Annotated in this window: 54 protein-coding genes, 1 tRNA gene and 2 pseudogenes (2 of these 57 cut by a window edge); 27 read left to right on the top strand and 30 right to left on the bottom strand. The window is 50.1% G+C overall.

Translation table 11 applies throughout. The annotated features are described in order from the left end of the window. Positions 1-42, bottom strand: partial view of a glycosyltransferase family 4 protein gene (locus ACFS7Z_RS13525; RefSeq protein WP_377485383.1) — the start only. It extends 1,083 nt beyond the left edge of the window; the window shows 42 of its 1,125 coding nt (coding positions 1-42); the start codon lies at positions 40-42; the stop codon falls past the left edge of the window. 139 nt (positions 43-181) lie between these two features. Here ACFS7Z_RS13525 and ACFS7Z_RS13520 point away from each other — a divergent pair, with 139 nt between their 5' ends. Both ACFS7Z_RS13520 and hflX read left to right on the top strand, forming a co-directional pair. Further along, positions 182-907 (top strand): SirB2 family protein, encoded by a 726-nt coding sequence (locus ACFS7Z_RS13520; RefSeq protein ID WP_377485380.1) that lies wholly within the window; start codon positions 182-184, stop codon positions 905-907. After that, a complete protein-coding gene (gene hflX / locus ACFS7Z_RS13515) occupies positions 907-2,103 on the top strand; it encodes a GTPase HflX (protein ID WP_377485377.1) in 1,197 nt (398 codons plus the stop codon). Before ACFS7Z_RS13520 ends, hflX begins: the two co-directional genes overlap by 1 nt. 153 nt (positions 2,104-2,256) lie before the next feature. Here hflX and ACFS7Z_RS13510 read toward each other — a convergent pair whose 3' ends face one another. After that, a complete protein-coding gene (locus ACFS7Z_RS13510) occupies positions 2,257-3,030 on the bottom strand; it encodes a hypothetical protein (RefSeq protein ID WP_377485374.1) in 774 nt (257 codons plus the stop codon). Positions 3,031-3,614: 584 nt separating this feature from the next. Between ACFS7Z_RS13510 and ACFS7Z_RS13505 the strand changes: the two genes are divergently transcribed. Both ACFS7Z_RS13505 and ppk1 read left to right on the top strand, forming a co-directional pair. Then, positions 3,615-4,109: a SixA phosphatase family protein gene (locus tag ACFS7Z_RS13505; RefSeq protein WP_377485371.1), complete on the top strand. Its 495-nt coding sequence runs from the start codon at positions 3,615-3,617 to the stop codon at positions 4,107-4,109. A gap of 67 nt (positions 4,110-4,176) precedes the next feature. Continuing rightward, positions 4,177-6,288 (top strand): polyphosphate kinase 1, encoded by a 2,112-nt coding sequence (gene ppk1 / locus ACFS7Z_RS13500; RefSeq protein ID WP_377485368.1) that lies wholly within the window; start codon positions 4,177-4,179, stop codon positions 6,286-6,288. Between the two features lie 76 nt (positions 6,289-6,364). Here ppk1 and ACFS7Z_RS13495 read toward each other — a convergent pair whose 3' ends face one another. Further along, a complete protein-coding gene (locus ACFS7Z_RS13495; RefSeq protein ID WP_377485365.1) occupies positions 6,365-7,405 on the bottom strand; it encodes a DUF6268 family outer membrane beta-barrel protein in 1,041 nt (346 codons plus the stop codon). Between the two features lie 73 nt (positions 7,406-7,478). After that, complete coding sequence (locus ACFS7Z_RS13490) at positions 7,479-11,300, bottom strand: BamA/TamA family outer membrane protein (RefSeq protein ID WP_377485362.1); 3,822 nt, start codon at positions 11,298-11,300, stop codon at positions 7,479-7,481. A 442-nt stretch (positions 11,301-11,742) separates the two neighbouring features. Between ACFS7Z_RS13490 and ACFS7Z_RS13485 the strand changes: the two genes are divergently transcribed. Continuing rightward, positions 11,743-12,939 carry a Pycsar system effector family protein gene (locus ACFS7Z_RS13485; protein ID WP_377485359.1) on the top strand — a complete coding sequence of 399 codons (1,197 nt, stop codon included), beginning with the start codon at positions 11,743-11,745 and terminating at the stop codon, positions 12,937-12,939. A 59-nt stretch (positions 12,940-12,998) separates the two neighbouring features. Then, positions 12,999-13,070 (top strand) — tRNA-Arg (locus ACFS7Z_RS13480). A 96-nt stretch (positions 13,071-13,166) separates the two neighbouring features. Here ACFS7Z_RS13480 and ACFS7Z_RS13475 read toward each other — a convergent pair. Next, entirely contained in the window at positions 13,167-13,319 is a 153-nt protein-coding gene (locus tag ACFS7Z_RS13475) for a hypothetical protein (protein ID WP_377485356.1), read from the bottom strand. A gap of 378 nt (positions 13,320-13,697) precedes the next feature. Between ACFS7Z_RS13475 and ACFS7Z_RS13470 the strand changes: the two genes are divergently transcribed. Beyond that, the gene (locus ACFS7Z_RS13470) at positions 13,698-14,153 is read left to right on the top strand and encodes a hypothetical protein (protein WP_377485353.1); all 456 of its coding nucleotides are present in this window, start codon (positions 13,698-13,700) and stop codon (positions 14,151-14,153) included. Positions 14,154-14,282: 129 nt separating this feature from the next. Here the strand turns inward: ACFS7Z_RS13470 and ACFS7Z_RS13465 are convergent, their stop codons facing one another. Next, positions 14,283-14,498, bottom strand: a complete 216-nt coding sequence (locus ACFS7Z_RS13465) for a hypothetical protein (RefSeq protein WP_377485349.1) — start codon at positions 14,496-14,498, stop codon at positions 14,283-14,285. 558 nt (positions 14,499-15,056) lie between these two features. Beyond that, positions 15,057-15,467, bottom strand: coding sequence for a response regulator (locus ACFS7Z_RS13460; protein WP_377485346.1), 411 nt, complete (start codon positions 15,465-15,467; stop codon positions 15,057-15,059). Between the two features lie 189 nt (positions 15,468-15,656). On the opposite strand from ACFS7Z_RS13460, the gene ACFS7Z_RS13455 reads away from it, so the two are divergent. Then, complete coding sequence (locus ACFS7Z_RS13455; protein WP_377485343.1) at positions 15,657-15,857, top strand: hypothetical protein; 201 nt, start codon at positions 15,657-15,659, stop codon at positions 15,855-15,857. A gap of 71 nt (positions 15,858-15,928) precedes the next feature. On the opposite strand, the gene ACFS7Z_RS13450 is transcribed toward ACFS7Z_RS13455, so the two are convergent. The 3 genes from ACFS7Z_RS13450 to ACFS7Z_RS13440 all read right to left on the bottom strand — a co-directional run bounded on the left by ACFS7Z_RS13450 (position 15,929) and on the right by ACFS7Z_RS13440 (position 17,628). Continuing rightward, entirely contained in the window at positions 15,929-16,840 is a 912-nt protein-coding gene (locus ACFS7Z_RS13450; protein WP_377485341.1) for an ATP-binding protein, read from the bottom strand. Further along, complete coding sequence (locus ACFS7Z_RS13445) at positions 16,825-17,013, bottom strand: hypothetical protein (RefSeq protein WP_377485339.1); 189 nt, start codon at positions 17,011-17,013, stop codon at positions 16,825-16,827. The genes ACFS7Z_RS13450 and ACFS7Z_RS13445 overlap by 16 nt, the downstream gene beginning before the upstream one ends. 399 nt (positions 17,014-17,412) lie before the next feature. Then, positions 17,413-17,628, bottom strand: coding sequence for a hypothetical protein (locus ACFS7Z_RS13440; RefSeq protein ID WP_377485337.1), 216 nt, complete (start codon positions 17,626-17,628; stop codon positions 17,413-17,415). A gap of 6 nt (positions 17,629-17,634) precedes the next feature. Here ACFS7Z_RS13440 and ACFS7Z_RS13435 point away from each other — a divergent pair, with 6 nt between their 5' ends. Beyond that, the gene (locus ACFS7Z_RS13435) at positions 17,635-18,084 is read left to right on the top strand and encodes a hypothetical protein (protein ID WP_377485335.1); all 450 of its coding nucleotides are present in this window, start codon (positions 17,635-17,637) and stop codon (positions 18,082-18,084) included. A 56-nt stretch (positions 18,085-18,140) separates the two neighbouring features. Here ACFS7Z_RS13435 and ACFS7Z_RS13430 read toward each other — a convergent pair whose 3' ends face one another. Both ACFS7Z_RS13430 and ACFS7Z_RS13425 read right to left on the bottom strand, forming a co-directional pair. Beyond that, complete coding sequence (locus ACFS7Z_RS13430) at positions 18,141-19,100, bottom strand: bestrophin family protein (protein ID WP_377485333.1); 960 nt, start codon at positions 19,098-19,100, stop codon at positions 18,141-18,143. Further along, positions 19,097-19,249: a hypothetical protein gene (locus tag ACFS7Z_RS13425; protein WP_377485331.1), complete on the bottom strand. Its 153-nt coding sequence runs from the start codon at positions 19,247-19,249 to the stop codon at positions 19,097-19,099. The genes ACFS7Z_RS13430 and ACFS7Z_RS13425 overlap by 4 nt, the downstream gene beginning before the upstream one ends. Before the next feature lie 136 nt (positions 19,250-19,385). Here ACFS7Z_RS13425 and ACFS7Z_RS13420 point away from each other — a divergent pair. The 3 genes and pseudogenes from ACFS7Z_RS13420 to ACFS7Z_RS13410 form a co-directional block, all read left to right on the top strand. After that, positions 19,386-19,877, top strand: a pseudogene (locus ACFS7Z_RS13420) (transposase); the annotation flags it as partial. Positions 19,878-20,106: 229 nt separating this feature from the next. Further along, a complete protein-coding gene (locus ACFS7Z_RS13415) occupies positions 20,107-20,508 on the top strand; it encodes a hypothetical protein (RefSeq protein ID WP_377485327.1) in 402 nt (133 codons plus the stop codon). Between the two features lie 413 nt (positions 20,509-20,921). After that, positions 20,922-21,317, top strand: a complete 396-nt coding sequence (locus ACFS7Z_RS13410) for a hypothetical protein (protein ID WP_377485325.1) — start codon at positions 20,922-20,924, stop codon at positions 21,315-21,317. Between the two features lie 304 nt (positions 21,318-21,621). On the opposite strand, the gene ACFS7Z_RS13405 is transcribed toward ACFS7Z_RS13410, so the two are convergent. From ACFS7Z_RS13405 to ACFS7Z_RS13385, 5 genes are all read right to left on the bottom strand, one after another. Beyond that, entirely contained in the window at positions 21,622-22,974 is a 1,353-nt protein-coding gene (locus ACFS7Z_RS13405) for an alkaline phosphatase family protein (protein ID WP_377485323.1), read from the bottom strand. 80 nt (positions 22,975-23,054) lie between these two features. Beyond that, a complete protein-coding gene (locus ACFS7Z_RS13400; protein ID WP_377485321.1) occupies positions 23,055-26,228 on the bottom strand; it encodes a TonB-dependent receptor in 3,174 nt (1,057 codons plus the stop codon). A gap of 216 nt (positions 26,229-26,444) precedes the next feature. Further along, on the bottom strand, positions 26,445-27,449 hold the full coding sequence (locus ACFS7Z_RS13395) for an alkaline phosphatase D family protein (protein WP_377485319.1): 1,005 nt from the start codon (positions 27,447-27,449) through the stop codon (positions 26,445-26,447). 933 nt (positions 27,450-28,382) lie between these two features. Next, a complete protein-coding gene (locus ACFS7Z_RS13390; protein WP_377485317.1) occupies positions 28,383-28,586 on the bottom strand; it encodes a hypothetical protein in 204 nt (67 codons plus the stop codon). A 621-nt stretch (positions 28,587-29,207) separates the two neighbouring features. Continuing rightward, positions 29,208-30,248 carry a porin family protein gene (locus ACFS7Z_RS13385; protein WP_377485315.1) on the bottom strand — a complete coding sequence of 347 codons (1,041 nt, stop codon included), beginning with the start codon at positions 30,246-30,248 and terminating at the stop codon, positions 29,208-29,210. 334 nt (positions 30,249-30,582) lie between these two features. Between ACFS7Z_RS13385 and ACFS7Z_RS13380 the strand changes: the two genes are divergently transcribed. Continuing rightward, a complete protein-coding gene (locus ACFS7Z_RS13380; RefSeq protein WP_377485313.1) occupies positions 30,583-32,400 on the top strand; it encodes a glycoside hydrolase family 15 protein in 1,818 nt (605 codons plus the stop codon). Between the two features lie 457 nt (positions 32,401-32,857). After that, positions 32,858-33,205, top strand: a complete 348-nt coding sequence (locus tag ACFS7Z_RS13375; RefSeq protein WP_377485311.1) for an SH3 domain-containing protein — start codon at positions 32,858-32,860, stop codon at positions 33,203-33,205. 90 nt (positions 33,206-33,295) lie between these two features. Here ACFS7Z_RS13375 and ACFS7Z_RS13370 read toward each other — a convergent pair whose 3' ends face one another. Further along, on the bottom strand, positions 33,296-33,676 hold the full coding sequence (locus ACFS7Z_RS13370; RefSeq protein WP_377485309.1) for a T9SS type A sorting domain-containing protein: 381 nt from the start codon (positions 33,674-33,676) through the stop codon (positions 33,296-33,298). A 167-nt stretch (positions 33,677-33,843) separates the two neighbouring features. Between ACFS7Z_RS13370 and ACFS7Z_RS13365 the strand changes: the two genes are divergently transcribed. From ACFS7Z_RS13365 to ACFS7Z_RS13350, 4 genes are all read left to right on the top strand, one after another. Continuing rightward, positions 33,844-34,959, top strand: a complete 1,116-nt coding sequence (locus tag ACFS7Z_RS13365; protein ID WP_377485307.1) for an NAD(P)/FAD-dependent oxidoreductase — start codon at positions 33,844-33,846, stop codon at positions 34,957-34,959. A gap of 159 nt (positions 34,960-35,118) precedes the next feature. Then, complete coding sequence (locus tag ACFS7Z_RS13360) at positions 35,119-36,273, top strand: type III polyketide synthase (protein ID WP_377485591.1); 1,155 nt, start codon at positions 35,119-35,121, stop codon at positions 36,271-36,273. After that, positions 36,254-36,955 (top strand): methyltransferase domain-containing protein, encoded by a 702-nt coding sequence (locus ACFS7Z_RS13355; protein ID WP_377485305.1) that lies wholly within the window; start codon positions 36,254-36,256, stop codon positions 36,953-36,955. Before ACFS7Z_RS13360 ends, ACFS7Z_RS13355 begins: the two co-directional genes overlap by 20 nt. A 42-nt stretch (positions 36,956-36,997) precedes the next feature. Further along, a complete protein-coding gene (locus tag ACFS7Z_RS13350) occupies positions 36,998-37,207 on the top strand; it encodes a hypothetical protein (RefSeq protein WP_377485303.1) in 210 nt (69 codons plus the stop codon). Positions 37,208-37,325: 118 nt separating this feature from the next. Here the strand turns inward: ACFS7Z_RS13350 and ACFS7Z_RS13345 are convergent, their stop codons facing one another. Continuing rightward, positions 37,326-38,228: a histone deacetylase family protein gene (locus ACFS7Z_RS13345; RefSeq protein WP_377485301.1), complete on the bottom strand. Its 903-nt coding sequence runs from the start codon at positions 38,226-38,228 to the stop codon at positions 37,326-37,328. A 623-nt stretch (positions 38,229-38,851) separates the two neighbouring features. Between ACFS7Z_RS13345 and ACFS7Z_RS13340 the strand changes: the two genes are divergently transcribed. From ACFS7Z_RS13340 to ACFS7Z_RS13330, 3 genes are all read left to right on the top strand, one after another. Next, positions 38,852-39,481, top strand: a complete 630-nt coding sequence (locus ACFS7Z_RS13340; protein WP_377485299.1) for a porin family protein — start codon at positions 38,852-38,854, stop codon at positions 39,479-39,481. 155 nt (positions 39,482-39,636) lie between these two features. Beyond that, a complete protein-coding gene (locus ACFS7Z_RS13335) occupies positions 39,637-40,365 on the top strand; it encodes a YceI family protein (protein WP_377485296.1) in 729 nt (242 codons plus the stop codon). Between the two features lie 119 nt (positions 40,366-40,484). Continuing rightward, the gene (locus tag ACFS7Z_RS13330; RefSeq protein WP_377485294.1) at positions 40,485-41,036 is read left to right on the top strand and encodes a DUF6992 family protein; all 552 of its coding nucleotides are present in this window, start codon (positions 40,485-40,487) and stop codon (positions 41,034-41,036) included. Between the two features lie 81 nt (positions 41,037-41,117). Here the strand turns inward: ACFS7Z_RS13330 and ACFS7Z_RS13325 are convergent. Further along, a pseudogene (locus ACFS7Z_RS13325) lies at positions 41,118-41,675 on the bottom strand (type 1 glutamine amidotransferase domain-containing protein). A 114-nt stretch (positions 41,676-41,789) separates the two neighbouring features. On the opposite strand from ACFS7Z_RS13325, the gene ACFS7Z_RS13320 reads away from it, so the two are divergent. Then, the gene (locus tag ACFS7Z_RS13320; RefSeq protein WP_377485292.1) at positions 41,790-42,296 is read left to right on the top strand and encodes a TlpA disulfide reductase family protein; all 507 of its coding nucleotides are present in this window, start codon (positions 41,790-41,792) and stop codon (positions 42,294-42,296) included. 4 nt (positions 42,297-42,300) lie between these two features. Beyond that, positions 42,301-42,930 carry a thioredoxin family protein gene (locus ACFS7Z_RS13315; protein WP_377485290.1) on the top strand — a complete coding sequence of 210 codons (630 nt, stop codon included), beginning with the start codon at positions 42,301-42,303 and terminating at the stop codon, positions 42,928-42,930. A gap of 87 nt (positions 42,931-43,017) precedes the next feature. On the opposite strand, the gene ACFS7Z_RS13310 is transcribed toward ACFS7Z_RS13315, so the two are convergent. Beyond that, positions 43,018-43,419: a hypothetical protein gene (locus tag ACFS7Z_RS13310; protein WP_377485288.1), complete on the bottom strand. Its 402-nt coding sequence runs from the start codon at positions 43,417-43,419 to the stop codon at positions 43,018-43,020. Positions 43,420-43,712: 293 nt separating this feature from the next. Between ACFS7Z_RS13310 and ACFS7Z_RS13305 the strand changes: the two genes are divergently transcribed. The 4 genes from ACFS7Z_RS13305 to ACFS7Z_RS13290 all read left to right on the top strand — a co-directional run bounded on the left by ACFS7Z_RS13305 (position 43,713) and on the right by ACFS7Z_RS13290 (position 46,310). Then, positions 43,713-44,336 carry a C40 family peptidase gene (locus tag ACFS7Z_RS13305; RefSeq protein ID WP_377485286.1) on the top strand — a complete coding sequence of 208 codons (624 nt, stop codon included), beginning with the start codon at positions 43,713-43,715 and terminating at the stop codon, positions 44,334-44,336. Positions 44,337-44,547: 211 nt separating this feature from the next. Continuing rightward, on the top strand, positions 44,548-45,096 hold the full coding sequence (locus tag ACFS7Z_RS13300) for a YkvA family protein (protein WP_377485284.1): 549 nt from the start codon (positions 44,548-44,550) through the stop codon (positions 45,094-45,096). A 17-nt stretch (positions 45,097-45,113) separates the two neighbouring features. After that, the gene (locus ACFS7Z_RS13295) at positions 45,114-45,311 is read left to right on the top strand and encodes a hypothetical protein (protein ID WP_377485282.1); all 198 of its coding nucleotides are present in this window, start codon (positions 45,114-45,116) and stop codon (positions 45,309-45,311) included. Positions 45,312-45,569: 258 nt separating this feature from the next. Further along, positions 45,570-46,310: a M48 family metallopeptidase gene (locus tag ACFS7Z_RS13290; RefSeq protein ID WP_377485280.1), complete on the top strand. Its 741-nt coding sequence runs from the start codon at positions 45,570-45,572 to the stop codon at positions 46,308-46,310. A 66-nt stretch (positions 46,311-46,376) separates the two neighbouring features. Here ACFS7Z_RS13290 and ACFS7Z_RS13285 read toward each other — a convergent pair whose 3' ends face one another. The 9 genes from ACFS7Z_RS13285 to ACFS7Z_RS13245 form a co-directional block, all read right to left on the bottom strand. After that, positions 46,377-46,541: a hypothetical protein gene (locus ACFS7Z_RS13285; RefSeq protein WP_377485278.1), complete on the bottom strand. Its 165-nt coding sequence runs from the start codon at positions 46,539-46,541 to the stop codon at positions 46,377-46,379. Between the two features lie 162 nt (positions 46,542-46,703). Further along, on the bottom strand, positions 46,704-46,958 hold the full coding sequence (locus ACFS7Z_RS13280; RefSeq protein WP_377485276.1) for an acyl carrier protein: 255 nt from the start codon (positions 46,956-46,958) through the stop codon (positions 46,704-46,706). Positions 46,959-46,969: 11 nt separating this feature from the next. Beyond that, positions 46,970-50,392 (bottom strand): efflux RND transporter permease subunit, encoded by a 3,423-nt coding sequence (locus ACFS7Z_RS13275; protein WP_377485274.1) that lies wholly within the window; start codon positions 50,390-50,392, stop codon positions 46,970-46,972. A 19-nt stretch (positions 50,393-50,411) separates the two neighbouring features. Next, the gene (locus ACFS7Z_RS13270; RefSeq protein ID WP_377485272.1) at positions 50,412-51,569 is read right to left on the bottom strand and encodes an efflux RND transporter periplasmic adaptor subunit; all 1,158 of its coding nucleotides are present in this window, start codon (positions 51,567-51,569) and stop codon (positions 50,412-50,414) included. A 37-nt stretch (positions 51,570-51,606) separates the two neighbouring features. Continuing rightward, complete coding sequence (locus ACFS7Z_RS13265) at positions 51,607-52,974, bottom strand: TolC family protein (protein WP_377485270.1); 1,368 nt, start codon at positions 52,972-52,974, stop codon at positions 51,607-51,609. 27 nt (positions 52,975-53,001) lie between these two features. Beyond that, positions 53,002-53,634, bottom strand: a complete 633-nt coding sequence (locus ACFS7Z_RS13260; protein WP_377485268.1) for a TetR/AcrR family transcriptional regulator — start codon at positions 53,632-53,634, stop codon at positions 53,002-53,004. A 281-nt stretch (positions 53,635-53,915) separates the two neighbouring features. After that, complete coding sequence (locus ACFS7Z_RS13255; protein WP_377485266.1) at positions 53,916-54,659, bottom strand: LytR/AlgR family response regulator transcription factor; 744 nt, start codon at positions 54,657-54,659, stop codon at positions 53,916-53,918. Further along, entirely contained in the window at positions 54,656-55,681 is a 1,026-nt protein-coding gene (locus ACFS7Z_RS13250; protein ID WP_377485264.1) for a sensor histidine kinase, read from the bottom strand. The genes ACFS7Z_RS13255 and ACFS7Z_RS13250 overlap by 4 nt, the downstream gene beginning before the upstream one ends. Positions 55,682-55,692: 11 nt before the next feature. Then, positions 55,693-56,453, bottom strand: the 3' portion of a protein-coding gene (locus tag ACFS7Z_RS13245; RefSeq protein ID WP_377485262.1) for a LiaF transmembrane domain-containing protein. Its footprint extends 64 nt past the window's final position; 761 of the gene's 825 nt are visible here — the last part of the coding sequence; the start codon falls outside the window, past its right edge; the stop codon is at positions 55,693-55,695.

The raw sequence follows: 56,453 nt of genomic DNA, 5'->3' as shown, positions 1-56,453 counted from the left end.
GTAGATGTTCCAGGAGGTGTTAATAACAAGGGCTATTCGCATAGGGGCAAATCAGCTCAGCAGGACTGGGGTCTTTAGGTCTAAAAAGCCGTAAGTTAGCCATTTTAGCAGTAGCATCAGAAAAATTCAATTAAATTGCGGCAAATACTCTTTCGTGTATCACCTAAACAAATTCACGTTCATGCCACCTGTTGCATTTTTGCACACCCACATACTGGTGGTTGTTTTGTTCCTTGTTTTCTTCGCAATAAAAGCTGTTCTGCTCTTGCTTAACAAGCGGGATACCCTGGACAGGATGAGGAGTAAGACCAAGATAGTTGACATCGTTCTGGGCATTCTGATCCTGATAACAGGAGGCTACCTGTTGTTCCTCTACAGTGGCCGCATCCCTACCTACCTTATTGTAAAAATTGTGTTTGTGCTGCTGGCAATTCCGCTGGGTATTATAGGCATTAAGAAAGAGAGCAAGGGACTGACTGTCCTGTCGCTGCTCATTTTCCTGTACGTTTACGGCGTAGCTGAAACAAACAGTCTGGCCATGAACAAGGAGGAGCCTTCTGTTGCTCCTATCACCAACACGACAACTGAATTACCTGTGAAAAAAGCACCGGAAGAAATTACTCCGGCAGAAGCCGCACAGGAGGAAATCCTCAATGCTATGGGTGAAACACTAATGGCGAATGCCAAAGCTATCTACACGCAGGTATGTGCCACCTGCCACGGCGAAGACGGAGGTAAAGGACTGGGAGGAGCAGCACTTTTAACGCAAAGTCAATTGACCTTAAATGACAGAATTAACGTTATTGAAAAGGGCCGCGGTCTGATGCCAGCTTTTGGAAGCCAGCTCACGCCGCAGGAGGCCGAAGCGCTGGCCGCCTATACTATAACGCTAAACACAACTAATTAATGGGTAAAAAGAACTTCTACGAAACCGCCAAACCACAGGAAACCGCTGTGCTGGTGGCCGTACCAAACTATCGCCAAACCGATGTGCAAACCACCGAGTACCTCGATGAGCTTGCTTTTTTAACGGAGACAGCGGGAGCCGTAACATTAAAGCGCTTTGTTCAGAAGCTGGACAAGCCCGATATCCGCACATTTGTGGGCACCGGAAAGCTGGACGAGATCAAAGCCTATGTAACGGAGAATGATGTGGACATGGTTATCTTCGATGATGACCTGAGTGCCTCGCAGGTGCGCAACATTGAGCGCGAGCTACAGGTGAAGATTGTAGACCGCAGCCTGCTTATACTGGATATTTTTGCGCTGCGGGCTAAAAGCGCCCAGGCGCACGCACAGGTAGAGATGGCCCAGTACCAGTACCTGCTGCCACGCCTCACCAACCTCTGGACACACCTTTCAAAACAAAAAGGTGGTATCGGTATGAAGGGTCCGGGTGAGACGGAAATTGAAACTGACCGCCGTATTGTGCGCGACAAAATTGCTTTGCTGCGTGAGCGACTGAAGAAATTCGAGAAACAGAACTTTGAGCAGCGCAAAGCCCGCTCGGGTATTGTGCGCGTAGCGCTGGTAGGATACACGAACGTAGGCAAGTCCACGCTGATGAACTTGCTCTCCAAGTCGGAGGTGTTTGCGGAAAACAAGCTGTTTGCTACCGTAGACGCTACCGTGCGGAAGGTGGTGTTCGATAACATTCCTTTCCTGCTCTCCGATACGGTAGGTTTCATCCGTAAGCTCCCGACCAAGCTGATAGAATCCTTTAAGTCTACCTTGGACGAGATACGGGAGGCTGACCTGCTGGTGCATGTGGTGGACGTGTCGCACCCGTCTTTTGAAGACCATATCGAGGTGGTGAACCAGACACTCAAGGACATCAACTCGGCAGAGAAACCGGTGCTGCTGGTGTTCAACAAAGTAGACCTGTACCTGCAACAGCGGGAAGAAGATCTGGCTGCAGAGGGAGCAGATGAAACCGAAGTGCGTCCGTCTATTGAAGATTTAAAGGCCAGCTACATGGCAAAGGTGCATGCGCCTGCCCTGTTTATATCTGCCACGAACAAGATAAACATCGAGGCACTGCGAGACGAATTACAACGCAGAGTAGCAGAACTGCATTTCCAGCGCTACCCAAACAACGTATAGGAGCCTGCCGCTGGTGGGTTATGGGTAGAAAGCAGCTGGGTTGTTGGTACGTATACCTGCATAGCTCCTGTTTTAACAGGTGTAACATTAAAAAGAGGAAGCCGCAAAGGCTTCCTCTTTTTAATGTTACCGGATCTATAAGCTTGTGTTTCTTTAACCCGGAACTGCCTTCATGTTTTCAAGCACATCTGTTTGGAGTATGTTGCCGTCGTCGTCTGCTATGATTTCGTATACAGGGGCACCAAAACGTAATTTATATAGCTGATTCTTGCGGCTGTTTGCCTGCCGTGCATTCATCAGGTAGGTTGTGTTACCAGTATAGGACTCGGGCTTTACCTGAAGCGCATACCGCAGCTTGCCATCAACATAGGCTTCATAGTCTATGGCATAGGTATGATAAACTTCATTAGGCACTTCCTGAAACTCAACATGTGGGAACATGGACTGCAGCGTTCTTATGGTGTTTCTTTCCCGTTCAACCGCTCTATTCCACGTTTCGCATACTACCCGGAAGCGTACGCACTGAAAACAATCTTCAACAGATAAATCATACCCGTTATCCCTGACATAGTTGAAGAGGATTTCTCCTTTGCGGTAAAGGCTTTCCTGCGTCCTGCCGAACTGGGTATTGAGGTTCTTCAGGTTCCAGCTCAGGTTATAGACAAAATCCTTGTCTGTTCTGATTAGGGACTCGTTCTGCAGCATGGCTTGCGTAGGTGCATCCCATTTCTGGAGCAGGATTTCTCGCTCCTCCCCGCTTTGGTAGTAAAATGCCTCCCACTCCTCTTTCGTTTTAAATGATTTCAATTCAATAAGCGTGGCAAGGTTTCCTACCGACCAGGGCTCATTTAGCATCAGCTCATGCCAGGCGTTGCTGGTAGACCTGAACTTTGCCGCATCAACTGGTAAAACGAATTTGGCTTCCACTTCTGTTTAAATTGAGATAGATGATATTTTATTTATGATGCTCTCTTTTCCCTTCCTGAAAAAGAGAGTTACTACTGAATTGACTCCTTTGGCCTCACCTCTGCATGACTGGTTCGGGCCTGAACTTCACCTTACCCCCTCATGCTATCTGCTTCTTTGCTCTTATCCACAGGTGACAGAAAAAAGATTCAGCTGTTGGGGCGATTCACATTAACATCGTAGCGCTTCTGATTTTCCAGCTTCGCCCAGATGCTTTCCTTAGATGAAACACTCATGCCTAAGGCTTGTTTTAACAGGCTCTGTCATTCCCCTGCTATATACGGTTTTCTGTTATTAGTAGGCCTATTTATCTTTTTGAAAGTATAATAGCAAATTTATTGTCAAGTTAACAAAGCAGAATATCCAAACTTCGTAAAGGAGTAAGCAGAACCAGATGAATTGACATTCCTGTAACACCAGACACCGGCTATTTTGGCCTGAGCTACAGCTCTTCTGCGTATAACCATTTATGTACAGTTACAGTACTTAGCTATGCCGTTACTGCTGCTTTCTGGCACTGCTACGGCTATGAAAAAAGAAAAATTATGAAGACGTTATATATAGTAAGGCACGCTAAATCGAGCTGGGAGTTCGAAGAACTTAGCGACCACGACCGCCCCCTGAACAAACGGGGCCGGAGTGATGCTTCGCTCATGGGGCAGGAACTGGCAGCCCGTGACGTGCAACCCAATCTAATCATCTCCAGCCCTGCCGTTCGGGCACTTACCACAGCCACACTTGTAGGCAAAGAACTTGGCTACGATGCCGACGATATTGTACTGGACGAGCGGGTGTATGGCGCCGGAAAAGAGGACCTGCTGCAGGTAGTACAAGAAGCACCTGCTGATGTAGACTACCTCATGCTGGTAGGTCACAACGAGGCTATTTCTGACTTTGCTAATATGATAACGCCGGAGCAGGTTTCCAGGCTGCCTACAACAGGCGTCGTGGTACTTGAATTTAACTGTGAAAGCTGGCACGACATCAGCAAAGACAATGCAAACCTGCTCTTCTACGACTTTCCGAAGAACTACAAATAGCTGCAGCCCCTTTCGGACTGACACAACCGCAGTGTTACACAAGCACTAGCGAAGACAACCAACCACCATGAAAAAAGAGACAGAAAAAGAGAAACAGGCCGCTCCGGAGTACCCCATGATTAACAGAGAGCTCAGCTGGCTCGCTTTCAACTATAGAGTACTGCAGGAGGCAAAAGACAAGCAGGTGCCGCTGCTGGAGCGCATCAAGTTTATGGCCATTTTTTCGTCCAACTTAGATGAGTACTTCAAGGTGCGGGTGGCTACGCTCAAGCGCCTCATCAAACTCAAGGAGAAGACACGTAAGAAGCTGAACGAAGATCCCTCTGACGTTTTTGACCAGGTACTAACAGAAGTAAAGCGCCAGCAGGAGGAGTTTGGGGAGGTATTCAGGGAAGGCATTCTCAGAGACCTGCGCGAACACAACATACACCTGCTTACAGAACATGACTTGAACCCGGAACAAAAGGAGTGGGTAAAGGACTATTTCAAAAAATCCCTGCAACCGCTGCTGCAGCCCATCATTCTGGACGAGACTGAAACGCATCTTTTTCTAAAGGATCAGACAGTGTATTTGGGCGTAAAGATGTGGGAGCCGCAGGAGGGACAGGAGTGCAAGCCGGAGCGCTTTGCGATGCTGGAGATTCCGACGAAGAAACACGGCAGCCGCTTTGTAAAACTACCTACAGTAGATGACCAGCGTTATGTAATGTTCATTGACGACGTTATCCGTTACTGCCTGCCGGCCATTTTCCAGCAGTATCAGCAGTTCGACTCCCATGCCGTGAAAGTATCGCGTGATGCAGAACTGGATATTGAAGAAGAGGTGTCGGGAAACTTAATGGCTAAGATTCGAAAGAGCCTGAAAAAGCGTGAGATTGGCTACCCGGCACGCCTGCTCTACGACCCGGAAATGCCCCAGGACCTGCTGGATATGATGATGGCACATACCGGTATTACCGAAGAAGACCTTGTAGAAGGCAGCAAGTACCACAACTTCCGCGACTTCTTTCAGTTCCCGGACTTTAACCTGCCTGCCCTCAAGTATACGCCGCAGCCTACGCTGGTACACCCGCAACTGGAACAGGAGCCAAGTTTACTGGCCGCCATGCAAAAGCAGGATTACCTGGTGCACTATCCATACCAGTCTTTCGACTACGTGCTGCGCCTGTTCAATGAAGCAGCCAATGACCCGAAGGTGACGTCTATGAGCGCCACGCTTTACCGGGTGGCAGACAAATCAGCTATTGCCAAGGCCTTAGTCAAGGCCGCCAAAAATGGCAAACTGGTAACGGTGGTGGTAGAGTTAAAAGCGCGCTTTGATGAGGAGTCGAATATTTTCTGGGCCGGAAAACTACAGAAGGCAGGGGCTAACGTGCTTTTTGGTGCACCCGAGCTAAAGGTACATTCCAAACTGGGCCTGATCACCAGAAACGAAAACGGCAAGTTGGTTAACTACGCCTACCTGAGCACAGGTAACTACAACGAAGACACTTCTACCATATACGCCGACCATGCCTTGTTTACCTCAGATAAGCGCCTCACAAAAGATGTGGAGCAGGTGTTCAACTTCTTTATAGACCGCCACCCGGACAAAGAGTTCAAGCACCTGCTCATGGCACCGCTTAACATGCGGGAGCGCTTCGTGAAGCTGATCGACCGGGAGATAAAGAATGCAAAAAAAGGTTTGCCCGCCCGCATGATTCTAAAGATGAATGCCCTGCAGGACGAGCGCATGATAAAGAAGCTGTATGCCGCCAGTCAGGCCGGCGTTCAGGTGGACTTGCTTGTGCGGGGCATCTGCTGCCTGGTACCGGGGGTGGAAGGCGTGAGCGAGAACATACAGGTGCGCAGCATCGTGGACCGTTACCTGGAGCACGCAAGGGTATACATTTTCCATAACAACGGCGAAGAGGAATATTATGTCGCGTCTGCTGATTGGATGACGCGCAACCTGAACCGCCGTGTGGAAGTAGCCTTCCCGCTCCTGCAGCCCCACCTTGTAAAGGAGGTGCGCGACATTATTGACCTACAACTAGCCGACGACACCAAGGCAAGAACCGTTGATAACAGCTACTTGCGGGAAGGCGAAGAGACGAGCTTACGCTCACAATATGCCACTTACGATTACCTGCGCAACCTGGTGCCGGAGGGGAAGAATCCGGCTAAGAAGCAGAAGTAAGCAGCCTGATAAAACGGAAAGAGGGAGAAGCTCTGCTTGAGCTTCTCCCTCTTTCCGTTTTATCAATTTTAACTGTTTAGTTATTGCGGCTCTTCTCTACCCACTTGCGCGGCGGCACCAGGAAGAGTTCTACTGCCACATAGCCTGCACCAGAGAGGTCGTTTGTGATCAGTTCATCTGTAGAGCCTACGTCATCAAACAGGCGATGGCGGTAGTACCGGCGGTAGCCACCTTCCACTGCAAACCACAAAAAGTCGTAGATCTCGCGTTCCATGCGCAGCAGTCCTTTTATATCTGTACGCCGCAGTTCCACCTCATCGAACTGTGCCAGCACTGTTCTGTCTGCAAAGATATCGTAGCTGGCTCCTTCCAGGCGGTAACCTACATAAAACAGAGTTTTCTCATTCGCATTATGCCGAAACCGAACATTAGCCGGGAATATTGACTCTACTCCCCAGTTCTGGTTGAAGGTGCGGTTGTACAGAACTCCGGGCAAAACCCTCTGCCTGCCAAACGTATACCCCCATTGCGCACCTATACCTATCGAGAAGTCAGGCGATTTCTTCCAGCCATAAGCCACATCCACCGTAGCCTTCAGGTAATCTGTTATGTTGATGTTGTCGCGGGTATAGTCGCCGTTGAGCTCGCCTTTTACACGGATCAGGTAAAAGTTGCGCTCATTTAGCGAGTGCAGGAATGCAAACTGCAGGCCCAGACTTTTCAGGTTCTTATCTTCCAGGTAGCGGTACAGGCCATAAGACGATTCTGTCAGGTCTTCAAAGTTGAATTCCTCTATTTCGTAGTTGACGCCCATGACAAGCTTTGTCTGGGGCTTGTTCATCAGTGGAGCCAGGGCAAGCACAGAAAACTTGTTATGCCGCCTGACACGCCCTTGCCCGTTACCTACACGTGGGTCGTCAGACTCAGATTCTATATCAAACTGCGGCAGTCGCTCATAGCTAATCACCACACCACGTGGCTTACCCATGCCACGCACCCCCGGAGAGGCAAAGTCAACAACAGCCTCCAGTCCCTCCTGCTCAATCTCCTGCGCCTGCGCCTGCTGCCAGAGGCACAGTAAAGCAAACGCAGCTACTAACAATTTTGTCTTTTTCATAGGTTTATTATTGGGTCTTCGTTCTGGGATGTGCAAAACGGGTATTTCTCTATACTACTGTAGCCTCATTCTGTTAGAAAAAGAATCCGAAATTCAGCATCAGCAGTTCCTCTTCCTCGCCTGCGGTATAACTAAGCGAAAGTACGGAGCGGCTTAATACATCCATCCACAGGCCACCGCCATACCCTAAATGCAAGCTGCGGAAGAAAGCTTCTTTGGGCTCGTCATCCATATACACCCTGCCTGCATCCAACAACCCGAGTATTCCGAATTTACCCGGAACGAGGAACAGGTTATAGTCCAGCAGTTGTAGGCGTGCCTCGCCATTGGCGTACACGCTGCTACGACCAGCAAAGCGGGTACGGCGGTAGCCCCGCAGATTCTCCGTGCCTCCCAAGGTATTGGCTTGGTAAAAGCGATAGTCCCCGAAGTTGTGTGCGGCGCCTACTCTGCCCGCCCATGTTAGCTGAAACGGGAAATAAGGGCTGAGGTAAAAACGGAACTCTGAGCTAAAGTTGGTGTAGCTTAGCTGCTCGCCTCCCACCTGTTTGTTATAGCTGATGGTGTTGTACCAGCGCATGCCTATACGCGGGTTAGCCTCTGTACTGCCCCCACCGAGCACTTTCAGTTCGGTAAAAGCTCTCACTCCTACATAGTGCTGCGAGTCAAACTTGCCTGTTTCAGGTTTGTAGGTTCCATCACGCAGGCGGCCTTGCCTTGCCTGGTTAAGCAGAAAAGTTTCCCCCTCTGGCATTGTTACCCTGAACCTGTCGTAAGTTGGTCCAAAACCTATCCTCACAAACGCCACCGGGTGTCTGAAAAAGGCTGCGCTCAGCGACTGGCGCTCATAGCGCACCCTGTAATATTCATCATTAAGGTCAGGAGCCTGCTCGGTGTGGTTTCCGAGACCGTAGAAGTTGCGCTGAAACTGTGGCCCCTGCAGATGGGCATTGAAGGCCAAGTTCCAATTTCCCACCACATCGCGCAGGTCTGCTCTGTAGCGTACATCATATGAGTTTGTCAGGAAGGCATAGTTTCCCTCCAGCAGGTGCTCTGCAGCATGGGGATACTTCCTGAACCCGTGGGTGCGCAGCAGCAGGCCCGCGCCCAACAGTGGTCCATCGTCCACGTTATAAGCAGCCGAGAAGCGGGGGGCTACATAAGCAGGTTTGTAATTGTCACGGTCGTAAAGGTTTACCTCTTCATAAGGCTCTGTTTTGTCATCCGTCTCGCTGCCAAAGTTAAATACGTTGCCCTCAGCCGTATCATAGACAATCGTATACTCTTTCAGGCCGCTTACATACGAGGAGTCTACCACCAAGTCTTCATCTCCACCGGCAATGATGCGTACAAGTATGCTCTTGTCAACACTTCCTGATACAATAAACTGGTCCCTTCCATCCCTGCCGTAGAGGCGAATTTCTTTGGTCTCATCGGTGTAAAAAGTGCGGTCATACAGGGGCTCCAGTATCTCTCCTTCCTTTGAGATCTTATACCCCAACACCTGCATCTCTTCATTATTGATGCGGTTGATCACAAAGCGCTCGTGCTTATCGCTGCCGGTTATATCAACGTACTGCACCAGAAAGTCATAGTACTTCGCTGCGGCCTGCGGTAGCTTGTCTCTTCTGGACTTTAGCTTCGACACAATCTCATCGGCTGACAACTGGCGTATAGGTTCCGGCCACTGCAGCACAGCCTTCTCAATCACCTCGTCTGTCATGCTTTGCTTGATGTCCTCGGCAATCCGGAGCCATTCCTGCCTAGTAATCTTTGAGGTAAAGGTCCTGTCCAGCGTCAGCCCGTTCAGGTTAAGGCCCACAATGTCGCGGTACTCATGCCCGAAGCTCCGGATATTCCGGATGCCCCACTTGCGCGTGGCCAGCCAGGGCAAGATGCCCTCAGCCTTAAAGAATGCCTGGTCGCGGTCTTCGGGCACCGGAATATAAAGTTTTCCTTTACCTTCTTTCTTCTCTTCTACCCAGCGCCATTGCCCCTCATGGCGATCCCAGTCGCCGATGAACATGTCAAACAGCCGCGCCCGCACATACTCCGGCTGGTCTACCTCATTGTCGTTGTCCTGTTCCAGCTCTTCCAGTAGTTTATCGGTGCCCACCAGGTTCTCTGCATTGCCCAAACTGGCAATCTCCTCATGGTTCTCATCCGGGTCTTCCTCCAGAATGGCCAACATATTTCCAAACTCATCCTGGTACTGCCTCAAATAAGGAGTGTTGGGGATGTAAACCAGTTTCGGGTTAGTATGAAACACCCCTGCTGCATCGGCCAGGGGAGGTACAATCAGAGAGCCGTAGGGGTGCTGTGAAGAAGTCTGGTCCTGTAGCAGAGCACTGACTGCTACTTCGCGCAGAAACTCGGGGAGCACCTTTGATGAGCTCTTGTTTATGCTGCGCAGGGTATATTCTTTCGCATCAGGATTGCGCACTTTCAGCGCGGCAGTTTGCTTGCCACCGCCCTTCTGGTACGGGGTCAGCCCCCCCAGTTCATTTTTCAGGTCCAGCAGCGGTACTTCTACAGGAGTTGCCCATTCATCGCGATAGTGCTCTCCCAGCAGCTTTTTGCGCAGCTTAGGGGCCTTGTAAGAGGTATTGGCTGCCAGGGTGATGGTGCTATCGGCGTAGTTTGTGTTATCAGTTATCGGCGGGTTCTCCTTTGGAGGTTCTTTGGCATATAGTCTTGTGCGGAACATTATTTCTCCCGTAGTTCCCGTCTTATCTGTCGGCACCCAGAACTCGGACCACACCTCCCCGTTCTCATGGTAGTTTACCCGCACATAGCCCTTCACAGTCTGCAGGTATGTGGCGGCACCACCTGGCTTTAAGTAATCTACTTTACAGCCGGAGCCGCTTACAATATGTGGTAGTCCGTTATAGTTGAAGTACTCCAGCCCATGCTCGTGCCCAGCCGCGTACGTTATATTACCATACTTGGTAAATATCTCCATTACGCCCTCTATATAGGCCTGGTAGCGGGGGTGCGGAATATCCTGCAGAATTCCACCGTACTTTCGTGCAAAAGGATAAATGGAGCCGATCACAGGCAGTGGCAGGTACATCCATTTGCGCAGCATGGTAAGCGGAAACAGATGGTCTTTGATGGTAAAGAAGCCGCCATGCTCCCCGCGCGTTATAAGCGGGTGGTGGCCCACCACCAGTATATCCCTGCCCCGGTGCTTTTCGATAACATCTTCCAGTTGCACCAGCAGTTCTTCCTCAGTGGAGGCACCACAGCTACTGTTGTCGCCGTAGGGCCTGTCGAAAGGGTGCAGCCACCACTCTGTGTCGAGGGCGATCAGCACCAGGTTATCGCTCAGCATTACCTCATAGGGCCCGGGGCAGCCATCGCCGGGCACATAAAAATCACCACCCACTACAATGTTCTCATCGGTGAGGTATTCATTCACATAGCGCTGCTCACGGGTAACGGCCTCCAGGCCGCCGCGCCCGCTGTGGTTCCAGTCGTGGTTGCCGGGTATCATGTATTTCTCCCCCTCATAGCCCCGCAAAATATCGAGCTGCGCATTCAGGCGCTTCTCCGATACCTCCCTGTCGTACTTGTCAGGGAGCGGCAAGCCGTTCATGTACACGTTATCACCCAGAAAGATGGTGGCACTTTTTGCGCCTGCCACTTCCATCTGCCGGCGCATCAGCATCATGGAGGGCTCTCCGTTCTCCAGGTCAGGGGCGCCTACATCCCCAATCAGGAAGACGCTGTACAGCACCTCGCTTTCAGGAGCCGGCTTTTCCTTTTGCCAGTTCTGGGCTTCGTTGCTGTAGTAAGGCTCTAAAGAAACGCAGGCAGAAAGGGTAAGGCTTAAAGTAACCTGCCACACAAGGAGGGAACGCAGTCCCTGCCACTTTAGTAAATTTCGAATCATATGTTACTGAGGTATAACATGCCCTGCTGAAGGGCAATTGCCTGTAGCCCCTGCACCAGGTATAACTGTTGCCATGGCACAGGAGGAATATAGCATTTTGCCCTGCTATCACTGCACCATACTGATAGCTGCCGCTGTATAAGAAAGGAGGCTGGATACTGCATAGTTGGTTCTATAGCTGTGTGTCCCTGACCTCATTTTCTACTGTTTTGTTGCCTCTGGGAGCAGCAGGACTGACATTGATAAACGAGATAGGGCCGCTTTTAGTTGTTGCTGCCTGCACCCGGCTAAACCCGAATTTAATGCCCGTTTACTAACAAAAAGCCGTATTATACCGTAACCGCAAGCAACTGTGTGTTTGCATGTGCAGCACTGCAGGGCTGTCAGGCTTGAGATTTCGCGCTCAGCATTCCTCGCGCCCACAACAGAAGCAAAACCATTTATGGAAGAACCTAAACTCGTTGAACAAGCCAGAGAGTTTGTTTTTAATTTATTCAAAGAAAAACTTTCAAAGAAGCTGGTATACCACAATTACCGGCATACCCTGGAGGTGGTGTCTGTGGCACAGGACCTTGGGGTAAAAAGCAACTTAGAAGCAGCCGATTTGCAGGACCTGCTGCTGGCAGCTTGGTTTCATGACACTGGCTACGTGAACGCCTACAAAGGCCATGAGGAGGAGAGCATCCGCTATGCGGGGGAGTGGCTGACAGCACAGGGCTATCCGGCAGAGCGCATCCAGCGGATTGAAGGCATGATTATGGCCACCAAGCACGACATTCAGCCGCAGGACCTGCTGCAGGAACTGCTGGTAGATGCTGATTTGGCGAACATAGGCAAGCCTACTTTCTCAGCCACTGCTGAGCTGCTGCGCGTGGAGTGGGAGATTTTCCTGGACAAGTTCTTCTCAGACAGGGAGTGGGCGCAGTTCCAGATGGATTTCCTGCTCTCCACGAACTTCCACACCAACCAGGCACAGCACACGTTTGCAGCGCAGCTGGGTCTGAACATACAGGAGCAGCGTGAGCACCTGAGTCAGGAAGACAAGAAGAAGAAGAAAAAGGACAAGAAGCAACGGGAGACACTGGCGCAGCCTAAGCGGGGTATCGAGACGATGTTCCGGAGCACCTACCGCACCCACCTGGACCTCAGCGCCATGGCTGATAACAAGGCTAACATGATGATCAGCCTCAACGCTATTATCCTGTCCATTGTGATTACGTACCTCAGCGCCCAGTCTGCCATTATAGGCACTGAGTTTGCCCAGCACCGCACCATTATCATCCCTATCAGCCTGCTTTTGCTCACGACCTTGGGGTCCCTCGTTTTTGCCATCATATCAGCGCAGCCCGAGGTAACCAGTTTTAATATCAACAGAAAGAAAAAGAAGGTGAACACTCGCAATGTCAGCCTGCTTTTCTTCGGCAACTTCAGCAAGTTGCCCCTGGAGGGCTTTCAGGACGGCATGCACGATATCATGCGCGACAAGAAAGCACTTTACAACAACATGATCACCGATATTTATTTCCTGGGCGACGTGCTGAGCCGCAAGTACAGGATACTGCGCATCTCCTACTCTGTATTTATGATAGGTCTGGTACTTACTGTTATCGGTTTTGCTATTGCCTTCGCTACTTATTAAGGGATGCAGGTTGCTTGTAAAACGGATGTAATTCCCGTACATTTGCAGCAGAATTTACCGGCCTTGTAGTTCAACGGATAGAATAGAAGTTTCCTAAACTTTAGATCCAGGTTCGATTCCTGGCAAGGCCACAAAAAAGCCCCTATACGTACAGTATAGAGGCTTTTTTATTTAGTTCGGACATATATCGGACGGTAACTCCTTATTAACTGTAGGGATAAGGAAAACTATACTAAATTAGCATCTAATTCCTCTTTCCAGACGTCAAATCCATTATCTGCAGTATTGTTGTGCTCAATTTTGAAAAAGTTATCTGGTTTGTTTTGTATATAAACAGCTCTTGTAGCAACTCTTGCTAGTTCTTCCTCAACGAAAATCATACACTTTTAGAAGAGCCTGCTCCCTTTTGTCTGTATCACACTCCTGCTGTAACAAAGATGAAGGGACTATCGGCATGGCTGCTGGCAAGTGGAGGAAGGGGAGGTGCCTTATAGCAGCCAACTTCCTCCTTTCCCACCGGCTCCAATCAGGTCATACCCAGCGCCAAAGCATTCTTTATTCACAGTGTATCAAGGGACGTACCATTCCACAAGCTCAATTAAGTTGCTTTCTCACTTTATGCGGCTTCTTAACCAATCCTTCTTCTTAAAGCATACAAGTAGCTGAAGCCTTCATGCACAGTGCTTCCCCTTTTGAGGCAGCACCTTTCAGGCAAACACTTAATTTGTATTACGTTATCATACCATAGGGGCGTCTCAATGCGCGAAGCTACGGCTTTGGTTCAGGTATATTCAGATGAGAACGGGAAAATAGAGTGTGACAGGGAACACCGCCTGGTACAGCTCTATTGGTCCACCCACTGCAACGGACAGCCGCTAAGGAGCCTGCTTTTAGAGGCTTTGCGCCATGCCACATCATCCCAGCTGACAGCATGGCTGTGCGACATGCGCAAACTGCACTACATGGAAATGGCAGACCAGAACTGGCTGATAAATGAGCTCTTCCCGTCTTTCAGCAGGCGGCACCGCCACCGGGTGGCTTTTGTGGTGAACATCAACAACTATGAGCTCATGTCCAGTATCCAGACAAAGAGCATAGTGCTTCATACCCCTGCCCTTGCCCGTGTCATCGCCATGGACGTCTTCTTAGCCAAGGGTGAAGCCAGGCATTGGCTGCTTTCACAGACTCCCTCTGATAACGCCCCCTCTTTTTAATGACAGAGCCCCGGCTCTGAGGAGGCAAAGGAGCTGAAGCTGCTGACGCGGCTTATCATAGCATTCGAAAGGGGGGAGACCCCTTGCCACCCCGGAGCAGTCCAGGATGACCTGACCAGGCCATCTGGTTCATGCCTGCACCAGCGCCTGCGTTTTCCGGAGCTCCGTCTTCAGCGCTGCAGCGATGTGCAAGACAAGTTTAAGCCCGCGCCGGCACTCCTCGCTGCTGACTTGCCGCAGCCACTTTATCTCTGCGCTGCAGTGGTTGACGTCTACCGCTATGACAAGAAAGTCAGCGTCCATAAAGGAGAGGGTCACCCGCTCCTGTGGAAGTTCGTTTTGCATGGTGCCTGCTTTAAAAATGAGAAAGGGCTGACTTTTGCGCAGCCCCTCAAACAGCTATCTTCCTATGTATATGAAGCTAACGTTAAGACCGGTGGTTTTAGTTTGAACGGAAACTGCCGCACACTAAATGTTTAAGGCTGTTGAGTCCGCAAAGCCTGCTGTTGACAGGTATTGCCCTAATCTTTCCGGCTTTTAAAGGTAAACCATAATGGGAAGTTTCTGTATCTCCAAAAGTTACGGACAAAGGGGCACTGTCTTTTAAAAGCGGTGCCCCTTTGGTTGTTTTGAAGGCGGCGAGATATAGCAAAAAGCGGAGGCTCCCAAGCAGCTACTTTGATCTTACTTAATAGCGCATTTCGTGCTCGGTGTGACATAAAAGGCAGCGGGCAGATGTTAGTGGACTACCACTCCAGGTGCAGGATGGCGGCTGTTGCCACAGGAATCAGCACTATAACGAGAGCGACAAGGTAGAGGTAACGTTCCTGACGCCACCGAATGAGGAAAGAGTACAGATAAGAGTGTACTTCTACTGTGAGGAAGGTGCATGGTAGCAAAACATCAGAAAGAAGCTTTACCTGCTTCTTCGCCAATGACACGAAGTATTTTCTCCCTCGTCATTGGCTTGGAAAGGAAGGTCACTGCCGAATCCACACCTGCCCTGTCTACGTTTTTGTAAATCAGGCTACTGCTGTTGAGTACAAGCTTCGTGCTGTTGAAGTCAACAAGGTTCAGCCTATGCAGTTCTTCCATAAAAGTGAGACCGTTCATCACAGGCATTTCAATATCGGAAATGATAAGTTCCGGCAGCTGCTCTATTTCGGTCCTCTCCTTCAACAGCTTTAAGGCATCCTCCCCGTTCACTGCGGTTTGCACCTCCACCACCGCCCACAGTTTCCTGAGCAACCGCTGCGTGATGAATAAATAAGTAACATCATCATCAACGAGTAAGATCCTTGAAATCAACTTCATACCTTAAATTATCTTTCTCCCCTGCACCTCTACTCCCTACCACACGCAACGAGAAGTAGACGAAGTAGATGTCATCTAACCTGAGAATTGTTCTATTTAAGTAGTAGCACCTGCTATTTCAGTATTTTACTCCTTGACGTTCAGTAATAATTCGGCAGCAACAGAAAGACAAGTGCCGTAAAATTGTACATGTCTTTTTTATATGAATATATCAAGAAAACGGAGGTAAAGCAGCTGAGTGCGCTTGAAGCCGCTCAGTGCCTGTTCTACCTTCACGCCCTGACAAAGGAGGACCATGACCTGCACCGTGAAAGCCAGCCGCTCCGGGAGGAGTTGAAGGACAGGCTGCGGGAGTTGCGGAACGAGAAAAAGAAAATGCGGGGAAGCTAGCATGCGCTGTGGCTGGAGGAAGCTTAAGTGCCCCGCCTAATGGAGCAAATATTCTCTGTCTGTCGCTGTCTTTACCGCTGCCTTTTGAGACAGACGTGAAAGGTGGTGCCCTCGCCCAGTATGCTCTCCACCTCTACCTTCCCCCCTGTATCTTCCGTCAGTCTCTTCACGATGAACAGCCCCATACCCCAACCTTCCACGTCACTCCTGAGTCTGGTGTGCCGCTCGAATATCGCCTCCTTCTTGTCATCCGCTATGCCACGCCCATTATCGCTGACAGAGAGCCGGATATAACCACCTGACGCCTCGGTTTTGATGAAAATATCTGGTGCTCTGTCCGGTGCTTTGTACTTGATGGCATTGCTCAGCAGGTTGTAGACGATGCTCCTGACGTTCTTGCGGGACAGGATGATCTCGGGTTCGTTTATTTCAGTCTTTATCTGTGCCCCTGCTTCATATATCTTATCTTTCAGGGCGAGCTTTGCATCCTCTATCATGTTTCCGAGATTCACCCGCTCCGGCACCCTGGCGAAGTCGGTGTCGCTCTCTCCTATGTCTGAGAGTTCCACAACTGTGCTGCGCAGGTTGCGCACAGACTGGCTCAGCATGTCCATGACAGGCTTCGTGTCGGCGTCGTCTCCCTGCATGTCCCTCAATGCGTCAATCAATCCTTCGATGTTGGAGAGGGGACCTTTGATGTCATGGGACATGGAGAAAATGATATTTTCATACCGCTTGTTGAGCTTCTCATACCGCCTCAGCATGTCAATGCGGTCGTTGATGTCGATGAAGGTGATGATGACGCCATTGGTTTTATTCTCTTTCCGGACGATGTAGGGCAGGATGTTCAACTGGTACCACCTTTTGTCTGTTGTCTGGATTTCCTTCTCCAGGTCCTTGCTGCTTTGTATCACTTCTTCGATGTTCTCGATGATGGTGGGGAAGCGGATGTTGCTCGACACCTCGTCTATGTGCCTTCCCACGTCTTGGGCTGAGAGGTTGAATGCCTCATTGCAGGAGGGGTGAACTTGCGCAGTATCATGTCCGCATCTACAAATAACTGAGGTATAATTGTGTTACTGAAATAATTTTCCAGTTCATCGTTCAGCTTAATAAGCTTTCTGTGTGCATCTGTCTTGTTTGATGATTGTGCCATTGGCAGGGGATATGTATTTATATTTCTAATATGTACTTATATTGCTAAATATACAGGTAATAAGCCAGAATACGGTCCTTTACTTTCCATGTTAGGATGAGGCGCTTAAGCTCTATAAACCGCTGTGCATTCAGACAAAAACCAGTAATGAAATCAAGACGAACCTGTGTTCTTAGAGAACAAGTTACTTAACCAATACAACGCTGATGGAAGATGGCAGAGCTGCTGTTTACAGCTATGCCTCGTCCCGGAAAACGGCGGAATTTTAATACAGCAGGAGCAGCTTTGCTGGCATGTTGCAAAGCGTTGCCTTGTGTTGCCACCAGGTGTTGCTGTACATTGAGCTGAACTGCTGCCATCCGGGAAACCGGCAAAATGGAAAACCGCTTTGCTGTGGTGTTAGCCCTTGCTGTTAAGGTGGTGTATGTCTGTCCCACTGTCCCATGAAACGTGGGGCAGGAGACTAAAAAACGGATAGAAGCGGTGCAGGTGACGGCTTGTCTGAATAGAGCTGTTACCTGCACCGCTTCTGTGAGGCAGTTCCTGCTGCTTCAATAGTGGGTTCTGAATTATTTCTCCTGATTTTATGTCCTTACTGAAACATGTGCTGCTCATAGCTGGATGAATCTGTACAACGGGCAAGGCATGTTCACCAATGATTCCAGGCAAGCTCATATCGTAGCTTATATTCGTTCGCTTTGGGTTGATACTACTACTACTACTACTACTACCATGACGCTCAATGCAATACACGCGCCTGACAACCTCGGCATAAAATCAAAATACTGCCTCATCATCAGGAGTCTTCAGGCTACCGTTGCCAAACATTTACCCGCTTTTCCGCAGCTCTCGGCCATCGACATGTTTCTGGACATGGCGCTGCCAGAGGCCGAAAGAGACGGGGACTACCTGCAAAGGCTTGATGCGCTGTGCTCGCACCTTCAGCAGCTGAGTACAGGCTCCTATGTTATCCGTCACCTTCACTACAACCTGTGTGCGGACGTGGAGGCAGTCAGGAACAGTACCTTTCTCTTCCCCCAGACGGAACACTACCTTACGCTCCCGGACTAAGCTCCGCCCCCTGCATGCTAACCCGACGATGCGGCCTGAACACCTGAACAGGAGTGTTACAAAACAATGCCCTCCTGCGTCTGCTGCCCGGCAGGAAAGTCTTTGTCGCCCCACTGTTCCTTGACGTTGGTTTCTATAGTGAGGCTGAGGGCGGTGAGTGGCACATCCTCCAGTCTGTTCTCGAAAGGGTCCTCGGTTCGCTCACCCACCAGGTCCAGTGCCAAGAACACAAAGGAAATGACAACGGAGACAGGAATGGTGGCCAGGCCCAACTCACTAACAAAGGCGAAAGGCAGCAGCGAGGCATGTATAAACACAAAAACCCGGGAGAAAAAGCTGTACTGGCGCGGGAAGGGCGTGTTCTTAATTCGCTCACTCATGCCCTGGATGTTGTTGAACTCCACCAGCGTGTCCTCCAGTTTTACAAACCGGTAATCTGAGAGCCAGCCTCTCTTGAAGGCCCGCTGCAAATCCTCGCCCTGCAGCTCAAGCAGGAAGTTGGGAGGATTGTTTTTGTGGTAGAAAGCCTCAAACTCATCTTCCGGTAGAAAAGCCTGTACGTCGGTGTATCTGTTGGTCTCCTCGTAAATTTCTTCCTGGGCTGTTTCGTTGTAGGCGTGCTTTATCCGCAGGAACACGCGCAGCGCATGCACAAAGGCAATGTGCCTGTACACCATCCGCCGCTGCAGCTCTTTTGCGGCTGCAGCCTCCGATTCTTCACCGGGAATGACCATCGTAGTCACCTGGCGTGTCCAGGCGCGGCTGTAGTTCACCAGCAGCCCCCAAATCTTGCGGCCTTCCCACCACCTTTCATAGGCACTGTTGCTCTTGAAGCCAAGAAAGATAGCCAGCGCCGTGCTCAGGGCAGTAACGGTGTTGAAAGGCATACTCAGGTAAGCCACTTGGTAATGGTCATGGGCAAGGTAAACAGCGACTGCCAGCAGCAGGTAGTAAAGCAGGCTTTTCCATGTATAGTGGAGGATGCCCCTCCAGCTCAAATTTCTCCGGACTATCATTTAACAGTATAAAGTACGAAGCTGTTTACTTCCGGCGAGGAGAATAGTTTTGACATTCCAACTATTACGCTGCCTGGCTTAGCGACCGGCTCCCGCTGTATCGCCACGTGCCGGAGCTCCGGCACAGGCTTGTTGATTTGGCCTGGCATTAGTTGAAAGCTGTTAAGTCTAGTTGCAGGCACCTAGTTCGAAAAAAAGCTCAACCTTGTCCCGGAAAACGTGAGTGGCTGTTGCACAACCAGCTGAAGATAGCCGTTGAAGGATAATGACCTATTGCTTGTAGCTATGCAGGGCAAGAAAACTTTTAAAGATGAGAAGGAGCTACTCTTCTCGCTCTCAGCGCACGTGCCGGAGCATAACTTTTACCGCCGGCTCAAGCAGCAGTTGGACCTGAGCTTCCTTGCCGAACTGACGCGGGGCTACTACGGTAAGTGTGGACAGCAAAGCATTAACCCGGTGGTGTTCTTCAAGCTCTGCCTGGTGGGCTACCTGGAGAACATTACCTCTGACCGCAGGCTCATCGAGCACTGCAGCCTACGCCTGGACCTGCTTTACTTTCTGGGCTACCAGCTCGAGGAGCCCCTGCTCTGGCACTCCACCGTATCCCGCACTTGCCAGCTTTTCCCCGAGGCTGTGTTAGAGTCGCTCTTTGACAGGGTCTTCAGCCTGTGCGTGGAGAAGGGTATGGTCAGGGGTGACACACAGGCCTTAGACTCAGCGCCCGTGAAGGCCAATGCCTCCATGGACGGCCTGCTGCTAAAGCAGCCAGTGGAGTCAATGCAACAGCAAGAGGCCCCAAAAATGAGGGCCCCTTGACTGTTTGTTACAACTTACATGCTTCCCAAACGACTACAGTTCTGTAGTGGTTGCAGGCCAAAAGAATAGCCTGCTTGCCAACGGCTGCATTTTGCCTTAGTTTCGTGCCACCGAACTCAGAAAGGCTACGTATGCGAGGGGCGAGCCACGGTCAATGGCTTAACAATATTTATCTAATTCAACAACCGAAGTGACCGGGAGAATACTAACGACTGAGCCACATATAACCATCTCCTACGATGTGGTAGAGGATGTGCTGTATGCGGACTGGACAGGCGACCAGACAAAGGAGAGCGTGATGGACGGGTGCGACAAGATGCTGTACTACCTCAAACTGCATCACTGCAAGAAGGTGCTCAACGACAACAGCCGCGTCACCAGCATCTGGGACGACGCTTCCGAGTGGGTAGCAGTGGACTGGTTTCCCAGGATGCATAAGGCGGGATGCAGGCACTTTGCCTGGGTCTACTCCCCTAACCAGTACAGCAGGCTCTCGGCAGACAAGTCCCTCGGCTACGGCATCAGGGGCGTCATCGCCACCACCTTCGACAGTAAGGAAACCGCACTGGCTTGGCTGAGGGTGATGGAGTGACATCAGGTGGCGTGTTCAGCCTTAAAGTCAAAATCGCATGTATAATCTTCTTCACCTGTGTCTCAACGGCTGCCTCTTCGCCCGTGCGCTCCATGCCTTTTTTGACCGAGGAGTGCCGGAAGCTAAGAGGCAGTATTTGAGCGGAGCCTGAAGGAAAGCAATTGACTGCGCGCGCAGCACTTTTGTGGCTGAATAGATGTTGTACATCATTAACCTTTGTGCCTTTGTAGGCGCGTTAACCTTACGCTAATGGTCCTGTTCGACAACAGCCTTATCAGATTAGATTACACCCTTTCTCCTGCCTTCTATTCACCTTTATCTTCCGTGAGCGAAAGATCATCAAGGGAGAAAAAGATTTGGATCATTGCCCTGTATTTAAGGTTGTCGGAAGACGGAACAAAAACCAGCACTCAATGATCATACCCGACCCAGTAGTAAAGCTTGACTATGACCCTGCCAGGGATGTGCTGTTTGTCGCCTGGCCCGACTTCAGCGAATACACTGTGAGTGAGGCCGAGTATGTCTTAAGTGTTGTCATTGAAACTGTCAGGACCTATGACATCAAATACCTTGTGACAGACACCAGGAACAGGATGGTTCAGGTTCCCGACTCCAGGTATAAGGCGATCATACTCCAGTTCGCCAAGGACTTAGTAGGCACCCGTCTACAGAAGCTTGCGCGGGTTGTAACGGAGAGCACCGCCAGGGAGAAGCCTATAAGTGAGGTCAGGCAGGAGACAAACCTAACGATCCCGATGCGGAACTTCGGCTCCGTGGAGGAAGCAATGGACTGGCTCACCTCAAGTTGACTCCACCTGCAAAGGCCTTTACTGGGACAGCAGTTCAACCGGAATCGAGTGTTTACAACAGGCACAGACGGTTTGTAACCTTGCACACTGCCTGTTGCACTTTTATCGGGGAGGATCCATAGAACATCTGTTATGATAAGCAACAGCATAATTCAAGCTTGCTCTGCAGGCGGTCCTGGTGATATTAATTAGCGTTATGCGGCTTTAGATATAGTGAGTACTCATCTTCAAAATTTTATAAATCAGAAGAGGCTCCTCGTACTAAACACGAGGAGCCTCTTCTGTTTATCTACCAGCTGTCGTTTTACAAAGCGCTTTTTGCTTCCTTGGTAAGTAACCCTGGGTACAGCACACCGTCCGGGGCCTTGAAAGGTAAACCAAGCAGTTCCGCTACGACAGGCGCTATGTCCTCCAATCCCATCACAGGCAACACAACGCCTTTGCTGAACCCTGCCCCTGCTCCGATGAAACCCGTCTGTATTTCATCAAAATCAGGAAAGAAACCATGCGTTCCTCCTTTTGCAGGCCTGAGCGGCTCCCCGTCCACAGCACTGCTCATGGCCACTCCTTTTACAGGAGCCAGGGCCAGAACTGCCGCCGGATCCGCTCCAATCTTGTCCAGTTCAGCCCGTTCCACTACCCTAAAAAGCTTCTTCTGGGATTCCGGCAAGCTTTCCAGCGTGGCTCTCACCTCGCTCAGGGTTCGCTTGTCGCCCTTGTTCTTCAGCATTAAAAATGCTGCGGCCCCAGACGTGTGGAACTTAGCCTTCCAGTCAGCCCCGTCAGTGCCGGCTAGCCCTCTACCGGAAAGCCACACATTGGGAGCCATACTGGTGTGTATGTCCACGAAGCCGTGGTCTCCGGTAATGATGATAGCCGTGCTGTCTTTGATGCCCGCTTTCTCAATGGCCTCTAGTATATTCCCAATGGCCCGGTCCGCTGTGGCGACCGCTGCGCTGACGTGCTCTCCATAGCGCCCCTCGCCGTGGGCAGCATGGTCCACGCAGTAAAGGTGCAGCGTCAACAGGTTCGGCTTGTGTTTTTTGATCAGGTAAGCGGCCATTCTGCTGCCGTTTTCGTCGGTGCTCATGTAGTCACTGTTCAGGTCATCAGGCGTTAGCTTGCCAGTGGCATTCAGCTCTATTTCCTCAAACAACCCGGCAGGAGTGGCTTGCTGCCGGATTGGCGCCAGCCGATCCACCTTCTTATCCAGCGACCACACTTCAGGAATGTTATAATCAATGGGCGCGCCAGCCGAGACAGGCCAGGCAACCGAGGCAGACTTCAGGCCCGCCTCATGCACCGCATCCCACAGTGTTTCTGTTTTGATAAGATTCTCTTCCCAGTACCAGCGCCCTGTCTGCCCTTCGGGCTCGAAGGGAGAATTATAGTAAATGCCGTGCTTCGCTGGCATGGCCCCTGTAATGATAGTGGTGTGAGACGGGTAGGTAACGCTGGGGAATACACCCCTCACGCCATCCGCATACACCCCACTAGCCGCCAGCTTTTTTAAGTTTGGCGTGGCCCAAGAAGGATCCTTATAAAACTCCGGTCGAAACCCGTCTATACTAATGATGACAACGTGCTTCGCTGCCTGTCCAAAGCAATTGAAAAAACAAACGGCACTCAATAAAGCTGTTATGGCAAATCGCTGCATATGATGTTGGGTTAGATAACAGTAAAAAGGGCATGGGAGCTGTATTGGCTCCCATACCTTTTCGTTTTAAATTTTTCAGATTAGAATGAATATTTGGCTCCTACCTGTATCTGGTACGGGGTGCCGTTCTGCTGCGTCACGCCCACGTTTTCATTCACGCGGTAGGTATACTGCTGCTTTTCCTGGTCAAAGCCTGTCACAAACAAGAGGTTCTGGTTTCGGAGGTTATAGTTTACTCCCCAGTCTTTGTTCAGCAGGTTGGCGAGATTGAACACGTCCACACTCATGGTCAGCCCATGGTCTTCAAAGGTTTTGAAGGTCTTTGCCAGGCGCACGTCGAAAGTTCCTGAAAAAGGGTTGCTTCCGCCGTTGCGGTCTGCTATACCGCCCAGGCTCTCCCGGATATATTCTATAGCCCTGTTATCCGGGTTTGCCAGCACCTTCTCCATTGAGATTTTTACCGACTCGGGTGTGTTCGGGTCAGACGGGTCAAAGACGAAGGCTAAATCATTGTCAGTGCCGGGACCACCCACAAAGTCACCATTGATGTCCGCGTCCACCAGCAGCGAGTACCTTGCCCCGCCGAGCCCTGTAAATGCACCGCTGAGCACGAACCCTTTCAGGCTCGGGCTGGAGCCAAACACCACTACCTTATGGCGGAAATGGTTGTCGGAGTAGTACATCTCGCTCAGGTCACGGGGGTCAGACTTAACAGGCCTGAAGGTAGAGGTGTTAGCCACGTTTCCGTTGTAGGACGTGTTGTCCCTGGAGTCGTTCCAGGTATAGCTCAGGTTCAGGTAACCGTCTCTCAGGTAACGGATATCAGCATCCACAATCACAGCTGCCTGGCGAAGCTCGGCCCCATTCGTGAACTCCAGCGTACGTCCCACGGCCTGTGTTTTCCTTCCCAGCACGTTGTCCGTTATACCCTTCTGTGTGATGGTGCCGGCCGGCACAAAAACCCCGCGGTTGTCTTCGTTGGCCAGGCGGAAATAAGGTTCCTCCACCAGGTTCCGGTCCAGGTACACATAGTTGTTCCAGGTTTTGGAGTAAAGCAGGTTGACGCCCAGACGCAGCCAGTCACCGATAATCTTGTTGTAGTTCAGGTTAGCTTTAAAGACAGAGGGCATCTGCAGCTCGGCGTCATTCAGGTTGATGGTGGACACCGTCGGCGCCCCGGGGATGAGCCCCGGCACAGTGCCCGGGTCCTGGCGGTAGGCAGGGAAATCAGGTCTTGGCACCAGGTTCACGCCACTTGCAGGACGTGTCACGTCCACGGCGGCCACCATGGTGCCGCTGTTCTGGATGTTGTTCACCTGCGCATAGGTGATGGGGTTGGCTGAGAACATACCGGCCCCGAACTTCAGCACATCGGTTCTCCTGCCCGCCACATCCCATGTCAGCTGCAGCCGCGGCTGGATGTTATTCCAGTCTGTCGGGTTGTTGTCTGTGCGCAGTCCCAGCGCCTCCTCCACCACCGGGTTATACTCCCCCGCCTCCAGGTAACTCGTCACGTCCCAGCGAAGCCCCAGAGTCGCCTCCACGTTCGGCAGCGGCTCGTACTGCACCTGACCAAAAAGGGAGCCGTTCAGCACCCACTGCTGCACCGACGGCACACCCTGCAGTGGCACCTCGCGGGCATAACGGGATGGGTTCAGGTTAGCAAAGTCCTCCAGGGTGTTAAAAATGAAGCGGCCGTTCTGCTCGTTGGAAATGTACGTGTCCAGATAGGTCAGGGTGTTGTCGGTACCGAATGTGAAGTTATACCTCCCCCTGGTCAGGTAGGTGGTGTTCACCAACTGAACCTGGTCTTCCAGGTTGTCTTCCGGCAGGAAACGCTGCCCCCCCAACTGCACCTGCGTATTACCCAGCGTGCCGTTCGGCAGCTGCGAGCGCACGGTAACAATGGCCCGCGGGATGTTAGAGGAAGGCAGTTCCTTGTTCGGTACATAGTTTCGGGTAGCCCGCTGGTACTGCACCTTCAGCTCGTTGAGCAGCGTCGGCCTGAACTGCGTCCTCAGGGAGAGCAGCGTGCTGTTTTCCCTGGACTTGAAATCGCCGTGAACTTCAAAGAGGTTGATGGGCGAGTTATCGCTGACGCTGTAGGGGTTGTTCCAGTCGCTGTAGTTGTTGCGGAGCGTCAGCTGGTTCCGCTCGTTGATCTGCCAGTCGAGCCTGGCAAAGAAGGTGTTAGCCAGCGTTTTCCTCTCAAACTCCCCCACCTGCGGGTTGTTGCTCAAGCCATACTTCTCGCGCCCTATCGTTATCAGTGTATCCAGGGCTCCTCTGCTGATGCGCAGGGCATTTTCATCTGCGGCCTCCCGGATATCAGCGATAAAAAAGGGCATGGTCTCGTTCTGGCGGTCAAGGGCTGTGAAGAAGTGCAGCTTGTCTTTGATGATGGGGCCGCCCAGGCTAAAGCCGTACTGGTTTGTGGTGAAATTCTGCTCCCGCTTGTTTCCCCGGATGTCGTAGGGGCTGGAGAGGAAGTCAGAGCGGTAGTAGTCAAACACAGAACCGGTTAAGGTGTTTGTGCCTGACTTCGTTACGGCGCTGATGGTACCACCACCTTGCCTGCCATAAGTCACGTCGTACACGTTTGTCACTACCTCAAACTCCCGGATGGCCTCCATGGACAACCCGTAGGGTCCCCTTGCCAGGTCGCCTGAGGTCAGGTTGTTCCGGGCGCTCACCCCATCTATCAGGTAATTGGTGGAGGAGGCGCGCTGTCCGCTGATGTTGCCGCCGTTCACTGTCGGAGCCAGGGAGGCTAGGTTGGTGAAGTCACGGTCCATGGTCGGGAGCTTCTCAATATCCTGCGCCCTAATGAATGTGCTTGCCCCGGCACGCTCTATGCGGCTGCTGAGCGAGTTGGTGGTCACCACGACTTCCTCCAGGTCCGTGGCAGCCTGCCGCATAACGAAGTCAACTATCAATTGGTCACCGAGATTTAGCGCAAAGTTGTTCTGTACCTGAGTGGCATGCCCGATATAGGTTGCTTTCACTTCATAGGGCTTGCCGAGCGGCAGCTGCTTAAAGGAGTAGCTGCCTTCACTATTTGACAGTGTGGCGGCCTGAAACCCCGTGGACTCATTGCGTACCAATACAGTTACGCCCGGTAATCCGGCACCTTGTTCGTCTGTTACCTTTCCTATAACGGAAGCGCCGGTTACCTGCGCCCAGGCATCCTGCCCTGCGGAAAACAACACCAGGAAAGCAAGGCTAAAGAGCGAGTAGTAAAATTGCTTTGTCATGTAATTATAGAAGTATGGTTACAGGGCAAAGCTACTCCCGCCATGTTACGGCTGCGGAACGCCAGTATTACGTCTTCATGAAGAAACGCTTCCTGTGTTTACCGCACGGTTAAGCACAGGAAGCCAAGGCCACCGGAGGCTGCGAAGGGCAACATCAAAAGAGGCTGCCTCTTGTGGAGACAGCCTCTTTCCTGCTGACGATATTGTGTGTATGCTCTATTTTGCCAGTTCTATTCTCTCCGTGTGAAAGGAAGCCCCGTCCTCGCCTTTCAGCTCCACTTCAACGGCAAGTGTATTTCCTTTCTCATGAAAAGTGAAAAGCCCGAAATGCTTTTGGTTCACCAGCGGCCCCACCCTATAGGGATTGTACTCGCTGGTGTTGTTGGTGGAGGAGTGCGTCAAGCCGCTGGAGGTAATCTCGTAAACAGGATAGTTCAGCCCCTCCACTTCCGTTTTGGAAAACTCACCGATATGCCGGTCCCCGCTGATGAGCATGACGCCTTTCGCCTGCGTTCCCGCGAGCAGCTCAAACAGGCGCTTGCGGGCTGCCGGGAAATTAGCCCATTTCTCATAGGGGTGCTGATCGGGGATAAACTGGATGCCGGAACCAATGATGTGCGCGTCTGCCTTGCTATCTTTCAGTTGCTTCTCCAGCCACTTCCACTGCGCTTCCCCTAAAATATCTCCCTGTCTGTTCCGGATATAGGCTTTTGCACTGTCCTTCTGCAAAGCATCCTGGTGGTACCGGATATCCAGCAATATCACTTTCACCGTTTTATTCTTCAGCTTGTAGTCGTAGGCAGCATATATGCCTTCTTGCTTTCTGCGGGGGCTGTTGGCCGGTTCTTTGAAAAAGTCTAGTGCGAGTTGCTGGCTTTCTTTTTTGTGGGGGTACTCCTTGCCGGCATCATTACGCCCGTAATCATGGTCATCCCAGGTGCCGATAATAGGTACCTGGGCAACCAGCTTTTTGTAGCCTTCCTGATTTGCCTGCGTCTCATACTTGGCCTTCAGCACCGCCATGTCGTCTGAGTCCCCGTAGATGTTGTCCCCGAGCCATATCCATACATCAGGTTGCTCCCTGGCAATCACATTCCACATGGGTTGCGGCAGGTTTTGCCTGTTGCACGAGCCAAAGGCCATGACGAACTCCTCCTGTGTCTGCGCAACAGCTGTCCCCAGAGAGAGCACCAACACGAAACTGAAAAAATATTTTACCATCTTATTTGTCTTCTGTCTTTTAAGGCAAATATCACCACCTAAGGTGAAGTGGGTGTTAAGCCACTGTGACTTTTATGTAATTTTTCATGTGCAGGAACTATTAGAGACATAATAGGCCTACAGCAGGATATAGTACATATTGGCAGTTAATGCGTAGGATGCTTTAAATACGCTGATTATGCACACCCCTACTTCAAGCTTTAAATTGAATGTAGTTCCCAAAAAGTGGACGTCTTGGAACAGATGTTATGACAAGGCCACAAAGAAGCCTCATACATAACGCATGGGGCTTTCTATTTCTATTCAGAAGCATATTGAAATAACAGCCCCTTGAACTTTACTACCTGATCGACATATAGTACCAAATGTATTAGAGAACAAAGAGGCCAGTCTATAGCTTCACCGGCTTTAAAGAACGACTTCATGATAGTCTCTTACTCACAAGCCATCAGAGAGAATACCATTTACTGTATTGTTCCTTCTACTTCAACTCTGAATGAAGCTTTTTGGCAGAAGCGGAAATTACCACCCCTTTTATCCCCTTAAACCTCTTTTCGCTCCCGCATTGAACGCTGCGCAGGTGTTTACCATTATGACTGAGTAAGTCGAGCCCTTTGAACTCATAAAAGTTTATAGTAGATAGTTTGGACCTAGCCGGAATAAACACTATAAACATACTAAGATTAAAGTATATTTTTAAACTACATATAATAAAAGGCGTATATAAACATATTACTAACTATGTAACCTATGACCCGTTCACTAATGTTCTGCCTGCTGTTCGTATCATCGTTGGTGAAATTCATAAAGCGTGACTCAGAGCAAAAAACTGAAGATAAGAAAACGCATTGACCCACCTGATGCATGATAATAGCAACGCAGATAAATGAAAAAGCCACCCGATGAGGAGTGGCTTTTTCATTTATCATTGACTTATCTCCTACTCAGGAGACAATGTATGTCTCTGGCGGCTTTTCCCTTGATTAAAAACATTCTTCCACCAACACCTACCGTTATCTCCGAGTCTTCTTCTGTGCTCTTCTCCAGAAAAGCGATGTAATTAATATCGTCCAAATCAAAAGGGTAGATATTTCTTTTTCCCTTTCTGATGACTGTAAGCGTGGCAGGTTTTGTCATTGCTCTAGTTATAGGTTACAGTATATTAACGATAATAAATATATAAAGTTTAATATATTTATTGCTGCTAGAAAACTGCTGCCTGCACCCCCTGTAACTTTTCTACTCATACCTAATCAGGCCTCAACCACACCAATGTATCAAACCAAATTACCTAAAGCTTCATACATAAGCCTTTTATATGTGTTGGCACGAAGTGAAAGAATTTTCAGTCTTTGGGTTGAGCGCCTGGGGGTAGGGGCCTCTCGGCCCAGAGAGCACAAACTTCTGCAACGCAACTGTAGGCTTGTTGCCACTGAAGAAGCTTTGCTACGGCAGCTTAGACTGGAAAATGTTATTACTCCAAAGAAATATACTTTATCCCATTTGGAATAAAGCCTCTACACGCTCCTGTTCCCACTCCTGCCCTACCTACATTTCATATAGCTTGAACCACCCAGAGACGTAAACGGAAAGACAGTTTTTACCAGGAAGTGGTGTCTGTTGATGCACTTGAGGCTAAACTATACGCCCGAGCCCTAAAGTTGCGAAAGAGGTGATGAAGCAGATTTTGTAAGATTTGCTGAAAGCCCATATCAGCTGGCACCACAGAGCTAACCACGTTCTGCGTTGGGAGCAATGCTATTGTGTCAGGAAGATGATTTGCCAGATGCCGGGTTCTAATATTTCAAACTCCATATAGCTTTCTACGATGCCTAAACCAATGGAAGCAGGAACGCTGAAGCGGATAGAGCCTTTGTAAGGGAACTGCACATTTCTGAACCCGGTGAACAGGCCATTCTCTTCTGTGCCGCTTGAGCCGGAGATGATGAGGTTATCTGGGTTATGACCTCCAACAGAGCTGAAGCGGAACTCTACCTGCGGGTTTTCAGACTCTCCCACTTTCACGAACCGCACCCGCTGCACGTTCACTTTATGAAGTATCCGGAAGTTGCGCCGCTTTTCTTTTCCTGCCCTGGCCGAGGCTACATTCGTTTTAGCACCTTCCTGCAATGCCGCATTTGTGCGCCTCATAAATCCCCTGTAGCCAAGCACATAAGAGGCAGATGCCTGAAGCAAGACGTTCTTCTGCCAGTTCTGCTGGTCGATGATTTCACGGAAGCCCTGGTTATAGCGCAAACCAATGCCAACGCCAAAATCAGTCTGGTAACCAAGCCCGATTACAAACCCTAAATCCACTGGCTCGACAATATTTTTCAGATTATGCTCCGTTTCAATCCTGTTCACAACACCATTGTTCTCGGTTGTGTGGGTGTCTCTGCGGCGGCCATCTAGCAGGTAAGAGAACTGTGGCCCAGTCTCCAGATAGTACCTGCGCCCCTGCAGCCTTACCAGCACCGGGAAATCGAAGTAATTCAGCCTGGCATCCTGTTCATATCGGATGGTGTCGCGATTAACGACCTTGTTGCCCGCATACTGCTTCACAAAGGTGAAGCCCCTGGGGGAGTAGATAACCTCAGTTTGCAGGCTTAGTTTGTCGCCAACACTAGTGTTGATGAAAATGCCACCATGCAAGCTCTTCACCCAGTTGTAATTTGAGCCTGTAGTCCCAATCCCATTCACCCTGCTGTAGTTAGCACCTCCACGAACTCCGACAAAAGTCTGTGCCTGCGCTATTCCAAAACTCTGCAGCAGGCAGAACAACATCAAGGCATTTTTCATAGCATGGTCCAGGTAAGTGTCTGAAGATAAGACCACTGTAGCGTATTGTCAGAAAAACAACAAGTACTCTTTATATATTTAAACACGTATAGCAGAAAGGAGAGGCAAGCGAAGCCACAGGAAAATAGTAAAGGCATTTGTTATACTTGCCAGTTATAACAGCTAGGTCGCGTACACCTGCTTTGCCATACCCAGGAGTAACCTAACAGTGTCTGGAATATACTTTTTTCTGTTTAACCGTTCATTTCAGCTGCCCTTTTATGTAGGCTTCGATACAACTTTATCCAGGTAAGAAAGTATACATTAATGTATCACTATATTCCACAAGCACCACATGGATTACCAGCCAATAGAGAACTACGGGGTCATCGGGGACCTTAACACGGTGGCCTTAGTGGGTCTGAATGGCTCCATCGACTTCATGTGCTTCCCTGACTTTGACTCTCCTACCATTTTTGCCTCCATGCTCGACAAAAACAAAGGGGGCAGTTTTTCTATACATCCCACAGAGGATGGTTTGAAAAACAAGCAGCTTTACCTCCCAGACACCAACGTATTGCTCACCAGGTTTTTATCTGACAGGGGTATTGGAGAAGTGACCGATTTTATGCCTGTGGAGGAGTTATACCAGGGCAAGGAACTCATCAGGAGGGTAACCTGTGTACATGGCGACCTGGACTTTACCATGTACTGCGGCCCGCGCTTCGACTATGCCCGCTCGCCGCATGTAACAGAACAGCTGAATGCGAATGAAATCATCTTCATCAGTGAGGGCCCTGACGGCACCATCATCAGGCTGAAAAGTTCTGTTCCGATACATATGGAGGACGGAGATGCTATAGCAACTTTTTGCCTGAAGACCGGAGAAAAAGCAGATTTTGTACTTGAGTTTATTGACCACAGCACCCCACCCGCTATTGGCCTGGATGAGTTTGTTACAAAGACCCTGTACGACACCATCAACTACTGGAAAGGCTGGGTAGCACAATCCAGCTATACCGGGCGCTGGCTTGAAGTCGTGAACCGGTCTGCGCTTGTACTAAAGCTCCTCACCTCCCACAGGTTCGGCTCTATTGTGGCGGCTCCTACCTTTGGCTTGCCGGAGGGGATTGGCGGCGTGCGCAACTGGGACTACCGCTATACCTGGATAAGGGATGCCTCGTTCACGGTGTATGCACTGCTCAGGCTGGGGCACACAAAAGAAGCCAAGGCATTTGTAGATTGGGTAGACAAGCAGTGCGATGACATTGGCGATGCCGGTTACCTGAGGCTGATGTACACCCTGGATGGCAAGATAGACCTGAAGGAAACAGAGCTAGACCACCTGGAAGGCTATATGGGCTCAAAACCAGTTCGCATTGGGAATGGGGCCTATGATCAGATACAACTTGACATTTATGGAGAACTGCTGGATTCAGTTTACCTGTATGACAAATACGTAGACCGTATCTCTTTTGGCCTTTGGAACGACCTGAGGAAGCAAGTGGAATGGGTTTGCGATAACTGGCACCTGGAAGATGAGGGTATCTGGGAGGTGCGCGGTGGCAGAAAGCACTTCCTCTACTCCCGTCTGATGTGCTGGGTAGCCATTGACCGTGCTATGAAAATAGCTGCCAACCACTCCTACCCGCTTCCGCCGAGGTGGCAGGAAGAGCGGGATAAGATTTTTTTCTCCATACACGATGAGTTTTGGGATGATCGGCTGCAGTCTTTTGTACAGTACAAAGGAGCCGAAACTGTGGATGCCTCCATCCTGCTGATGCCCATTATCAGGTTTATCGGCCCCAAAGATCCGCGCTGGCTTTCGACCCTGAAGCGCATAGAAGATGAGCTGGTATCTGACGCACTTGTATTCCGCTACCGCATTGATGAGGACCTAGAAGGCCTATCCGGGGGCGAAGGCACGTTCTCGATGTGCACGTTCTGGTATGTGGAGTGCCTGGCAAAATCCGGGCAGGTAGACAAAGCGCGGCTCTACTTCGAAAAGATGCTGGGTTATGCGAACCACCTGGGGCTGTACGCAGAGCAACTGGGCCTGAAGGGAGAGCACTTGGGAAACTTCCCACAAGCCTTTACCCACCTCGGCCTCATAAGCGCAGCCCTCAGCATCAACGACATGCTCAACGACAACCAGAACAATAGTAAGTTCTAGAGAATAAGTTCCCCTAAATGGGTAAGTGAAAAATCACAACAAAAGAGGGTCATAAGAAGAGATTCATCATATGGCACAGAGAGTTCTGAAGCATTTCCTGAGGAAATACATCAAAAATCAGCACCCTTACTTCCATGAAGAAGCTCAAAATTGGCTCGGAGGAAAAGTGATTTTAGTTTTCATGTGAAGCGCCTTATTGATGTTCCAGTGCCGTACGGAGCGAGGCAGCCCGAGTAGCGCGAGTAGAGGACCCATACCCCGGCAGGTTCAACTATACAGCGCTGAACAGGAAAACGCGTCCCCGCGGGAGTGGAGCGCACCAAGCTATAGAAAGCTGGATAATCCACCACTACGACAGCTTCGACAAAAGTTACTCTAATAAAATCCACAAAACAATTTGCTCACAGAAACCTTATCTCTGCAGATACATATATAACACCTCATACACCATCTCCCGATGAAACCAGGATTGTCAATCATTTCTTTAGCGCTTATCTTCCTTTCCCTTTCCTGCAACAACAGCGGGCGCGAAGAGCAGGACAACCCGGAGGAGACTACCATCGCAAACGAGACAGAAGCTGCGCCACTTCCCAAAGACGTCATATACGCTTCCAAGCCGCTCATCAGCGGAATCCTCTACGCCCGTCCCAGCTTCGGCGGCACCATCATCGCACATTTCGATACTTCTCAGCAATTGCATATCATCGATACCACCGACAATGTTTTCGTTAAGGTCCGTTTGCTGCAGGATACCTCTACACACACAGGGTATATTTCTAAGATAATACTTCCGGAAAAGAAGTAAGCAGTATCTATTACTGCTCGCACTCCTGCACAACAAAAAAGCAGCCCCTTCTACAGAGACTGCTGCCTTAGAAATACAGAATAAATATAATTACTTCACCACTACCCGCCGCACAGTGCTATAGCCATCTGCTTCCAGTTTCACATAGTAAAGCCCTTTGGCAAATCGATTCAAGTCAACTGTTTTCTGGAACTGGGCATCGCCGCTTGTCAACGTTTCGTGAAAGATTTCGTTACCGATAACGTTCATGATCCGGAGTTCTACTTTTCGGGTGTCTAAGTTTCTGAGCGATATAGTAAAGATACCTGTACTCGGGTTAGGGTAGATGGCCACTTTTTCATCGCCCGATTCCAGATTAAGTGGATTCTCTTTCTCTGCCTGCTGTGCCTGAACCTGGACAGGGGTCCGGGTCTGAGCCTGCACCATAAGCACGGTCATGCAAGTGAAGAGAGAAAGTATAAGTTGCTTCATAAACGTTATATGCTAAATATATATCCAATATAAACAAAAGTTGTTCCACTTATTTAAAACGCAAGCAACACTAATTTGTTCTTGTATTATACACTAAATAAACACATCATTCACTAAGTTTTAGCTCTTTATTTTAGGATTAAATTCATACTTATAAAAACAGCACTTTGAAGGAGGATGTAGTTATAATAGGCGGTGGCTTGGCCGGATTAGCCAGTGCGCTGAGTTTGGCTAAGGCTGGGCTGCAGGTTACGCTGGTCGAGAAAAAGGCTTACCCCTTCCACAGGGTGTGCGGAGAGTACGTCTCAAACGAAGTACTGCCCTACCTGCGCATGCTGGGTGTGCAGCTCAGTTCCCTGGGCCCTGCCCGTATCAGCCGTTTTATGCTTTCCTCCCCCACTGGCAAAACACTAGAGTCGAAACTGGATTTGGGCGGATTCGGCCTCAGCCGGTTTACGCTGGATAATTACCTTTACCAACTGGCACAGGAACAGGAAGCAACGTTCAGGCTGCAGCAAACGGTGCAGGAGGTTGCTTTTGCCGACGATGCTTTTACCTTAACTTTATCTGGCGGAGAAAGCCTGCACGCCAGGGTGGTGCTTGGCTCGTATGGGAAACGCTCCAACCTCGACCGCCAATTGAACCGCCGTTTTTTCCGGGCACGCTCCCCCTACCTCGGAGTGAAGTACCACCTCCGCCACGACTTTCCTAAAGACCTGATTGCGCTGCACAATTTTAAAGATGGCTATGCCGGCATCTCCGCCATAGAAGATGACCGCTACTGCTTCTGCTACCTGACAACACGCCAGAACCTGAAGCAACACGGCAGCATCTCCGCGATGGAGCAGGAAGTGCTGCAGCGCAACCCGCACCTGCGTCGGATTTTTGAGGAAGCAGAGTTCCTGTACGAGCAGCCAGAGGTCATCAATGAAATCTCCTTTGCCACCAAAACCCCTGTTGAGAACCACATGCTCATGTGCGGCGACGCAGCAGGCATGATTACGCCACTGTGCGGCAACGGCATGGCCATGGCCATTCACTCCGGTAAGATTGCGGCTGAGCAGGTGATAAAGTATTTCAATAACGGCCACAACCGGCAGCAACTGGAGGCAGACTACAGCCATATCTGGAAACAGCGATTTGCAAAGCGCCTGGCTGTGGGGCGCACCGTGCAGCAGCTTTTCGGAAGTCCTGTGTTGTCAGAAGTAGCCGTGGGCCTTCTAAAGCAGGCGCCTTCAGCCACTCGGTACATTATGCGCCAAACGCACGGGCAACCTTTTTAGCACCGCGTTTTACTGTACTTACATCTTATTTTCAACTGCTTGCGTAGTTACTACCACTACTCGTTAACGATTAGCTGTGCCTGAGCTCCAGACACGGCGCCATAACTATCCCACGGGTTTTCTGTTCAGTATTTAGCCACTCTCGAGGCGCAGCTAACGATTAACAGTAAACGAACGAAAAAGCGAATGAAGAGCTACATATGCGCCATAGGTACCGCTAACCCGCCCAACAAGATTCCGCAGATGCAGATTGCGGATTTTATGGCGACAGCGCTGCAGTTTGATGATCAAAACACCCGAAAGTTAAAGGCCCTTTACCGCGTGTCGGGCATTGGGCAGCGCTACAGCGTGCTGGAAGATTACAACCGGCAGAACGGCAACTTCACTTTTTACCCGAATACTCCAACCCTGGAGCCTTTCCCGACGGTGCAGCAGCGCATGACCGAATACCGCAAGCATGCCGTCGATTTATCAGAGGAGGCTATCCGCAACTGCCTGAAAAATACAACAGCGGCTTCCCTGGCAGACATTACCCACCTGATCACAGTCAGCTGCACCGGCATGTATGCCCCGGGCCTGGACATAGAACTGGTAGAGCGGTTGGAGCTGTCGTCGTGTGTGCAGCGCACTGCTGTAAACTTTATGGGCTGCTACGCCGCTTTTAATGCCATCAAACTGGCCGATGCTATTTGCAAGGCAGATCCACTGGCTAAAGTGATTCTAGTCTGCACCGAGCTGTGCACCATTCATTTCCAGAAACATGCCCAGCAGGACCACCTGGTGTCGAACGCTTTGTTTGGGGATGGTGCCGCAGCCGTGCTCATGCAGGGCCAGCCGAACGGGGAAGTAAGCCTGGAGCTGCAGTCTTTCCACTGCGATATAGCCCCGGCGGGCAAGCGCGAAATGGCATGGCACATCGGGGACACCGGCTTTGAAATGACGCTGTCCTCCTATGTGCCCGACCTCATAAAGAAAGGAATAAAGGAACTGACGGAAAGGCTGTTGCAGGGCCTGAAAACAACCGTATCAGAAATAAAGCTGTTTGCCATTCACCCGGGTGGCAGGCGCATACTGGAGGTAATTGAGCAGGAACTGGGCATGACGCGCGACGATAACCGCTTTGCCTACCAGGTACTGCGTGATTTCGGAAACATGTCGTCGGCCACCGTACTGTTTGTGCTGAAGGCGCTGATGGACGACCTGACCACAAGAGAGCAGGACGAGCCGGTGCTGAGCTTTGCCTTTGGGCCGGGCCTTACCCTGGAGTCCATGTTACTCAAAGTACACTACGCAGATGCTAAAGCAGCGATCTAACGAACCGGAGCTGATGGATGACCTGGCGCTGTCGGGGGAGGATTTGCGCCGGAACCTGGATGAGCTGGAGGTCATCAACCATTGGCTGGGAGGCCACAAAGTAGTACTGGATGCACTGGACAAGCTGGTGGTAGAGCACAAAAGCAAGCCTCTACGCATAGCAGATATAGGCTGCGGCGGCGGAGACACTCTCAAGAACATAGCCCGCTGGGCCAGGCGCAAAAAGATATCAGTAGAACTTACAGGTGTAGACGCCAATGGTTTTATGGTGCAGTATGCCCGCCAGCGCTGCTCAGATTTCAAAGAAATACAGGTTGTACAGCACAACGTCTTCTCAGAAGTATTTGCACAGCAACCATATGATGTTATAGTCTGCAGCCTCTTCTGCCATCATTTTACCGATGCACAACTGGTTCAGTTGTTCCGGCAGTTCTACCAGCAGGCACAGCTGGGCGTTATCATCAACGACCTGCACCGCCACTGGTTCGCATACTATTCCATTAAATACATCACAACTGCCTTTTCAGGCTCTTACCTCGTAAAGAACGATGCGCCACTCTCCGTATGGCGGGCCTTTAAGCGCGGCGAACTACGAAAACTGGTAGAACAGGCAGGAGTCACCAATTACAAACTGCGGTGGATGTGGGCCTTCAGGTGGCAGCTTATTTTGCAGAAGAATTAATTTTTTACTGTATACACCCGCCGCACAACTTCTATTGAACCTATGGATAAAAGAACCCTATACATCTGGCTGCTTCTTATAGCCTCCATCCTTATATCAGGCATTATTATATCGGTTTTTGTAAAGGCCCTGAAGGTGGTTCTGATGGCTATACTGGTACTGGCCCTAGCCCCAGTAATCTTCTTTATCCTGAAGAGGCTCCTGATGCCCGGCAGCAAAAGCAAAACGGATAAGCTAAAGAAAAGAGATTGATTCTCTGGCCAATGACCCTTTGACAACTGACAAAGAACCCATGATGCTCTTCCAGACTACCTTGTCCGGAAGCAACTAAAAGGGTTTCCTTATCCCGTGCATACCGGGTTGAGCAAAATTAAAAATAGATATGCTGTGCCAGCCTGAAGGTGTTGGCATGTGCCTCCACTATATGTGCGATTTGCTTAGAGTAACCACCACCCATGCTAACTGTAACCGGCAGGTTATTCCGGTGGCACAGTTCCAGCACCGTGCGGTCGCGCTCCTTACAACCGGCAATGGTCATTCCTAATTTCCCCAGTTTATCCGTCGCCAGCACATCCACCCCCGACTGAAAGAAAACAAACTCTGGCTGCTCCTCATCCAGCAGGCGCGGCAAGTGATACTGCAGTAGCTGCAGGTAGGTTTTGTCGTCGGTGCCTTCCTCCAGCGGAATATCAAGGTCTGATTGCTCTTTATGGAAGGGGTAGTTATGGCCACAGTGCATGCTGAAGGTGAACACCCGCGGCTCGTTCTCAAAAATCTGCGCGGTGCCATTTCCCTGGTGCACATCCAGGTCCACTACCAGAATCTTCCTGAAGCCTTTGTATTTGAGCAGGTAGTTTGCCGCAATGGCAATGTCGTTGAGCAGGCAAAAACCTTCTCCCCTATCGGTAAAGGCGTGGTGGGTGCCGCCGGCAATGTTCATCCCGATACCGAACTCCAAGGCAAACAGTGTAGCCTGCAGTGTGCCGTTCATAATCACCACCTCCCGCTGTATCAGTTCCTCTGACAGCGGAAAGCCTGTTTTGCGGATTTCAGAGGGGGTAAGCTTCAGGTTACTGAGCCGCTCCCAGTAGGTAGCATCATGTGTATCGAGTACATACTGCTCCGGTAGTGGCTCGGGTGCAAACAGGTTATCCTTTGTTATGGAGCCCTCATAGAGCAACTGCTCCGGAAGCAGGTCATACTTGGCCATCGGGAAGCGGTGGCCTTCCGGCAGGCTGTGAGCGAATATCTCTGTCCAGGCAATTTTTAACATAGCACAAAGTTAACAATAATACAGCGCCACATGTTCACCCATCCTGCCACCGCCCCAAAGAAGCATACTAAAGAAAGGCATCGTGAAACAGTGCAATAACTAAGGGCTTTAGCAGCACAAAAACAGCGGTGGATAAGTGTGGATATTCCTTAAAAAGCTTCTGGTTATACCCATTTTTGATGTGGATAATTGTGGATAACTTTGTTGATACCCCCTAGTTGTCCACCATTTGCTGTTAACTTCATGTAAAATCCGGGGCTGAATCTTTACAATTTCATATTATTGTCTCTAAAGTTAAAAATTTAGCTAAGGGTATCAACCTTTTGGTGAAGTACTGTATCAGAATTTTAGCATTATTGTATTTATCCTATTCTACAAAAGCCAACCTTCTAATGACCAGCTACTTCAAGCATCAGGGAGAAACATTGTGTCATGCTTTATATATATATTTCCTAGTATAACAACCTCATGACCGGCTGCGGCTTTCTGAGAAGTTGAAACCGAACACCTGCACAGCGGCAGTGCAACATTATGCTCCCAAACAACAGTATAAAAGATCACAGGAGTCTGCCTCCTAATTACTGCATGCGCACGTGATTTAAGAACATGATAACCCCTACACTATGAAAAAGATATGCATACTTGCCCTGTTCCTGTTCTTCAGCTTTACTGGCTTTGCCCAGGTAGAGGGGCCAACTACCGTCCAGCAAAACCATAACCTGCTCAGTGGGCTCAATGCGCCTAACGGAGGTATAGGCATAAAAGGAGGCGTAAATTTTACCAATGTGCATGGCAGCGACAAAGACAACCTTGGTGAGGTGAACGGCCACACCAACTTCCACGCAGGAATATTTGCCCAGGTTTCTTTCGGCGAATTTTTCTCGCTTCAGCCGGAGGTGCTTTTCTCACGCAAAGGGTATGAACGCAATGACTCTACTTTCCGCTTCAACTATTTTGATGTGCCGGTGCTGGCGGTATTCAACATTACCGAAAACTTTAGCGTGCACCTGGGGCCGCAGATAGGCATCATGATTGGGGCAAAACAGGAGGGTGTAGAAGTTAACCTAGCGCCCTATAACACCTTTGAGTATGGTGCGGCGGCAGGACTAGAAGGCCGAATCAGCCGCTTCAGGCTGGGCACGCGCTACGTACACGGACTTGCGGACCTGCGCAAAGAAGACAGCGCAGGCAACAGCATCAACGAGAACATCAAGAATGGCGTGATTCAGGTTTATTTAGGTATCGGCTTCTAGCCTCACCTCCATTCATAAATCTTCAGGAGCCAGGCACACGCCTGGCTCCTGCCTTATTAAGCAGGCGGAAAACAGCTATATATCATTTTATGCTTCTGTAGCGTATTTTGTAGATAGGCTCTACTCTGTAGTTGTTCCACTTATTTACAAACACCATGGCCAAGCTATACCTACGCCCGCTTTTCCTGCTATATACAGGGATTCTGCTTCTCACGTTTTCCGCCTGCGACACGACTATTAATACAGATGATGCCATTATCTCCGAAGCTGTGGAGAAGAAAAACAATGCAAGGCCAACCGATATCTTCGTGGTAGATACTGCCAAAAGTGCAGTAACTTGGATAGGAGCTAAAATGACAGGGCGGCACAACGGCCTGTTCCGGATACAGAGCGGTGAACTGCACATGCGGGAGGGGCTGCTGATTGGCGGCGAGTTTGTAATGGATGTGGCCAACACACGATCTGATGATAAGACCATAAACGAAGCAAACAACAAGAAACTAACGACACACCTGCGCTCTGCTGACTTCTTTGACGTCGAGAAGTACCCGACAGCAGCATTTGAAATGACAAGCATTACCCGCATCGACAGTACCAAGGAAAAAGCAGCGGCACCTGACGCAAAAATCAAATACAGTGAGTTGCGCATTCAAGACCCGACACACCATGTAACCGGCAACCTAACCATCAAGGGAGAGACGAAGAGTGTCACTTTTCCGGCCCGCGTAACGCTGGATTCCTTACTTCGCGCTAAAGCCAATTTTAACATAGACCGCACCAAGTGGGGCTTAGTCTATAGGTCAGACAATTCATTGGGAGACAAAACTATTTACCCGGAGGTAAACATCGGGATTGACCTCGTTGCGAAGCCTGTAAAAGATTAAGTGCTATCGCCTTACACGCATAGGCACGGCAAGACATGTATCAGGCTTCGGCTCCGTTTGAAGCATGAGTTATGCTAAGCCCCGGTTTTATGCGTTCCTACTCAAACATATAATAGTAAATGATGAGAAAATTCAGGTACCTGCTACCGCTGCTTTTTTTAGGTTTCACCGCCAATGCCCAATCTGACACCCTTCAGGCCTTTAACCAACAGCAGGCAGATACACTAAAAACAGGCATGCTGGTTTTAGGCGGCTGGGCCATCCTCAACATTCTGGTAGGAGGCTTTAAGCTAACGAAGGCCACCCGCAGCAGGAAGTTCTACTTTCAAATGAACCTATACTGGAACATTGTGAACCTGATTATAGCCGGCGCAGCACTGTACGGCATCATTTCCGGCGACCCGGCAACACAATCGCTGATGCAAAGCCTGAAGCTGCATGTGTGGTACAAAAAGATTCTGTACCTGAATGTAGGTCTGGACGTAGCTTACATTATTCTAGGGGCTTATCTGAAAGAGCGGTCCGTTACTTCTGCCAAAACAGAGCAGATGCTAGGCTGGGGCCAGGCGGTGGTGCTGCAGGGCGTCTTCCTTTTCCTCTTAGACCTGGTGCTGGTGGTGCTGCTGGAGTTTTCCGCTGACAGGCTGTTCAGCCTCGTTCCGCAAACATAAAAGCCACAGAAAGCAGTAACATATAAAAGGCCCCAGCCGGATTTCCGACTGGGGCCTTTGTTGATTCAAAGATGTCTTATTTTAGCGGTCGTGCTTGCCTTCGGCAAACTCTTCAATCATCTTCTTGTTGAAAGCTGGAATATCATCCGGGTTACGGCTTGTCACCAGTCCCTGGTCTACTACTACCTCCTGGTCTACCCACTCTGCTCCTGCGTTTTTAAGGTCAGTTTTCAGGGTGTGGTAGCTGGTCATTTTCCTGCCTTTCACTTTCCCTGTTTCGATTAGCGTCCAGGGGGCGTGACAGATAGCTGCCACAGGCTTGCCCGATTCCATAAAACTGTTCACGAAGGAAACAGCCTCTTTGTTGGTGCGCAGGTTGTCCGGGTTCATCACACCACCAGGCAGAAGCAGGCCATTATAGTCTTCGGCCTTCACATCACTCAGCTTTCTGTCAACTGTAAACTTATCACCCCACTCAGTATGGTTCTAGGCTTTAATCTGGCTGTTCTTGTTTGGGGAGATGATGTGGGCTTCGGCGCCTTCATCTTTCAGCGCCTGCAGTGGCTTTGTTAGTTCTACTTGCTCAAATCCTTCTTCTACTAAAATCGCTATCTTTTTTCCTTCTAATTTATTTGCCATTATTAAGTTGGTTTTCGTGTTTCACATATATTTCTACTATTTATAACGCCCCGAAAGGTAAATTGTTAACTTACCCCTACACAACACCCAGTCTGGTACAGACGTTATACAGCCATGATGCAAACACTTTATAAGCGCTTCGTCGCTGCTTTTTCTTTGGCTTTACTTGCTGTAGCGCCTGCTCTTGCCCAGGACGTAAAAGTGATTAAATTTGATGAGCTGCAGCAACTGCGTCAGTCGCCGGGCGACACGCTTTACGTGGTGAATTTCTGGGCTACCTGGTGCAAGCCTTGTATAAAAGAACTACCTTATTTTGAAGCGGCCAACGCAGCTTATAAAGACCAGCCGGTGAAGGTGGTTTTAGTAAGTATGGATGCCGCCGAAGACCTGGAGAAGCGCGTAAAACCATTCGTGCAAAAGCGTGGCCTGAAAGCTGACTTGCTGCTGCTGGATGAGACGGACGGGAATACCTGGATAGATAAGTTGGAGCCGAAATGGTCTGGTGCCATACCCGCCACACTGCTGTTTAACAACAAGCGCAGGCAGTATGAGTTTGTAGAGCGCGAGATGACGCAGGAAGAGCTTCAAGGCCTGATTGAAAAGTATAAACCAAAATCATAATTCTATGGAAAAATTGAAACTGCCTTTCGTGTACATGGTGTGCCTGCTGTTTGCAGCTGTGCTCCTATCGGCTGTGCCCGCTGATAATGGTTACCAGGTTGGTGACACAGCCCGCGACTTTAAACTGAAGAATGTGGATGGCAAGATGCTGTCGATGGCTGATTACAAAGATGCCAAAGGCTTCATCGTCACCTTCACGTGCAACACCTGTCCTTACGCCATTGCGTATGAAGACCGCCTCATAGACCTGCACAATAAATACGCACCGAAAGGATACCCTGTTGTAGCCATCAACCCGAACGATGTGAAGGTATCGCCGAATGATTCTTATAAGAAGATGCAGCAGCGGGCAAAGGAGAAGAATTTCCCGTATGCTTACCTGTATGACGAGACACAGGAGATTACCAAGGCCTACGGGGCGACCAAAACGCCGCACCTGTATATCGTGCAGAAGCAGGCGGACGGCAGTATGAAGGTAGCCTATATTGGCACAATAGACGACAACTCGCGGGATGCAGGCAAAGTACAGAAGAAATATGCGGAGGCTGCTCTGAACGAACTGGTGGCAAACAAGCAGGTAAGCCAGCCAACAACCAAGGCCATCGGCTGCTCCATTAAGTGGCGCGAAGCATAAGGGAATCGTCAACAAAGGATTTCCGGACAAAGGACAAAAGAGTATAGGCTACCTAAAGTCTATACTCTTTTGTCCTTTGTCTTTTATCTAACTTTGCCCTTCTTCTTTTGCCCCTTCCACTCGTTTTGTGTCTGCAGGCAAGGGCGCACCTGCGGGCTTAACTTCACTGGCAGCAAGCAAAGCCGGGCTCATGTGCCGGCGGTGCTTCATTCCCTCAAGGCGGGCCTCTACTTCAAACTTGTTGTTATAGTACCCTACCCGCATCGACTCGAGCAGGTACAGCCACAGAAACCGCAGGTAGCCGTGCTCTTTAAACTGCCTGATATGGCAAAGTTCGTGTGCCACCCACCCCTCATCTTTCAGGAACGTGTCGCGGGAAACGCCGCTCAGGTGTATGCTTTTCCCGAGCACCATGGCCACATTTTTGCTTTTAAGCACCGTGCGTGCAATTCTGGCGAAAGGAGAACGTTCTACAACTTTAAATTCCATTATCTAAAAGCATAAAATTGTACGCTTATTTATACGCAGGAAAAGCCTGAATTATACTTTATAGGCAAATGCACAACGATTTTTAGCAGAAGCATCACATTTACAAGCACATAACTATAACTTTTGTTTTGGTGCTTTGGATGGTAGTACTTACATTTGCGGGCTGTAAAAGATGCGGTAGCATCTGAAACAGTGCAGGTTGGCTCGAAAGATACTATTTTACCCGTGCCAGCCTGTTCGCCAAAAGGTGAAACTGTTTAGCCGCTCCGGTGGCTGAAAACAAGCCAAACCCTATGACAAAAACTATAATACTGAGCGTTCTGGCGGCTTTTTCGCTGGCACTCTCTTACTTCTACGAGGTTAACCCGGCTAAGCCGGCTACACCTGAAGCAGCCGCCGCTGCAGCACTGATTACTCCTTACGCGATTAATTCCGGGGAGGACTTGGTGCGGGCCCTTGAGCTGAATGTGCTCGAAGAGCTGAAAGAAAAGGAAGCCGCCACAGAAGAGTACTACATCAAAAAGCTGGGGCTCCGCTTCAAGAACCCGGACTACAAGCACCTGGTAGAAACAGCATCCAAATGGATAGGAACCCCCTACCGCTACGGCAGCAGTTCCAGAAGAGGCACCGACTGCTCTGGCTTCGTTTCCAGCATTTACCGCGATGTGTATGGCGTTGACCTCAGCCGAAGCTCCCGCTCCATGTTTCAGGATGTAAAGCGCGTGAAGAAAGACAACATGCGCACCGGCGACCTCGTCTTTTTCCGGCGAAGCGCAAAAGGCCCTATCTTTCATGTGGGCATCTACCTGAAAAATAACAAGTTCATTCACTCATCCACCAGCGGCGGTGTAAAGGTCAGTTCTCTTAAAGAACCCTACTACCGCAACTACTTCTATGCCGCTGGCCGTGTAAATTAAAGATAAAGACTAAGTGCCTGAAAGCCCTGCAGCAAAAACTGCAGGGCTTTTTTTATTTGATCTATCATAACAAAATTAGAGGCACCAAGTATAGAAAGGTTAACGTTTGTTTGGGCAAATTGCATCCCAATACTGTTTTTCCGGGAGTGAGTAGCCCCGGCCACTGCAAAAGCAGACAAAACAAATACAAAAAGTATAAGCACACACAATTATGGACAATCAGAGAACAGAAGGTAAAAATATAGCAGACAGCCCCTTCTTTAAGAAAATCCTTGAAAGAGCAGAGGGTTACCTCAAGCACCCGTCCAAGGTAGCACAACTGGTAGCGGATGCCCTGAAAAAAGCATCTGCCAACAAAGGAGTCGGCGCCCTGGCCGGTGAAGTATGGGAAAACCTACAACTGCTGACGCGCATGCTGAAGGCGGCTATGTCAGGAGAATATAAAGGCATTCCATCCTCTACGCTGGTAGGCGGTATTGCCGTTCTTATTTATTTTATTTCGCCTATCGACCTTATTCCAGATATGATTCCGATTATAGGCTTGCTGGACGATGCCACGCTGCTGGCCTGGTTTATTGCCAGTATCAAAACAGAACTGGACAAGTATAAAGAGTGGGAAGCTACAAGACCTATAAAAGTAGAACCTGTAGCCCCGCAGCACACAGATGCGCCGCATAATGCAGACACCTCCTGGGGCACCCCGAAGTACAGCGACAGAACGGGAAGCGATGTAGAGACGCAGACACGAACAGACATTTAACTAAACCAGATACAGAGATGGAAACAAACGATAAGAATAAAGACCAGGAGCAAAACGAGCCCAAAGACAAGCATTCTTCGCAGGGGCACAAGACAGATGCAAAGGGCACTGTTACCAACACGCGGGAAGAAACTTTACGCTCTGCCACAACAGATAGCACCCGCGCGCCTAAAAAAGGCACTGACGATGGACCCACTGGAGGCAACGTACGGTAACGTTATATAACTATTCAATTGTAGCGGCGGCAGGTTTGAGGTAAACCTGCCGCCGCTTTTTTGTACTTCTCTGTTGCACCCTTATTTCAAGAAAACAGGATATTATATATTTACAGTATATTATATGAATTAAAATATAGTACAATACAAATACATTAATTTATCTAAAAACATCGAAAACATTTAGCGTTAGACTTTTTTTAAGGAAATTATTCTATATATTTGGTCGTAAGATTTTGTACTTTAACTCTTAGCCAAGTGTCATCATCATTCCTTCGCCTTAGTTCAGTAAATTTGCACATTGATGGAATCGGGAAAGTTTTGTTTGAGCGCAGCGACAAAGCAAAACGCCTGAGCATTAGCGTACGCCCTCTGAAGGGTGTACGGGTAGCCGTGCCGCCGCATATCAGCTTTGAGAAGGCTGAGCAGCTCATTTACACCAAATCTGACTGGATTAAAGAGAACCAGTCCCGCATGCAACAGCAGGAGGAGAAGGTAACGGTGTACACGCAGGACGCTGACTTCAGTACAAGGTTCCATACCCTGCGGCTGCTAACGCACGCCCGCTACGATATGCGCTGCGTGATTGAGAACGGATACGTTAATGTGTTTTACCCGGCGTTCAAGGATGTACGCGACCCGGATGTACAGAAGTTTATCCGCAAATCTATTGAGGAGACCTACCGCAAGGAGGCAAAGCAGTACCTGCCGCAGCGGGTGGCTTACTTCGCTGACAAGTTCGGCTTTCAGTACCAAAGCATCTTCATTAAGAACGCCAAGTCGAGGTGGGGCAGTTGCTCCTACAATAACAACATTAACCTGAACCTGCACCTGATGCGCCTGCCGGAAGCGCTCTGCGACTATGTGATCCTGCACGAGCTGGCACATACTGTAGAGAAAAACCATGGGCCGCACTTCTGGGCGCTCTTAGACCGTGTTTGTGGCGACTCTAAAAAGCTCGACAACAAACTGAAGGCTTTCCGTATTTCCATTTACTAAACGACACTTTATCGATTATACTCTACTCAACCACTTTAGGCAAACAGCCTACTATTCGTTCACACATCAGTACCCTGACACAAGGCTGTACAGGTAAAAGGCCACATCTTGCTGTGCTTTTAGCCTGATAACACCAGCTACTGCTACCAGCTCATCTCTCCTGAAGGAAGAGAAAGCTTCTTTTACCTCAAAGTCCATTTCAGAATTAGTAACACCGGTGGCACCCGCCATGGTTAATAAACAAGTGCTCTTTATGGACTGGAGCAAAAAAGCGAGGAACAGATGCTCCTCGCTTTTTCTTTTTACAAAATGCTATACAAGGGCTGCCAGCACACGAAGTGCAGGCAGCCTTTTCATTTATCTGATTGTTTTAAACTGGTTAATTCAGCTGCTTTAGCTTGCCTGCCGAACCGTATGCGCTGACACGTAATCAATAAAGTCGCCTACTGTATTGATTGGCACCTCATCCGGAATAGTGATATGAAAGTTCTTCTCCACTTCCAGGATAATGTCTACCAAATCTACTGTATCAAAACCAAAATCCTGAGACAGACGCTTGTCCGCTTGCAGACGGTCAGGCTTGATCTTTTTGGTTCTGCTAATGATACGGAAAACTTCTTTTTCAATAGCGTTAGTTTTTAATAACATAGCATAGGTTGTTAAACTGTGTATTCTCTAACTTTTCCATTAACAGGCACTCCATTCTCCGAGCGCTTGACAGCACCGGCCGCGGCTCTTTTATTTTTACCTACTATTTTATCCTTCAATCGCTCGTTGAGCAGGTACATGACCGGCACCACCAGCAAGGTTATCAGTGTTGCAAAGCCAAGGCCGAAGATGATCGTCCAGGCCAGCGGTCCCCAGAAGGCTACACTGTCGCCACCTAGGAAAAATCCTGCCTCAAACTCTGTGAACAGGGTATAGAAGTTCAGATTCAGGCCAATTGCCAGGGGTACTAAGCCCAGTATGGTGGCCGTAGCCGTGAGCAGCACCGGGTTCAGACGTGTTTTGCCCGCTTCCACAATGGCCTCTTTCAGTTCCTTGCCCTCTTCCAGCAGGATATCTGTAAACTCCACAATAAGGATACCATTTTTCACCACGATACCTGCCAGCGCCACTATACCCACACCCGTCATGACAATAGACATATCCATTCCGAAAATGGTAAAGCCCAGCAGCACGCCAATGATACTGAAAAGCACCTCCGACAGGATGATGAAAGGTTTGGACACAGAGTTAAACTGCGTCACCAGAATCAGGAAGATGATACAGAAGGCTGCCACCAGTGCAAGCATCAGGAACTCCATTGTCTCCTGTTGCTCTTCCTGCTGCCCTCCCATGCCAATTTCATATCCTTCGGGCGTCTCAAAGTTCTGCAGCGACTCTTCTATCTGCTGTACCACCTCGTTGGCATTGTAACCGGCCAGCACGTTAGACTCCAGCGTGACCACGCGCTTCAGGTCTTTGCGCTTCACGCCGCCATACGTGGTAGAATACTCGATAGAAGCCAGTGATGACAGCGGAATCTGCCGAATCTGGCCAGAGTTCATGTCGCGGTACGTGATGCGCATGTCCATCAGAGCATCGATGTTGTCGCGGTATGGCGCTGCGTAACGAACCTGGATTGGATATTCCTCCTCTCCCAACTTAAACTTCGATGCCTCCCTGCCGAAAATAGCAGTACGCACCTCCTGCCCTATCTGCGCGGTAGAGATACCCTCGCGGTTGGCGCGCTCACGGTCTATGTTGATGACTATCTCTGGCTTGCTGTCTTCCAAGTCAGAGCGCAACTCCTCAATACCGGCTATCCCCTGCTGATCAATATACTGCTCCACCTGCTTCGAAAGCGCTACCAGGTCCTCAAAACCCTCTCCGGCAATCTCCACCGAAACCGGCTTGCCCACCGGCGGGCCGCTCTGCTCTTTGTCTACTGTAATATCTGCACCGGGTATTCCCTTCACAGCCTCACGTATCCCGCTCAGGTACTCATCAGTCGATTGCCTGCCCTGACGGTCTTTATACTCCACAAAGGCAACGGTAACCTTTCCCTTGTGAGATTGTGGTGTGGTAGAGCGGTCGTTCATATCTCCTGCGCCTATGGCTACATTAGAAATAACGGACTCTACGTCTGGGTTATTTTGCCCAATCACGCTATAAACACGGCGTTCCACCACTTTTGTCACAGAATCTGTCACAGCCTGATCCGTACCTATTGGCATGCTGATATAGGTATAAACAAAGTTGGGCTGGCCCTGCGGGAAGAACTCCACCTTCGGCGGGAACATGCCTGTAAGAACCACAGAGAATATCAAAAGGCCAATAATACCGAAGAACACACCAATCGGCCGTTTGCCAACCAGCATCCAACGCAACAGGCTTTCGTAGCCGGACATAAAGCGCGGCAACACACGCTCCTGGAACCCCTTGATCATTCCAGTGAACACAAACTTGTTCAGAAGCACCAGCAGCACGATGAGCAAAGCTAGGTTAGCTGTACCATACCAGCCTGTTATATAACCTATAATGGCTATGGCAAAGCCTATCCCAATAAGGAACCAGAAGACTTTGCTGGAGCGCGTAGATGCCTGGTGCTCGCTGTGCTTCTTCATGAAAGAGGCCGCAAACACCGGATTAATGATAAAGGCCACCAACAGCGACGATACCAGCGTAACAATAAGTGTAATTGGCAGGAACTGCATGAACTTACCTACCACGCCTGGCCAGAAAAGCAGCGGGAAGAACGGGGCGATGGTGGTAAGGGTACCGGCGAGTACAGGCACAAACACCTCTCCTGCCGCAACCTTCGATGCCTTTACAATGCTCAGGTTAGAGTTGTTGTAAATACGGTGCGTGTTCTCGATAACCACAATGGCGTCGTCCACTACTATACCCAGGGCCAGCAGGAAGGCAAACAGCACGATCATGTTCAGCGAGACTCCAAAGAAGTAAAACGTGAGGAATGCCACGAACATAGAAATCGGCACCGACAGCCCGACAAAGATGGCGTTGGTCGTACCCATAAAGAACATCAGCACCAGCGTTACCAGCACAAACCCGATGATGATAGTGTTTATCAGGTCGTTCAGCGTATGACGCGTTCTGGTAGATTGGTCACCAGTGATGGTGATCTTCAGGTCGTCCGGCAAGGTGGAACCCTGCATTTCTTCAACCGTTTCACGAATCTTATTTGAGGCCTCAATCAGGTTCTCCCCACTGCGCTTCACCACATTGAGGGTGATAACCGGCTGGTTACCCAGGCGGGCATAACTCTCCTGCTCCTCAAAGCCCTCTTTCACCTCTGCGATATCGCTGAGTTTGATATTGGCTCCGGCTACAGATCGTAATACAATGTCACCTATCCTTTCCGGATCAGTATACTGGCCTACCACGCGCACGGAGCGCTTGGCCTCGCCTACTGTTACATTACCGCCCGATATAGTCATGTTCTCCCGTGAGATGGCATTCGCAATATCAGTGAAAGTAACCTGCGCCGCCTGCATCTTGTACAGGTCTACGTTTACCTGCACCTCTTTATCCAGGGCACCCACCACGTCTACACGCGTAATCTCAGGGAATCCCTCAATGCGGTCCTGCAGGTCCTCAGCATATTGCTTCAGCTGTTCCAGGCTATAGTTACCCGCCACGTTCACATACATGATCGGAATCTCGGAGAAGTTGATCTCCTGCACGTTTGGCTCCTGGTCTAGGTCAGTCGGCAGGTCAGAGCGGGCTTTGTCCACGCCGTCTTTCACCTGCTGCTTTGCCACCGCTACATCCACATCGGTCTCAAACTCTACCGTAATAATGGAGAAGTCCTGCAGGGAGTTGGAAGTTACCCTCTTTACCCCGTTAATCGCCTTTATCTCTTTCTCAATGGGCCGTGTTACCAGGTTCTCCATATCAGATGGAGAGGTACCCGGATAGACTGTCGCCACCATCACGGTAGGTATCACAACGTCAGGAAAGTTCTCCTTCTGCAAGTTGATGTAAGAGAAAATACCTATAATCGTGATGATGATGGTGACAATATAGATACTCGTTCTATTATCAATGGACCAACTGGTTGGCTTGAATTCTTTCATAGTTCAAACGCTTAAAGTCTTACTTCCGGGTAAGGCTGTTCTCTGTAAATACTACTGGCTGCCCTTCGTTCACACTCTGGTAACCTGCCGTTATCACTTTGTCGTTTGCAGAAAGGCCTTCCAGCACCTCCACATTTCCGCCATAGCTCATACCGGTCTTTATTTCTTTGCGCGAAGCAACATATTGCTCACCTTCTTTTTTAGCCACATAGATGTACTGTGCCCGCTCGTCTTTCTGCACCAGGTTTACCGGCAGCATAATGGTGCCTTCGTTCTTGTAATCCTGAATGCGCACCACAGCCACCATGTTCGGGCGCAGCGAGATATCTTTTGTGTTCTTTGGGCGCAGCTCCACCGTAAAGGTGCGGCTCGACGGGTTGATTACTTGGCTCACCACCTCTACCGTGGTCTCTATCTCCTTGTTCAGGTCCGGGAAGAAAACCACTGCCTGATCACCTTTGTTGATCTTCGCCTGGTATGCCTCCGACACCTCCGCCACTATTTTACCCCCCTGCAGGTTCACCACCCGGATAATGCCCATTCCAGGCGCTACAGCCTCTCCGGCATTCGGAACCACCTCATCTACCACACCGCTCACAGGTGCCTTGATGTTGTACTGGTCACGCTGCTGCTGCAGAGTAGAAAGGCTTCGCTCCAGGGCCTCTTTGTTGTTTTTGGCTGTGAGGTATTGCATTTCAGTGCCTATCTTCTGGTCCCAGAGGTTCTTCTGTTTCTCAAAAGCTATATCGGCTAGCTCCTTGCGGGTTCTTACCTCGGCTATGTTCTGCTCCAGCACCTGCGCATCAATCGTAGCCAAAGTCTGTCCTCTCGATACCCGGTCGCCAGGCTGTACGCGAACGCTTGTCAGCACACCCGGTACTTTTGCACTCACAAATACATTCTGGTCGAACTCAACCTTGCCCTGCACCTCCAGGTAATGGCGGAAAGTATCCTGGGCCAGCGTTGCAACCGACACTGGCACTGTTTTCTTCTGGACAGCCACTGTTTTGCCCTCAGTCTTCAGTTCCGCCTCCAAGGCTGCTATTTGTTCCTGCAGGTCTGCCTCCTGTGCTTTCAGTTCCTTTAGTTGTGCCTCTTTGTTGTTCTCGTTGCCGCTGTTACAAGCTGCCAGGCTCAGGAGCACAGCTATGGATGATATACCCAATATTCGTTTCATATTCAGTTTCAATGGATGAGTAGTTTTTTCAGTCGTTTTATTTGGTTAGCAAAGTGCCAGTAGCTCTGTCCAGATTCACCTTCGCAATCAGGGTATCGTACATGGCAGCGTAGTAATTTGTCTGGGCCTCCCTCAAATCAGTCTCAGCATTTACCACCTCCAGGTTGGTACCTACACCTTCCTGGAACTTGATTTTAGCCACGCGGGCAATCTCCTCTGCCAGCGCCATATTCTCCCGCCGCGACTCCAGTACATCCAGCGCATTCGTCAACTCCACAGAAGCCTGCTCCAGCTCCAGGTCAATGCTCTGTGTGAGTGTCTTAAAGCCCAGCTTTGCGTTCTCCAGTGCTATCTTGCCCTGCTGCACCTGGTAGTGCTTGCGCAAACCATCGAAGATGGGTAGCTGCAGCTGCCCGCCCACATAACCAAACTCCAGCCAGTTGCTGGTCTTCGTAATATTGCTGAACTCGTTGCTGGCAGTAATGTAACCATAGCGGGCGTTCAGGTATAGCTTTGGCAGGTAGCCGGATTTGCGGTTGCGCAAGTCAAGCTCTGCCAGGTCACGCTGTGTTTCGAGTATGGAATATTCGATGCGATTGGCGTATTCAAAGTTTTGTGGCCTGACCTTGCTTATATCCACCTCTACTTCCGCCAGCTTGTCTGTCAGCAGAATGGCCTGGCTCTGATCAATCCCCATCTGGAACTTGAGCAGGTTTTCGCTCACTGCCATCAGGCGCTCTGTCTTCTGCTTCTCTACTTTCAGGTTATTCAGCTGTACCCGCAGCCGGTCCACGTCCAGCTTCTCGGCCACACCGTTCTCGAACATAATGCTGGTCTGGTACAACAGCGTGTCAAGCCGGATGAGGTTCTGGTTCAGCAGCTCAAAACGCTCGCGGTTTACCAGCACACCATAGTAAGCTTTAGATACCTGCTCCGCCACCTCTATTTCACTCCGCTCTGTTGTTTTGCGGGAAAGCTCCGTGTAAGTCTTGGCTGCTTTCAAGCCAATAAGGTAGGAACCGTCAAACAGTAATTGGCTGCCCGTTACAGTCGCGTTACCGGTGTAGGCAGGCGTAAACGTTACAGGCACAAAGGTACCCGGCTCAGGTGCATTGGGGTTGTTAGGGTCCTGGAAGAACTCTGCGGGCAAAAAGCTCTGCTGCTGAATGAAGTTATCACCTACATCCAGGGAGCCGTTTATCTGCGGCAGTCCCATCGCCCGTATCTCACCGACCTGGGCTTTCGCGATGCGTTGCTCGTTGCGGGTTGCCTGCAGGCTGGCACGGTTCTGCAGCGCGTAGTCAATGCTTTGCTGCAGGCTGAAAGGCGCTACGGCCTGGCCATTTGTATAGAAGCTGCCCCATAGCATGAGAAAAGCTGCTAACAGGCTTATTTTGTTTTTCATGGTTTATTCCCTCTGTAGTAGGTGGTATTATTCTTCTTCAATAATGTGCTTGTACTCGTTGATCAGTTTATGCCCTTTCAGGGTGGCTATTCCCAGCATGTAGTGCTCCAGGCTATCCTTCTGCACCTTGGCTATATTGAATTCATAAGGAGGGAAAAGCTCCGCATCGAAGGGCATCTCGATCATAACCAATCTCAGTCGGGCAATGGTCTCTACATCCAGATCCTGACGAAAGAGCCCTTCCTTCATGCCCCGGTACATGTTCTGCTTTATCAGTTCCAGTATATAACCTGTTTTATGCTGTTTCCATAAAGCCCAGCTGTCGCGGTGGTATTTCTGCAGGTCGTGGAAGATGGAAGGGTGAATGCTGGTAAAGATTTTTTTCGTCATCTCCATGGCATGAAAGAGTTCTTCAATGGCGTTACCGGCCCTTTCAACATCCGATTGGCAAACCTTCTCCACAAATTGCAGGTAGTTGGCCAACGCCTCGTACACTACCTGGTCCTTGTTTTTAAACCATTTGTACAGCGTCTTTTTGGACATAGCCAGGTGCTGGGCAATGTCATCCATCGACACACTCTTGATGCCCCGCTGGCAGAACATACCAAAGGCGGCCTCTAAGATTTTACTTCTGATATCTATATTTTCTGCTGTCTCCATACTCATAGCCAGGGCAAAACTATGGAAACGTTTTTAATAGCCAAAGTTTCCAGCGTTAATTTATCATCAACACAACAGCACTCAAAATGTTTATTCAGCCTTAAAACACAGCTATTTACAATATCCCAACAGCTGTATCCGCACCCTGGAAACAGAGACAAAATTGGATCAGCAGTTAATAACATCAGGCGAACTCCCCGCTTATCAGGAGGAAACGGAAGTGTGCCGGAAGGCAGGCTGTTCCGGAAAAACCAGAAGATTCATACTTGAAAATTTTTTCGTCAGATGCCCAGCACGGAGCGCAGTTTACTGTAGCCGCTCCGGCTCAGAAGCACGCGCACGCCGTTCTTCAGCAGTGCCACGTGGCTGTCTTTTTCAAGGGTTTCGATGCGGGTGAGTTGGGTGAGGGGAATGATGTAGGAGCGGTGCACGCGCACGAACTGCTTCGGGTCAAGCACGCGCTCATAGTAGTTCATGGTTTTCTTTTTTAGGAAGAGGCCGTCCGGCGTGTGTACCTTCACATAATCGTCGTAGGCCTCTAAGTACAGCACATCCTTTACCGGTATAATGCGGATGTCGTTGGCGGCTTTTACCACGATGCGCAACTGCTCCTCCGGCTGCTTGGCCGGCACCTCGCTCAGTCCAGCGGCTTTGTTGTCGGCGGCATTTCTACTTTTCTTTTCCTGCCACTTCTTCAGGGCGGCATCAAAACGCTCCTGACTGAAGGGCTTGAGCAGGTAATCTATCGCATTGGCCTCGAAGGCTTTCAGCGCGTACTCATCGAAAGCGGTGGTAAAAATGACGCCCGGTGCCTGCTCCACCAGTTCCAGCATCTCAAAGCCGTTTATTTTCGGCATCTGGATGTCGAGAAAGATCAGGTCGGGCTGGTGCTGCATGATAGCTTTTACGCCCGCAAACCCGTCGCCACACTCCTGCACCACCTCTATACCCTTGTGGTGCTGCAGGTACTCTACCACAATGCTACGCGCGAGCGGCTCATCATCTATTACTAAACACTTGATCATCTTTTCTGCGGAATTTTAATGCTGGTGATAAACTGGTTCTCCTCCTGCTGGGTCTGGAGCAGGTCGTGGCGGGCGTAGAGCAGGTACAGGCGGCGCTGCACAGAGCTCAGGCCAAAGCCGGTGCCGAGTTGCGGCCGTGCGGTGGCAGGGTCATACGGGTTTTGTATCTGCAGCTGCAGGTGGTGGTCCTGGGCAGTGGCCTTTACACGAATCACTGTGTCGCCGATGGTATCGTAGAGGCCAAATTTAATGGCGTTCTCCACCACAGGCTGCAGCAATAGCGCCGGAAGGCGCATGTTCATCGTTTCATTTTGTACTTCAATGGCAGTTTGCAGCCGGTGCCCGAATCGAACTTTCTCAATCTCGAGGTAAAGCTCCAGGTGCTGTAGCTCATCGGCCAGGCTTACCTGTTGCTGGTCGTCCTTGCGCAGGGTGCCACGCAGAAAGTCGGAGAGCTGCTGTATCATTTTGCGTGCCTGCTCCGGCCTTGCCCCCACCAATGCACTAATGGAGTTGAGGCTGTTGAAGAGGAAATGCGGCTGCAATTGCTGACGCAGGGAATGAAGTTCTGCCTCACGGGCCATTTTTTCGGCCGTGGCTTTCCGCCCCTCGTCCTGCTGCCGCTCCCGGATGTAGAACCACATCCAGTTCAGCAGCAGCATGAGCAATATTATCAGCCAGCCAAAAATCATCCGTACCGGCAGCGTGGCATCTACGAAGGCAAGGTAGGCGGCATCCCCACTAAAAACCTTGCCTGTTATAAAGTTGAACAGGAGCATGATGATTCCTGCCAGCCCCAGGCTCCACCCCAACAAGAAAGCACCCTGTTTTACACTCGGCTGGTAGAACCGCAGCCCTGTACCCATGGCATAACCACCACTTACCAACAGCGCATTCATCATAAAGGCATCCATAATGGCTGTTTCTAAGGGCACCTCCACCGACCACAGCAGCACGGTCTGCACAGCAATCCAGAGCAAGGCCCAGCCCAGGTAAGCAAGTATAATGCGGAGTGGATACATGCGCCGGCTGGTTAATAACTCTTGATCTGGAGGCCGCCGAAGAGCGTGGTGCCTTTCAGGATAATGACCTTCGTAGGGTCATAGCCCCCTGGTATCATGATGCGCTTGTCGTCGATGCCGCCCAATATGGCCACCATCTCAGACTTTACTTCCCAATGAGGCGGTATAATGAGCGTTGTCCCCCCGAATATCTGGGTTGCCTCCAGCACGGCAGGCTGCTGCATATCGGCCTGGCTCAGGTTCAGTTCCGTTCCCCCGAAAACGCTGACTACCTCGCCGCCCCTGAAGTTTTTAGAAATGACGTTTTTCTTGATACCTCCTAAAATAGCCGTTACATCCACCACCTCCTCAGAAACGCTACCTCCGTCTGTGGCATAGCCTGTGCTGAAGCTATGGTTCAACCCGGGGTTTGGTGCCCTTCCTGCCTCCCCTGTTTCTCTCCTTCGTTCGAATTGCCTGGGATAGTCCCGACGGGGCTTTAACATCATCCAAACCCCAAGCCCAATTAACATGACTGGCCAGAAATAAATATGCAGGTCAAAACTGTCTATCATATCCTCTATCAGGAAAACAGATCCGATGAGCACCAGTATGAGCCAGCCCGGCTTCTGAAAGTTATGGCGAAAGCCGAGAAACAGGCCCAGCACAATCAGCAGCACCTCCCATGAGAACAGCCAGTTTGGCAAAAAGAACAGGTCGAGCTTTGCCACCAGCACAAAAACACCCACTGTCACTAATAGCAAACCAGCCAGCACTTTCCCGCCACCGGACT

The sequence above is a fragment of the Pontibacter toksunensis genome (genome assembly GCF_042686245.1).
Lineage (GTDB): Bacteria > Bacteroidota > Bacteroidia > Cytophagales > Hymenobacteraceae > Pontibacter > Pontibacter toksunensis.
Note: the sequence above shows the minus strand (reverse complement) of the source record. Positions and strands in the feature narration are given on the sequence as shown.

Excerpts from the sequence above, each read along its gene's own strand:
- ACFS7Z_RS13520 (WP_377485380.1), top strand. The coding sequence starts at position 182 with ATGCCACCTGTTGCATTTTTGCACACCCACATACTGGTGGTTGTTTTG.
- hflX (WP_377485377.1), top strand. The coding sequence starts at position 907 with ATGGGTAAAAAGAACTTCTACGAAACCGCCAAACCACAGGAAACCGCT.
- ACFS7Z_RS13505 (WP_377485371.1), top strand. The coding sequence starts at position 3,615 with ATGAAGACGTTATATATAGTAAGGCACGCTAAATCGAGCTGGGAGTTC.
- ppk1 (WP_377485368.1), top strand. The coding sequence starts at position 4,177 with ATGAAAAAAGAGACAGAAAAAGAGAAACAGGCCGCTCCGGAGTACCCC.
- ACFS7Z_RS13495 (WP_377485365.1), bottom strand. The coding sequence starts at position 7,405 with ATGAAAAAGACAAAATTGTTAGTAGCTGCGTTTGCTTTACTGTGCCTC.
- ACFS7Z_RS13490 (WP_377485362.1), bottom strand. The coding sequence starts at position 11,300 with ATGATTCGAAATTTACTAAAGTGGCAGGGACTGCGTTCCCTCCTTGTG.
- ACFS7Z_RS13485 (WP_377485359.1), top strand. The coding sequence starts at position 11,743 with ATGGAAGAACCTAAACTCGTTGAACAAGCCAGAGAGTTTGTTTTTAAT.
- ACFS7Z_RS13475 (WP_377485356.1), bottom strand. The coding sequence starts at position 13,319 with ATGATTTTCGTTGAGGAAGAACTAGCAAGAGTTGCTACAAGAGCTGTT.
- ACFS7Z_RS13470 (WP_377485353.1), top strand. The coding sequence starts at position 13,698 with ATGCGCGAAGCTACGGCTTTGGTTCAGGTATATTCAGATGAGAACGGG.
- ACFS7Z_RS13465 (WP_377485349.1), bottom strand. The coding sequence starts at position 14,498 with ATGCAAAACGAACTTCCACAGGAGCGGGTGACCCTCTCCTTTATGGAC.
- ACFS7Z_RS13460 (WP_377485346.1), bottom strand. The coding sequence starts at position 15,467 with ATGAAGTTGATTTCAAGGATCTTACTCGTTGATGATGATGTTACTTAT.
- ACFS7Z_RS13455 (WP_377485343.1), top strand. The coding sequence starts at position 15,657 with ATGTCTTTTTTATATGAATATATCAAGAAAACGGAGGTAAAGCAGCTG.
- ACFS7Z_RS13445 (WP_377485339.1), bottom strand. The coding sequence starts at position 17,013 with ATGGCACAATCATCAAACAAGACAGATGCACACAGAAAGCTTATTAAG.
- ACFS7Z_RS13440 (WP_377485337.1), bottom strand. The coding sequence starts at position 17,628 with ATGAGCAGCACATGTTTCAGTAAGGACATAAAATCAGGAGAAATAATT.
- ACFS7Z_RS13435 (WP_377485335.1), top strand. The coding sequence starts at position 17,635 with ATGAATCTGTACAACGGGCAAGGCATGTTCACCAATGATTCCAGGCAA.
- ACFS7Z_RS13430 (WP_377485333.1), bottom strand. The coding sequence starts at position 19,100 with ATGATAGTCCGGAGAAATTTGAGCTGGAGGGGCATCCTCCACTATACA.
- ACFS7Z_RS13425 (WP_377485331.1), bottom strand. The coding sequence starts at position 19,249 with ATGCCAGGCCAAATCAACAAGCCTGTGCCGGAGCTCCGGCACGTGGCG.
- ACFS7Z_RS13410 (WP_377485325.1), top strand. The coding sequence starts at position 20,922 with ATGATCATACCCGACCCAGTAGTAAAGCTTGACTATGACCCTGCCAGG.
- ACFS7Z_RS13405 (WP_377485323.1), bottom strand. The coding sequence starts at position 22,974 with ATGCAGCGATTTGCCATAACAGCTTTATTGAGTGCCGTTTGTTTTTTC.
- ACFS7Z_RS13400 (WP_377485321.1), bottom strand. The coding sequence starts at position 26,228 with ATGACAAAGCAATTTTACTACTCGCTCTTTAGCCTTGCTTTCCTGGTG.
- ACFS7Z_RS13395 (WP_377485319.1), bottom strand. The coding sequence starts at position 27,449 with ATGGTAAAATATTTTTTCAGTTTCGTGTTGGTGCTCTCTCTGGGGACA.
- ACFS7Z_RS13390 (WP_377485317.1), bottom strand. The coding sequence starts at position 28,586 with ATGACAAAACCTGCCACGCTTACAGTCATCAGAAAGGGAAAAAGAAAT.
- ACFS7Z_RS13385 (WP_377485315.1), bottom strand. The coding sequence starts at position 30,248 with ATGAAAAATGCCTTGATGTTGTTCTGCCTGCTGCAGAGTTTTGGAATA.
- ACFS7Z_RS13380 (WP_377485313.1), top strand. The coding sequence starts at position 30,583 with ATGGATTACCAGCCAATAGAGAACTACGGGGTCATCGGGGACCTTAAC.
- ACFS7Z_RS13375 (WP_377485311.1), top strand. The coding sequence starts at position 32,858 with ATGAAACCAGGATTGTCAATCATTTCTTTAGCGCTTATCTTCCTTTCC.
- ACFS7Z_RS13370 (WP_377485309.1), bottom strand. The coding sequence starts at position 33,676 with ATGAAGCAACTTATACTTTCTCTCTTCACTTGCATGACCGTGCTTATG.
- ACFS7Z_RS13355 (WP_377485305.1), top strand. The coding sequence starts at position 36,254 with ATGCTAAAGCAGCGATCTAACGAACCGGAGCTGATGGATGACCTGGCG.
- ACFS7Z_RS13350 (WP_377485303.1), top strand. The coding sequence starts at position 36,998 with ATGGATAAAAGAACCCTATACATCTGGCTGCTTCTTATAGCCTCCATC.
- ACFS7Z_RS13345 (WP_377485301.1), bottom strand. The coding sequence starts at position 38,228 with ATGTTAAAAATTGCCTGGACAGAGATATTCGCTCACAGCCTGCCGGAA.
- ACFS7Z_RS13340 (WP_377485299.1), top strand. The coding sequence starts at position 38,852 with ATGAAAAAGATATGCATACTTGCCCTGTTCCTGTTCTTCAGCTTTACT.
- ACFS7Z_RS13335 (WP_377485296.1), top strand. The coding sequence starts at position 39,637 with ATGGCCAAGCTATACCTACGCCCGCTTTTCCTGCTATATACAGGGATT.
- ACFS7Z_RS13330 (WP_377485294.1), top strand. The coding sequence starts at position 40,485 with ATGATGAGAAAATTCAGGTACCTGCTACCGCTGCTTTTTTTAGGTTTC.
- ACFS7Z_RS13320 (WP_377485292.1), top strand. The coding sequence starts at position 41,790 with ATGATGCAAACACTTTATAAGCGCTTCGTCGCTGCTTTTTCTTTGGCT.
- ACFS7Z_RS13315 (WP_377485290.1), top strand. The coding sequence starts at position 42,301 with ATGGAAAAATTGAAACTGCCTTTCGTGTACATGGTGTGCCTGCTGTTT.
- ACFS7Z_RS13310 (WP_377485288.1), bottom strand. The coding sequence starts at position 43,419 with ATGGAATTTAAAGTTGTAGAACGTTCTCCTTTCGCCAGAATTGCACGC.
- ACFS7Z_RS13305 (WP_377485286.1), top strand. The coding sequence starts at position 43,713 with ATGACAAAAACTATAATACTGAGCGTTCTGGCGGCTTTTTCGCTGGCA.
- ACFS7Z_RS13300 (WP_377485284.1), top strand. The coding sequence starts at position 44,548 with ATGGACAATCAGAGAACAGAAGGTAAAAATATAGCAGACAGCCCCTTC.
- ACFS7Z_RS13295 (WP_377485282.1), top strand. The coding sequence starts at position 45,114 with ATGGAAACAAACGATAAGAATAAAGACCAGGAGCAAAACGAGCCCAAA.
- ACFS7Z_RS13285 (WP_377485278.1), bottom strand. The coding sequence starts at position 46,541 with ATGGCGGGTGCCACCGGTGTTACTAATTCTGAAATGGACTTTGAGGTA.
- ACFS7Z_RS13280 (WP_377485276.1), bottom strand. The coding sequence starts at position 46,958 with ATGTTATTAAAAACTAACGCTATTGAAAAAGAAGTTTTCCGTATCATT.
- ACFS7Z_RS13275 (WP_377485274.1), bottom strand. The coding sequence starts at position 50,392 with ATGAAAGAATTCAAGCCAACCAGTTGGTCCATTGATAATAGAACGAGT.
- ACFS7Z_RS13270 (WP_377485272.1), bottom strand. The coding sequence starts at position 51,569 with ATGAAACGAATATTGGGTATATCATCCATAGCTGTGCTCCTGAGCCTG.
- ACFS7Z_RS13265 (WP_377485270.1), bottom strand. The coding sequence starts at position 52,974 with ATGAAAAACAAAATAAGCCTGTTAGCAGCTTTTCTCATGCTATGGGGC.
- ACFS7Z_RS13260 (WP_377485268.1), bottom strand. The coding sequence starts at position 53,634 with ATGGAGACAGCAGAAAATATAGATATCAGAAGTAAAATCTTAGAGGCC.
- ACFS7Z_RS13255 (WP_377485266.1), bottom strand. The coding sequence starts at position 54,659 with ATGATCAAGTGTTTAGTAATAGATGATGAGCCGCTCGCGCGTAGCATT.
- ACFS7Z_RS13250 (WP_377485264.1), bottom strand. The coding sequence starts at position 55,681 with ATGTATCCACTCCGCATTATACTTGCTTACCTGGGCTGGGCCTTGCTC.